This is a genomic window from Clostridium sp. CM038 (assembly GCF_055081105.1).
Genome location: NZ_CM143651.1, coordinates 351,029 through 408,699 on the forward strand (window position 1 = coordinate 351,029; position 57,671 = coordinate 408,699).

General features: G+C 29.7%; 52 protein-coding genes (1 of these 52 cut by a window edge). 48 read left to right on the forward strand and 4 right to left on the reverse strand.

Translation table 11 applies throughout. The features are described from left to right. Positions 1–174 precede the first annotated feature (174 nt). The 4 genes from ACWJKS_RS01555 (at position 175) to ACWJKS_RS01570 (ending at position 4,516) form a co-directional block, all read left to right on the forward strand. Complete coding sequence (locus ACWJKS_RS01555) at positions 175–813, forward strand: hypothetical protein (RefSeq protein ID WP_462960281.1); 639 nt, start codon at positions 175–177, stop codon at positions 811–813. 5 nt (positions 814–818) lie between these two features. Continuing rightward, positions 819–1,208 (forward strand): hypothetical protein, encoded by a 390-nt coding sequence (locus ACWJKS_RS01560; protein ID WP_462960282.1) that lies wholly within the window; start codon positions 819–821, stop codon positions 1,206–1,208. Between the two features lie 130 nt (positions 1,209–1,338). Further along, positions 1,339–2,814 (forward strand): GmrSD restriction endonuclease domain-containing protein, encoded by a 1,476-nt coding sequence (locus ACWJKS_RS01565; protein WP_462960283.1) that lies wholly within the window; start codon positions 1,339–1,341, stop codon positions 2,812–2,814. 184 nt (positions 2,815–2,998) lie between these two features. After that, the gene (locus ACWJKS_RS01570) at positions 2,999–4,516 is read left to right on the forward strand and encodes an Eco57I restriction-modification methylase domain-containing protein (protein ID WP_462960284.1); all 1,518 of its coding nucleotides are present in this window, start codon (positions 2,999–3,001) and stop codon (positions 4,514–4,516) included. Positions 4,517–4,558: 42 nt separating this feature from the next. Here ACWJKS_RS01570 and ACWJKS_RS01575 read toward each other — a convergent pair whose 3' ends face one another. Continuing rightward, on the reverse strand, positions 4,559–5,563 hold the full coding sequence (locus ACWJKS_RS01575) for a BsuBI/PstI family type II restriction endonuclease (RefSeq protein WP_462960285.1): 1,005 nt from the start codon (positions 5,561–5,563) through the stop codon (positions 4,559–4,561). A 247-nt stretch (positions 5,564–5,810) separates the two neighbouring features. On the opposite strand from ACWJKS_RS01575, the gene ACWJKS_RS01580 reads away from it, so the two are divergent. The 14 genes from ACWJKS_RS01580 (at position 5,811) to ACWJKS_RS01645 (ending at position 16,242) form a co-directional block, all read left to right on the forward strand. Next, entirely contained in the window at positions 5,811–6,962 is a 1,152-nt protein-coding gene (locus ACWJKS_RS01580) for a hypothetical protein (RefSeq protein WP_462960286.1), read from the forward strand. 135 nt (positions 6,963–7,097) lie between these two features. Further along, positions 7,098–7,457, forward strand: a complete 360-nt coding sequence (locus ACWJKS_RS01585) for a hypothetical protein (protein WP_462960287.1) — start codon at positions 7,098–7,100, stop codon at positions 7,455–7,457. A gap of 129 nt (positions 7,458–7,586) precedes the next feature. After that, complete coding sequence (locus tag ACWJKS_RS01590; RefSeq protein ID WP_462960288.1) at positions 7,587–7,880, forward strand: hypothetical protein; 294 nt, start codon at positions 7,587–7,589, stop codon at positions 7,878–7,880. A gap of 175 nt (positions 7,881–8,055) precedes the next feature. Next, positions 8,056–8,424, forward strand: coding sequence for a JAB domain-containing protein (locus ACWJKS_RS01595; protein WP_462961032.1), 369 nt, complete (start codon positions 8,056–8,058; stop codon positions 8,422–8,424). 18 nt (positions 8,425–8,442) lie between these two features. Next, complete coding sequence (locus tag ACWJKS_RS01600; RefSeq protein WP_462960289.1) at positions 8,443–8,751, forward strand: DUF960 domain-containing protein; 309 nt, start codon at positions 8,443–8,445, stop codon at positions 8,749–8,751. A gap of 15 nt (positions 8,752–8,766) precedes the next feature. Further along, positions 8,767–9,123, forward strand: a complete 357-nt coding sequence (locus ACWJKS_RS01605; RefSeq protein WP_462960290.1) for a hypothetical protein — start codon at positions 8,767–8,769, stop codon at positions 9,121–9,123. 166 nt (positions 9,124–9,289) lie between these two features. Beyond that, positions 9,290–9,739 carry a TM2 domain-containing protein gene (locus ACWJKS_RS01610; RefSeq protein WP_462960291.1) on the forward strand — a complete coding sequence of 150 codons (450 nt, stop codon included), beginning with the start codon at positions 9,290–9,292 and terminating at the stop codon, positions 9,737–9,739. Between the two features lie 299 nt (positions 9,740–10,038). Then, positions 10,039–10,998 carry a transposase gene (locus tag ACWJKS_RS01615; RefSeq protein WP_462960292.1) on the forward strand — a complete coding sequence of 320 codons (960 nt, stop codon included), beginning with the start codon at positions 10,039–10,041 and terminating at the stop codon, positions 10,996–10,998. A gap of 250 nt (positions 10,999–11,248) precedes the next feature. Next, positions 11,249–11,599, forward strand: a complete 351-nt coding sequence (locus ACWJKS_RS01620) for a hypothetical protein (RefSeq protein ID WP_462960293.1) — start codon at positions 11,249–11,251, stop codon at positions 11,597–11,599. 83 nt (positions 11,600–11,682) lie between these two features. Next, entirely contained in the window at positions 11,683–13,287 is a 1,605-nt protein-coding gene (locus tag ACWJKS_RS01625) for a DUF927 domain-containing protein (protein WP_462960294.1), read from the forward strand. A gap of 188 nt (positions 13,288–13,475) precedes the next feature. Beyond that, entirely contained in the window at positions 13,476–13,799 is a 324-nt protein-coding gene (locus ACWJKS_RS01630; protein ID WP_462960295.1) for a hypothetical protein, read from the forward strand. A gap of 203 nt (positions 13,800–14,002) precedes the next feature. Next, positions 14,003–14,410: a hypothetical protein gene (locus ACWJKS_RS01635; RefSeq protein ID WP_462960296.1), complete on the forward strand. Its 408-nt coding sequence runs from the start codon at positions 14,003–14,005 to the stop codon at positions 14,408–14,410. An 88-nt stretch (positions 14,411–14,498) separates the two neighbouring features. Continuing rightward, positions 14,499–14,669, forward strand: coding sequence for a hypothetical protein (locus ACWJKS_RS01640; RefSeq protein WP_462960297.1), 171 nt, complete (start codon positions 14,499–14,501; stop codon positions 14,667–14,669). A 1-nt stretch (position 14,670) separates the two neighbouring features. Beyond that, on the forward strand, positions 14,671–16,242 hold the full coding sequence (locus ACWJKS_RS01645) for a recombinase family protein (RefSeq protein WP_462960298.1): 1,572 nt from the start codon (positions 14,671–14,673) through the stop codon (positions 16,240–16,242). Between the two features lie 117 nt (positions 16,243–16,359). Here ACWJKS_RS01645 and ACWJKS_RS01650 read toward each other — a convergent pair whose 3' ends face one another. Continuing rightward, positions 16,360–16,578, reverse strand: coding sequence for a hypothetical protein (locus ACWJKS_RS01650; protein ID WP_462960299.1), 219 nt, complete (start codon positions 16,576–16,578; stop codon positions 16,360–16,362). Between the two features lie 298 nt (positions 16,579–16,876). On the opposite strand from ACWJKS_RS01650, the gene ACWJKS_RS01655 reads away from it, so the two are divergent. The 12 genes from ACWJKS_RS01655 to ACWJKS_RS01710 all read left to right on the forward strand — a co-directional run bounded on the left by ACWJKS_RS01655 (position 16,877) and on the right by ACWJKS_RS01710 (position 33,708). Continuing rightward, positions 16,877–18,475 carry a hypothetical protein gene (locus ACWJKS_RS01655; protein ID WP_462960300.1) on the forward strand — a complete coding sequence of 533 codons (1,599 nt, stop codon included), beginning with the start codon at positions 16,877–16,879 and terminating at the stop codon, positions 18,473–18,475. Positions 18,476–18,814: 339 nt separating this feature from the next. Next, positions 18,815–19,780: a restriction endonuclease PLD domain-containing protein gene (locus ACWJKS_RS01660; RefSeq protein WP_462960301.1), complete on the forward strand. Its 966-nt coding sequence runs from the start codon at positions 18,815–18,817 to the stop codon at positions 19,778–19,780. Positions 19,781–20,213: 433 nt separating this feature from the next. Further along, positions 20,214–20,525 (forward strand): hypothetical protein, encoded by a 312-nt coding sequence (locus ACWJKS_RS01665; RefSeq protein ID WP_462960302.1) that lies wholly within the window; start codon positions 20,214–20,216, stop codon positions 20,523–20,525. A gap of 98 nt (positions 20,526–20,623) precedes the next feature. Next, positions 20,624–22,846, forward strand: coding sequence for a hypothetical protein (locus tag ACWJKS_RS01670; RefSeq protein ID WP_462960303.1), 2,223 nt, complete (start codon positions 20,624–20,626; stop codon positions 22,844–22,846). 472 nt (positions 22,847–23,318) lie between these two features. Further along, positions 23,319–24,098 carry an ABC transporter ATP-binding protein gene (locus ACWJKS_RS01675; protein ID WP_216302282.1) on the forward strand — a complete coding sequence of 260 codons (780 nt, stop codon included), beginning with the start codon at positions 23,319–23,321 and terminating at the stop codon, positions 24,096–24,098. Next, entirely contained in the window at positions 24,073–26,019 is a 1,947-nt protein-coding gene (locus ACWJKS_RS01680; protein ID WP_216302281.1) for an FtsX-like permease family protein, read from the forward strand. Before ACWJKS_RS01675 ends, ACWJKS_RS01680 begins: the two co-directional genes overlap by 26 nt. Before the next feature lie 318 nt (positions 26,020–26,337). Then, on the forward strand, positions 26,338–27,009 hold the full coding sequence (locus ACWJKS_RS01685; protein WP_462960304.1) for a response regulator transcription factor: 672 nt from the start codon (positions 26,338–26,340) through the stop codon (positions 27,007–27,009). Then, the gene (locus ACWJKS_RS01690; protein WP_216302279.1) at positions 27,006–28,025 is read left to right on the forward strand and encodes a sensor histidine kinase; all 1,020 of its coding nucleotides are present in this window, start codon (positions 27,006–27,008) and stop codon (positions 28,023–28,025) included. Before ACWJKS_RS01685 ends, ACWJKS_RS01690 begins: the two co-directional genes overlap by 4 nt. Before the next feature lie 1,086 nt (positions 28,026–29,111). Continuing rightward, positions 29,112–29,786 carry a response regulator transcription factor gene (locus ACWJKS_RS01695; protein ID WP_462958813.1) on the forward strand — a complete coding sequence of 225 codons (675 nt, stop codon included), beginning with the start codon at positions 29,112–29,114 and terminating at the stop codon, positions 29,784–29,786. A gap of 1 nt (position 29,787) precedes the next feature. After that, on the forward strand, positions 29,788–30,804 hold the full coding sequence (locus ACWJKS_RS01700) for a sensor histidine kinase (RefSeq protein ID WP_462958812.1): 1,017 nt from the start codon (positions 29,788–29,790) through the stop codon (positions 30,802–30,804). Positions 30,805–30,965: 161 nt separating this feature from the next. Further along, positions 30,966–31,733, forward strand: a complete 768-nt coding sequence (locus ACWJKS_RS01705; RefSeq protein WP_462958811.1) for an ABC transporter ATP-binding protein — start codon at positions 30,966–30,968, stop codon at positions 31,731–31,733. Continuing rightward, the gene (locus ACWJKS_RS01710; RefSeq protein WP_462958810.1) at positions 31,726–33,708 is read left to right on the forward strand and encodes an FtsX-like permease family protein; all 1,983 of its coding nucleotides are present in this window, start codon (positions 31,726–31,728) and stop codon (positions 33,706–33,708) included. Before ACWJKS_RS01705 ends, ACWJKS_RS01710 begins: the two co-directional genes overlap by 8 nt. A gap of 115 nt (positions 33,709–33,823) precedes the next feature. Here the strand turns inward: ACWJKS_RS01710 and ACWJKS_RS01715 are convergent, their stop codons facing one another. Then, positions 33,824–34,879: a 3D domain-containing protein gene (locus tag ACWJKS_RS01715; RefSeq protein ID WP_220287491.1), complete on the reverse strand. Its 1,056-nt coding sequence runs from the start codon at positions 34,877–34,879 to the stop codon at positions 33,824–33,826. 441 nt (positions 34,880–35,320) lie between these two features. On the opposite strand from ACWJKS_RS01715, the gene ACWJKS_RS01720 reads away from it, so the two are divergent. From ACWJKS_RS01720 to ACWJKS_RS01780, 13 genes are all read left to right on the forward strand, one after another. Further along, entirely contained in the window at positions 35,321–36,004 is a 684-nt protein-coding gene (locus tag ACWJKS_RS01720) for a response regulator transcription factor (protein ID WP_220287489.1), read from the forward strand. 105 nt (positions 36,005–36,109) lie between these two features. Next, positions 36,110–37,117 (forward strand): ATP-binding protein, encoded by a 1,008-nt coding sequence (locus ACWJKS_RS01725; protein WP_462952627.1) that lies wholly within the window; start codon positions 36,110–36,112, stop codon positions 37,115–37,117. 225 nt (positions 37,118–37,342) lie between these two features. Beyond that, the gene (locus ACWJKS_RS01730; protein ID WP_258280590.1) at positions 37,343–38,026 is read left to right on the forward strand and encodes a helix-turn-helix domain-containing protein; all 684 of its coding nucleotides are present in this window, start codon (positions 37,343–37,345) and stop codon (positions 38,024–38,026) included. Continuing rightward, a complete protein-coding gene (locus ACWJKS_RS01735) occupies positions 38,020–38,919 on the forward strand; it encodes an IS3 family transposase (protein WP_258280758.1) in 900 nt (299 codons plus the stop codon). Before ACWJKS_RS01730 ends, ACWJKS_RS01735 begins: the two co-directional genes overlap by 7 nt. A 32-nt stretch (positions 38,920–38,951) precedes the next feature. Next, positions 38,952–39,683 carry an ABC transporter ATP-binding protein gene (locus ACWJKS_RS01740; RefSeq protein ID WP_462961033.1) on the forward strand — a complete coding sequence of 244 codons (732 nt, stop codon included), beginning with the start codon at positions 38,952–38,954 and terminating at the stop codon, positions 39,681–39,683. Beyond that, on the forward strand, positions 39,670–41,592 hold the full coding sequence (locus ACWJKS_RS01745) for an FtsX-like permease family protein (protein ID WP_220287720.1): 1,923 nt from the start codon (positions 39,670–39,672) through the stop codon (positions 41,590–41,592). The genes ACWJKS_RS01740 and ACWJKS_RS01745 overlap by 14 nt, the downstream gene beginning before the upstream one ends. Continuing rightward, positions 41,585–42,556: an alpha/beta fold hydrolase gene (locus ACWJKS_RS01750; protein ID WP_216302272.1), complete on the forward strand. Its 972-nt coding sequence runs from the start codon at positions 41,585–41,587 to the stop codon at positions 42,554–42,556. The genes ACWJKS_RS01745 and ACWJKS_RS01750 overlap by 8 nt, the downstream gene beginning before the upstream one ends. A 252-nt stretch (positions 42,557–42,808) precedes the next feature. After that, entirely contained in the window at positions 42,809–43,678 is an 870-nt protein-coding gene (locus ACWJKS_RS01755; RefSeq protein WP_216302271.1) for a DUF1002 domain-containing protein, read from the forward strand. A 497-nt stretch (positions 43,679–44,175) separates the two neighbouring features. Beyond that, the gene (locus ACWJKS_RS01760) at positions 44,176–44,823 is read left to right on the forward strand and encodes a TetR/AcrR family transcriptional regulator (protein ID WP_220287718.1); all 648 of its coding nucleotides are present in this window, start codon (positions 44,176–44,178) and stop codon (positions 44,821–44,823) included. Beyond that, a complete protein-coding gene (locus tag ACWJKS_RS01765) occupies positions 44,816–46,165 on the forward strand; it encodes an MFS transporter (protein WP_220287716.1) in 1,350 nt (449 codons plus the stop codon). Before ACWJKS_RS01760 ends, ACWJKS_RS01765 begins: the two co-directional genes overlap by 8 nt. Positions 46,166–46,183: 18 nt before the next feature. Further along, positions 46,184–48,538, forward strand: coding sequence for an ABC transporter permease (locus ACWJKS_RS01770; RefSeq protein WP_462954471.1), 2,355 nt, complete (start codon positions 46,184–46,186; stop codon positions 48,536–48,538). 81 nt (positions 48,539–48,619) lie between these two features. After that, positions 48,620–49,387 (forward strand): ABC transporter ATP-binding protein, encoded by a 768-nt coding sequence (locus tag ACWJKS_RS01775; RefSeq protein WP_462960305.1) that lies wholly within the window; start codon positions 48,620–48,622, stop codon positions 49,385–49,387. 163 nt (positions 49,388–49,550) lie between these two features. Next, positions 49,551–50,492, forward strand: a complete 942-nt coding sequence (locus tag ACWJKS_RS01780; RefSeq protein WP_220287710.1) for a tRNA dihydrouridine synthase — start codon at positions 49,551–49,553, stop codon at positions 50,490–50,492. Between the two features lie 238 nt (positions 50,493–50,730). Here the strand turns inward: ACWJKS_RS01780 and ACWJKS_RS01785 are convergent, their stop codons facing one another. Continuing rightward, positions 50,731–51,309, reverse strand: coding sequence for a TetR/AcrR family transcriptional regulator (locus tag ACWJKS_RS01785; RefSeq protein WP_462960306.1), 579 nt, complete (start codon positions 51,307–51,309; stop codon positions 50,731–50,733). Positions 51,310–51,467: 158 nt separating this feature from the next. Here ACWJKS_RS01785 and ACWJKS_RS01790 point away from each other — a divergent pair, with 158 nt between their 5' ends. The 5 genes from ACWJKS_RS01790 to ACWJKS_RS01810 form a co-directional block, all read left to right on the forward strand. Further along, complete coding sequence (locus ACWJKS_RS01790) at positions 51,468–52,268, forward strand: EFR1 family ferrodoxin (protein ID WP_462960307.1); 801 nt, start codon at positions 51,468–51,470, stop codon at positions 52,266–52,268. A 666-nt stretch (positions 52,269–52,934) separates the two neighbouring features. After that, a complete protein-coding gene (gene ltrA / locus ACWJKS_RS01795) occupies positions 52,935–54,344 on the forward strand; it encodes a group II intron reverse transcriptase/maturase (RefSeq protein ID WP_258280593.1) in 1,410 nt (469 codons plus the stop codon). Positions 54,345–54,529: 185 nt separating this feature from the next. Beyond that, positions 54,530–56,473 (forward strand): serine hydrolase domain-containing protein, encoded by a 1,944-nt coding sequence (locus tag ACWJKS_RS01800; RefSeq protein WP_462960308.1) that lies wholly within the window; start codon positions 54,530–54,532, stop codon positions 56,471–56,473. 74 nt (positions 56,474–56,547) lie between these two features. Next, the gene (locus ACWJKS_RS01805) at positions 56,548–57,243 is read left to right on the forward strand and encodes a response regulator transcription factor (protein WP_216302269.1); all 696 of its coding nucleotides are present in this window, start codon (positions 56,548–56,550) and stop codon (positions 57,241–57,243) included. Continuing rightward, positions 57,233–57,671: the 5' end (the start) of a sensor histidine kinase gene (locus ACWJKS_RS01810; RefSeq protein WP_462960309.1), read on the forward strand. The gene runs 659 nt beyond the window's last position; 439 of the gene's 1,098 nt are visible here — the first part of the coding sequence; it begins with the start codon at positions 57,233–57,235; its stop codon lies off the right edge, out of view. The genes ACWJKS_RS01805 and ACWJKS_RS01810 overlap by 11 nt, the downstream gene beginning before the upstream one ends.

Below are 57,671 nucleotides of genomic sequence, written 5' to 3' on the forward strand. Positions count from 1 at the left end.
AGAATCTTCATATGATGGAGGTTCTTCTTCTTTTTATTTTATCTAAAACAAAATTAAAAAATACTTGACAATGGCAATGGAGTATATTGATATTAAAATAATAAGTGGTGTTAACATTATAAATGGTATTAAAATAATGTTCAGCATCGAAGTAATACTATATTGGAGGCTTATGTGAAGAAGCAAATTGCTACAAATTTTTCAGTTGCATGTATCAAAGCAATTAATCACTTAACAAAGAATATTGGATTATCCAGAAACGCGTATATTGAGACAACTGCAATTTTGGAATGTTTTAAGGAAAACAGGTATGATTTTACGGAGGAGGAGCTAGATGAATTATGGGATGACTTGCCAAGCAAAAGTAATTGTAAAATTTCCACGGAATTTTTGCAACTACATAAAAAGTTACCTAAGGATGTAAAGCAGGAAGCTATTAAATTTTTCTATAACATTAACTTAATAAGTAACATTAGATTTTCTACACTAAAACAAGCGAATGTTTATATATCAATGCCGAACAAAAATGAAAAATTTCTATTTTACTATGGAATTATCGATATGAAGGATTATGATATTCAAGATTATATTGAAAAGCTTGGAATTTCTATCGAGACTTATGGTAAAGAAGATGGTAATAGTAATGAATACATATATTTAGGGAAAATGCAGCAGTATAAGCACCTGACAAAAGTGTCGCAATTATTTTCTGAAATATGTAAGGAATTAAAGATTCAAAATTGCGAGTGCATAAAAGTTCACTATTTAAGTTTACAGAAAATCGTATATATATTGAAAAGATGTAGGGGGTAATATTAATGATGAGAAATTATTTAGATGTTATACAGGAAGGTCTATACAATCAATATAGTTCACGCATCAAGAGGTATATTGACAAACAACTACAATATTTGGGGGAAATAAAGCAAAGAGGATTTAGCTATTGGTATAACTTGCATATTTACAAGGATATCAATGATGAAACAGATAGTGATAATTTAGTTTGTTACATTTTATTTGAAGGTAATAATATTATAGAATTAAAAAGATATAGAGGCAATGAACAAATTAAGTATGCTGGACATTTTGATGAACTTGGTATTCAACCAAGAAGATATGATTTAAATTTATATGAAGATTTAATGGATTTTGAAGAATTAATTAGTGCAATAGCTAATATATTAGGTCTAATTAAACAATATTTTTAATCATTAACCATATGACTTAATGAAATGATATAAAAATATATTTGACTTACTGAATAAGTCATGGTATATTGACTTATAAGTTCAATGGAAATATAAAACATGACTTAATAGTAAGTCAAAGGGGAGAAAAATGATAGGTTTAGAGTTAATTGCTAGATTAAAAAAAATAGAGTTTAAGGAGGTAGCAAATTATTTAGATGTATCACCACAATCTGTTAGTGATTGGATAAAAGGCAAGAGAAAAGTTCCAGAAAAAAGAGCCGAACAATTAAGTCGGATATTTGATGTAAGTAAAGAGTTGATTGGAAAAACATTAACAGAAGATGAAAAATTAAAATTGCATTATGAGATTAGCAATATTTATGAAGGCATAGATAATAATGAACTAAAAGAATATGGGGGGGCTAATAACATGGAACAATTAAAATTAGAGTTGTGGGGAGAGAATGAAAAAGAAAATACTCCATTTACAACAAGTGATTTAGAAATAAAGGTTAAAGATGAAAGAAGAAAGATAAAAATAAAAGAAGCAGATATTATGATATCGCAATTAATGGAAATGTATCAAAAAAGAAAAGCAATAAATATTCATCCAGAGTTTCAAAGAGTATTCAGATGGCTACCAAAACAAAAATCAAGATTTATAGAATCTATCATATTGGGTATACCAATACCACCTATTTTTGTGGCGGAAGATAGTGATTTAAATTGGGACGTAATAGATGGAGTTCAAAGACTTTCTACAATATTTGAATTTGTAGGTATACTAAAAGATGAAAAGGATAAATTAGTTGAACCAACAATTTTAGTAGAAACAAAGATTTTAAAAGAATTAGATGGAAAGGTATGGGATAATGCTTTTCATAAGCATAAGTTTTCTTTTGAACAAAGTAAGTACTTAAATAATGCTTTTTTAAATTCAACATTGAAGATCATAAAAGTAGATGAAGAAAGTGATGCTACGGTAAAATATGATACATTTGACAGATTAAATACTGGTGGAAGTAGGTTAACTGACCAAGAAATTAGAAATTGTTTAGCTATAATGCTAAATAGGTATTTTTATACTTGGCTTAGAAAGTTATCATATAATCCGGATTTTATAATATGCATGCCATTAACAGAAAAGGCAATAAAAGAGCAGGATGATTTAGAGTATGTCTTAAGATTTATGGCTTATAGAAATGTTGATTTTAATAGTATATTATCAACTGATGATATTGGAGATGTTTTAACAGATAAGATGAGGGAGTTTTGTACAGATGATATTTTAAATTATAATAAAGAAAAGCAAGTGTTCGATAAAACATTTGAGTTATTATCAAATTCATTGGGAGAGGATGTATTTAGAAAATTCCATGGTGATGGTAAGTTTAAAGGAGCTGTTAGTGTATCAAACTTTGAAATTATTGCAATAGGGGTGGCTAATAATCTTGATAGAATATTATTAATGGAAGATCCAATAGAGTATTTGAAAAATAAAATAAAAGCGTTATATACAGATCCAGAATATAAAAAATTACAAAAAGAAAAGATAGCTAGTCAACGAGCTGTAACTAGATTTTGTAAATTAACCAAATTTGGAACCGAGTATTTTGAAATATAGATAAGAAAATATATACATTATAACTTTTATTTTTTATAAAACATAACTGTATTTTAAAAAATAAATCGTGTTTTTACAAAGGATTATAGCACTTGGCTTATATTCTGTTTATAAAATAATAGCAGTTAGATATAACGAAATAAGACAAGAAATAGTTGAAATAGAAAAAATATGAGGTGATTATTTGCTAACAAATGAGAATGAGCTACATGCACTTATACAAAATATATGGATGCGAAGAAACCATGAAGAAAGAGATACAATGCTGAAAGAAAAATATGAACAATACTACACATCTGCATCTATAGCAAATTATATGGCATCTTTTTTTAAAAATACAAAGAAAAAGAACATCAAAATGCTTGATCCTGGTACAGGATGTGGGAGTTTGACGATAGCATTTGTTTTGGCGGTCTTTAATTGGAAAGTTAAGCCTAAAAACATTCATATAACTCTGTATGAAATTGATAATACCGTAAAATCTAAGCTAGATGCAGTAATGCAAGAACTAGTAAAAGTATCTAGCGAAAAAAATATAAATTTATCATGGGAAGTTAGATTCTGTGACTTTATTGAAGAGGGAGTAATGAGGATTAAAAATGAAAATTGTGAGGTTTTTGATTACATAATACTTAATCCTCCTTATAGTAAGCTAGCTACTGATTCTGATAAAAATAGGTTGCTATTAGATATAGGAATTGATTCTTCAAATTTCTATGCAGCATTTGTTGCATTAGCAAAAAGATTTTTAATTCATAAGGGTGAATTGGTAGCAATTACACCAAGGAGTTTCTGTAACGGAGTATATTTCAATAAATATAGAGCAGATATAAAAGCTGATCTAAGATTTGAAAATATACATCTCTTTGATTCAAGAACATCACCATTTAGAAAAGATGAAGTACTACAAGAAACGATTATTTACCATTGCATAAAGGATAAATGGGATGATAATAAAAATGTTAGGATTATTAATAGTACTGATGATACGTTTACTGATTTAACATCTAGAAAGATGAGCTTAAATGATCTTATTTACCCAACAGATTGGAATAATACAATAAGAATTGTGAAAAGTGATGAGGATAAACAAATTTCAGATAAGATAGAATCGCTTCCATGTACTCTTTATGAGTTGAAAATTGAAATTTCAACAGGACCAATCGTTGATTTTAGGCAAACTAAAGGATTGTTGAGCAAAGAGGTTATTGATGGTTCAGTACCATTCTTATGTTCAACTCATATTAAAGATGGCCTCATTAGGTGGCCTTTAACTGGAGCAAAATATAATAGTATAATACCTGATGTAGATAACATAAAGATATTAAGGCCAACAGGAAATTACGTGCTTGTAAAGAGAATGTCATCAAAAGAAGAAAAGCGAAGAATTGTATGTGCTGTAGTTCAAGGGGACAGGTATGATACAGATCTTATAGCTTTTGATAATAAAACAAATTACTTTCATAAAAATAAAAAAGGTATTGATTTAGAGTTGGCTATTGGGATAGGTATTTATTTAAACTCAACTATTGTAGATATGTACTTCAGGATTTTTAGTGGACACACGCAAGTTAATGCTACGGATCTAAGGGGTATAAAGTTTCCTGATGAAAGGACACTTAAGAAACTTGGTGAATATGGTATAGGAGTGTTATTAACACAAGAGAATATTGATAATTTAGTTGAAAAAGTTATATTTTAAAAACAATAAGAATCAGGCCTAATTGGCTTGATTCTTATTGTTTTACTCCACTTTAAAATGTTTATCAGGGGTCTCTTTAATCCATATATAGGAATTAAGGGCGACATTATTTTCTTTTTGTTGTCTTGAAGAACATCTTTTCCAATCTAAATATGTTGTTGTCGCACCACCAAATAATTTGTTCGAATTTTTGCATATTCTCAAAAGACCCTGCATTTTATGCACATCAACTTCACCATCTGAAGTTACAGCTTCAATGAACCAAAGAGAGTTATCATCTGGATTGTATAGAATTACATCTGGCCAAACATCATCAAGGTTTCCAAAATTAATTTGGTATTTTTTTAAAAGAGCTATTTCCTCATTTGTAATTCTATTACCATCCTCTGCATCAACAAAAACTGGAATGTACCCTGGAAGAAAATGCTTGCCGTAAATGAGAATTGAATTATATATTAGTCCTTTATGTGAACTAGATCCCTGTTCAACCTTATTGATTTTGGCTAATTCTAGATGAACTAGTAGACGAGTATTAATGGAGTCAGTAGATATCCAGTTTTTTAGTAAGTTTTCAAAATCAAGATTTCCTGAACTCAGTAGGAGCACAACAAAGGTTTTACTTAATCGATAACTTGAGTTAGGGGATTTTGCCTTAATATGTCCAGCTAAGAAATCACCATCTGATAAGGTGATTTCTTCTATAACACCAATTTCACGTAATGGTTTTATCCAATAATCCCTACCCTCTCTGTCAAGGCGTTTCCCACCGCGCAATAGTATGCCTATATAACCACCAATATGGGCGACTGACGCACCATCAGATATCGAGTATTTTTCAGCATTTGAAAAAAGTGATGGTAATTCATTATTTAATAAACACCATATGGTATCTCTGATATCAGAGGTGAATTTACCTATTTGATTTAATAAATTAGTTACATCATCAATAGAAACACCTTGATAAGTTTCAGAGAGTCTATATCCAGAATTGTAAAGTCTTTCAAAGTAGTCATCTACTTTTTCACGTTTTTGTTTGAATAATTGCATGCTTGCCTCCTTGAACAGAATTAAATTAGATATAATAATTTAAACTATATCACAAGCAGATTCTATTGGGTAGAGCCAAGATAGCAAACTATAACTACTAGCATAGTTTGTAACCAATTAAAGGGGCAGTCTGAAGTTACAATATAGAATATAATTACACGCCAAAAGGATATTTAAATAAATGATGTATACAATAAGGAATATACCTTTGGTAGTGGTAAAAGTTAATTAAAAGGAAGCTGATTATATGATGATAGTAATTGAAAGAGAGAAAGTATATGAAGAGGTTTGGACTATAAGAATGAAGGATTTAGCAAAATCATATGGTATTTCAGAAGTTAGCCTAAGAAAATATTGCAGAAAATTAAATGTTCCATTTCCTCAAAGTGGTTATTGGATTAAAGTCACAAATGGGAGTAATCCTAAAAGAATTGATCTTCCACAGTTTGATGGAGAAAACAAAATATTTACACAAAGATATAAATATAATAAAACAGAGGCCTATACCAAAGAGAGTAGGTTAAAGCATATGAGTGAAGAGGAGAAAAAGAAGGTCTTAGAATTTTGTAATAAAATAAAAATACCAAAAAGCTTGTATAAACCTCATGAGCTGATTAAGGAAGCCAAAATTTATAATGATAAAAGGGATATGATAAGGGATGGTAGAGCTAATAACATAAATATGAAGGTGTCTAATGAACTAAAAAATAGAGCCTTTAAATTAATGGACAGTATATTTAAGAATGCAGAGAAACTAGGGTTTAAGATTAAGAGTAAGGGTAAAGATACTAGAATATGTATAGGTAATGAAGAAGTTAAAATAGGATTAAAAGAAAAATTAATTAGAGTTGAACATGTAAAGACTGATGATGACTCCTATTGGAATCCAGGATATGATTACAAGTATTCTGAAGAATTACTATTGTTTATTGATGATTATGACGCTCCGAGAAAGAATTGGAGAGAGCTAAATAATATTAAGCTAGAAGAAATGGTGGGTGACTTTATTATTGCTGCTATTGATACTGCGGAAATTCTTAGAGCTAAACATGATGCAGCAAAAATGGAAGCTGAAATAAAAAAGAAGGTAGAGATTGAAAAGACGAAGTTTAAGAAGAAATATGATAATGAAATCAGAAAGGTAGAGGAACTTAGTGTTTGTGCCGAAAATTATATGATATCAGCTAGAATAGATAAGTATATGAGTGCTTTAGAAAAAGAATTAACTAATATCATTGATGAAGAGAAAATAAATAAAATTTCTAAATATATAGAGTGGGGAAGAGAAAAATCAGCATGGATAAATCCTATTATTCAAAGTGACGATAAAGTGCTTGGAAAGAAATACAATGATAAATTATTTGATATTGATTTCCAAGATGATGAAGACTACTTTTAGCTATATAAAATCACAACGAGCTTAAGATGGAGTAAAAGCTGTCTTAGGCTATTTCTTTATACGTGTAACAATCCTAAATTTAAATATATATTATTACCTTGAATAACAAAAATAGAATTCAAGGAGGAAATAATTATGATAAAGTTGGCTCACAAAATAGAAGTAGAAACCCTAAAAAATCTACCTGTAGAAGTAATAGAAAAAACATTGGAGATATCAACTATTTTGGATGAAAATTACGGAAAAGATAGAAATGTAAAAATGGACTTAGGTGGGTATATTTTGATAATAGAAAATAAAGAAGATGTAGACACTATAACAAAACTAATAGACTTTGACTATACATTGCCAGAGTATGTAGAACGAATAGTATGTAAGGACTATGATGAAATTTTTACTAACGCTTTGTGTCTCTTGAGTAATGATTTTAGTGTAAGTTTAATTATACCTTTAAGTCTTACACCGAAAAAGTTGTTAATTTATTTGGAGGGTTAATTAAGAATGAAAATAAGAAATCTAATAAAACTAAGAAAATTTATAAATCATATAATAGATTAAAAGCCTTAATTGCCAATATAACGGTGATTAAGGCTTTTATTATTGCAAAGAACATAGGAGGTTATTATGGCAAAAAAAATAATAAAGGAGACTAAATACTGTCAAATATTAAATCAAGGGAAATTAACTGATAAGGAATATACGTATTGTATTGAAAAAATATTTATTAAAGCTATAAAGAGAGATGAAATTAGATTCACTCTTTACAAAGATACCGTAATGTCAGCCGAAAGATACATACCACGTTCATTAGATGTAACAGAAGAACAATTACTACAATTAATTAAAGAAGCAATAGGAGGAGCAGTATTTTCAAAGGAATTTATAAAAAGTTTAGGGGAAATATTGATATCTAAATAAATAATTGAAAGAAGGTAGGAGTATGTCAAAGAGTACATATTGTGTTGATAAAATAGATGAGAGCAAAAATGAAATGAGAGTAGCAGAAAATAATAAGACTCCTGCTAAAAGGATAAATATAGTATCTATAAAAATGGTTAGGGAGGCATCTATCCTATATAATATACAAAAAATAATGAGCCCATCAGATGCAGTAAAACTTGGTAAGAAATTTCTTGAAGACTCTGATCGTGAACAACTGTTGCTATGTTGTCTAGACACCAAAAATCAGCCAGTTGCATTGAATATAGTTTCAATGGTAAATATTGACAGCTCGATTGTTCATCCACGTGAAGTATTCAAGGCAGCTATTCTAAGCAATGCAGCTTCAATAATACTATTTCACAATCATCCATCAGGAGATCCGACCCCGTCTAATGAGGATATTAGTATAACAAAACGTTTAAAGGAATGTGGAAAGATAATGGGTATAGAACTAATTGACCATATTATAATTGGATATGATGGTAAATACTGTAGCCTTAAGGAAAAAGGAATATTGTAGAGTAAGGGTGTGTAAAAGATGTTTGATAAAAAAAACAGGTACATGACCAAAGGAATTCAACAGGAAATTACTTTAGAGTTACAACTAATTATGTGGGGATTAGTAGATGCGCTAAACACTAATAGTGATATAGAAACTGATTATTTGCAAGTATTTAAGTTAAGGAAATCTGGTAATGAAATTATAATAGAGCATACTCAAGAATCACCTGAATATAAAGCATTATATTCATTTAAATTAGGATATTTAGAGCTAGTGGGGGTGAAAAAAGTATATGTACTAGATAGTGGAGAATATTCAACAATATTACTACCTGAAGATTACTAAGGAGGAATTTTATATATGAAACCATTAAGAAAAGAGAAGTATTTTGAATATAATAGCAAAGATCTTTTAGGAGTAATGAGGTTTGATTTCTATGATGGTAGATTAGCTAATCAGTGGAATCCAAGAGAATTGATAGTTGAATTAAATGATAAAAAAGTGATAGACCTAAGTAAATTACAACAAGAACTAAACTACATTCAGTTCCAATTATTAAATAACTATGAAAAAGTGCTAGAACTATGTGATGGTACAGGCTATGATAATGAAATTCTTTTATATATTTACTTTGAGTTTGGTAAGTATGTGATTAAGTTAATACCAGTTAGAGACAATTATTCATATATCTATACATACTTGAAGGGGGTGAGGTAGATTAATCTAATAAATATATTAAAGGTGGGTTTAATATTATTACTATTTTGATAAATAGTGAATTTAAAAAATGAGGTAATAGCAATGGTGTGTAAAGTAGATATTATAAAACGTAAACAATATGCTAAAAGTATTTGGAAATGGGAAAAAACAGGAGGAGAAAGAAATGTATTGTAGAGAATGTGGAGAAAAAATAACTAATGAAAAGGCAGTAATTTGTGTTAAATGTGGAACTAGCAAAGCAAAAGGGGATAACTATTGTCCTGACTGTGGCGTAGAAGTGAAAAATAAAGGTGCTGAAGTATGTTTACGTTGCGGTATAAGGCTAAAAGGGACAACGAATACCTTCGCTAATAGTATTAATAGTATTGGAAATAGTACAAATAACAATAATAAGATGGTAGCTGGATTAATAGCATTATTTTTAGGGGGTATGGGATTGCATAGATTTTACTTAGGATATAAGGAAATAGGATTTATACAATTGGGTATATTTGCTGTAGGGTTGTTGATATTTCAACCAATGCTAGCTGTATGTTCTATATGGGCATTAGTAGATGTAGTTTTAATATTTACAGGTAAATTGAATAATGCTAATGGGACACAACTAGTATAAAAATTAATTATATTAAATAATGCAAAATCCATTAATAATATGAAGGCTGGTAGTTAACTTAGATGGGAATTAGGTAAAATGGATATTACATTGTTATTAAATTGATTAGGTAAAGGAGGACATATAAATGAATATAGTTGTAAATGTAATTAAGATTTTAGGGACGGTACTTACAGTGATAGCAGCAGGAATTAAAGATATTAAGTAGAATATAAAAATAAGTCTTAAATGATAAAAGACTTATTTTTTTTGTGGAAAAGGTTATAATTAATTATAGTTCAATTAAAGGGGAAAAGTTAATGATAAGTAAATATGCATATAAAGAAAAAGAGATGGTCGTCGAGGAGTATTTTAACGGGTTAAGTATAAATGAATTAGCTAAAAAATATGAAGTCTCTAATGCGACTATATATAGATGGATAAAAAAACACAATAGTGAACATTCAAAAAGAGAAACAAGAATAGACCGGTATATTCCAGAAGACATACAAAAAAATATAACTAATGACCTGAAAAAAAACGCTATTACATATGGATTCAATATATCAAAATGGACAGAATATATGGTAATAAAGTATGTTTATAAAAAATATGAAATAAAACTAACAAGGTATGATGCTCAAATATACATGAAGAATAGTTCTGAATACAAAAAAGCTAATGATATATGTAAAAAAGAATTAGAGCAATTAAAAGAAAAAGGATTAGCATTTATTCATTATGTACCAATAGGAACAATTTTAAGTTCTAATATAATGGAGATGGAGAATGAAGAAAAATTTAATGCATATCTAATAGTTTGCATAGTTAGTGAAAAATTATATCTAGACTTTATATACACAAGAATTGACATCATAAAGTCAAAGAAGAAGAGTAGGTCTCTAAGAGCAAAAAACAAAATCTTAAATACAAGAGCAGAAAGACTTTTAATAAGAGATGATAAAAGACGATTTAGAAGGGATGTCAAAAAGCTTATTCCTAAAGGAACAATATTTGTAGTGGAAGAGGATGGAGATGTTTATATAGTTGATGCAGTCAATAAAGAATATATGGATGAAAAAGAGGACAAATTCTATTTAGTAGAGAAAAAGGAACACATGAAAACACTTAATACTAAAATTAATAAATTTTTATTACAGTATTGTAATGATATAAATACTGAGAAAAATTGGATAACTAATAAGAAAAAGCTAGAACGTATGGTAAAGGATTCATTAGAAAAGGCTTATAAGAATAGTGTTATTTTTATTAATAAATAACACTATCCTTATAAGTTTTTTTATATTAAATGATTTCCTATAGTATAAAGTAGTATAAAGAAGTATAAAGAAGAAGCGTAAATTTGAAAACTTTTCTCAGTAAGCCATCTATGAGACAAATAAATCATCGACATTTTTTTGCGGAATACAGGACTTGGTTGATTGTTCAATACAGAAAATGTAGAGTATTATAGATTTTGTCGGGTAGAGATTAAGCTACTCAAAACAAAAATAAAGGAGGTTTTATAAAATGTTTATGAATCAACAAGAAAAAATTGGGGTAGGTACTTGCGAGGTAGAGATTGGTAGTTCAAATTTTATTAGATGTCAGAGTGGTGCAGAAGCATTGAGGTTAGGGATGAGCACTCAGTATGGCATGACTGGAAGTTTTCTTATATTTATGAATAATGATTCCTTGATTAATAAGTTGCTAGACTGTGTATATGAGGGTAAAGTACCAAAACGAGAGGAGATAGATATACAATATTTTGTAAGCAGTATGTTAACTATAACAATAAAAGAGAATAATGGATATTTAAATATTGTAGATATTACTCCTTTTGATTATGAAAGTTATGAGAAACGTTCGAGTATACAATAAATGTCTAGGAGTTTAGAATTAGTTAGAGTACCTCAAAACGGGGGGTACTTCATTAATTAACAAATAAGGGGATGGAGGATAATATGAATAAATATAAGTGTGATGGAGATGGAGTTTATTTAGTGGGTAGTGGTAAAAAGATATCTAATTATATTGATATAAAGGAAATTATTACAAATATAGAGGATTCAACTTGTAAAGCAATTTTAAGATATAAATCATTTGAGGGAATCAAAGAAGTAACAGTCAATAGAGAAAACTATTTAAATAAAAGAAATCTAATATCGCTTCAAAAGTATGGTGTTGATGTTACAAATTCTAACTCCAGTCAGTTAGAGGAGTATCTTAGGGAATGTGAAAATAATGCACTGTTGAAAAAAGTACATTCAAAATTAGGCTTTTCAAAAGACGGCGATAAAGAAATATATAATTTGTATAATTCGATTGGGATTGACTCAGAGTATGTAGGTAGTTACGAACTTAAACCGAAAGGTAGTAGATATGAATATGTAGAAATGTTGAAAAATGAAGTTATTGGAAAGTGTGAATTAGAATTTGCAATTACAAGTGGGTTATCAGCGATACCTCTGGCATATGTAGGGGAGGAGTTAGGATTAGATACTATGATAATTCATTTAGTAGGTAATTCAACTACTGGTAAATCTACAGCACTAAAGTTAGCAATGTCTATGTTCGGATATCCAGATGTAAAGAAGGAGGGATTATATGGTACCTATAACGGTACTAATAATGCACTACTAAAGAAGTTAACATGGCTAAAAGGTGTCCCATATGCTATAGATGAGATATCAATGTCAAATACGACAAATTTCACAAAATTCATATATGCATTAGCTAACGGAGCGGAAAAAGATCGTCTAAATAAAGATTGTAACATAAAAGAAAGAGCAACATGGTTAACTACGATATTATCAAATGGAGAGAAATCATTAATTGGTTCAGCTAGTAAGAACGCTGGCATCCAGATTCGAGTAATGGAAGCGAGTAACTTTGTCTGGACTAAAGATGCAGAAAATTCTGAAACTATAAATAATGCTATATTAAAAAATTATGGTCACCTAGGAATTGAGTTTGCAAGTTATGTTATGAATATAGGTAAAACTAAATTAGTGCAACAATTTAAAGTTATTAAAGATGACCTATATGTGGTTATGGATAAAAATCTTATTCTTGATAATATGTCTATGAGAATATGCAATAAATATGCAATCTTATTACAAACCGCATACCTATTCCAGGATATGATGGACATTAAGTTAGATATAGAAGGTATAACTAACATGATACTAAAAATTGAGGGAGAATCTTTAAGAAATAGAAATTTTCAAAATTCAGCAATAGACTACATCAAGCAATACGTTTCTAAGTATAAGAATAAGTTTGAAGATGGAAGCAAAATATATGGAGATATATTGGGTAAGATTATACGAAAGCAAGATTGCATAGAGTTGCAAATGAACAAAATATCCTTTAATGACATGATAATATCTGGTGGGTTTGAAGAAAAAAATATAGTGCTCAAGGAACTAAAGGATGCTGGAAAATTAAGTTGTGAAAAAGGTAGATTAACTAGAAGTAGAAAAAATTCATCAGGATATAAGGAAGAAGTATATGTAGTTATAATAGATGGGTATGAATTATTGGGGGAAAACCCCGTTTCCCCATGAATAAAATAGCATGTATAGAAAAACTATTACAATAAATTAATCTGAATATAGCAAAAAATAAATATATATTTAATAAATAACGGGGAAACGGGATTTTATTATAATCTTATAGACAGTTAACTGATAGAAATAAATAAAAAATATTTTAATATAAAATGAAAATAATAAAGTTAAAAGGAGAAATACAAATGGACAAAAAATATTTAATAGGGATTATTATAATGATGGATAAGGTCGAGGCAACACTTGAAATAGCAAGTGCAATGATGAAATGTTTAGAAAAACATTATGAGATTGGTTGTTTGATAGCTAATGAAGGGGTTGCCATTGAGATCCAGTGTTTAATTAAAGGTATTGAAATTGATGGTGACAGTGAAGGTGATGACGATATATCAAAAAATTTACAAACTCAGGCAGGAAAAATACTTAATGAAATAGGCATAAAACCTAAACATATTGGTAGTATTATTCATAATTACACTACATGCTCGGCACTAATCTATAGATGTTGATGGTATGAAGCTACGCAAATAAGAGATGAATATTATGCAGTTTGAATTATAATATTCAAATAATATAAACCTATAATATAACGTAAGAGGAGTAGGAGCTTGTTATAAGAGTTTATTAAAGTCCAATGAAAATTAATTTTCTTATGGAAAGAAAATTTATGATCCGCTATTAGACTAAATAAGTAATTAATGGAGGAATGACAATGCCTAAGCCAATGATAGCTATTAATAAAGGGAGATATAATGAATTATATAAAAGAATGGCATCAACAGAATTACAGGAATATGTGGAGCTCTTAATTCCTGTAAATCCATTTTACATTTGGTTAGAAGAGAATATAAATACTATAAGTTATAAACTTCTAAAGGGATTTATCAGTAATATTGTTCCTCTTGGTGATGAAGGGAGAAACTATTTTGAAAGAATTGTTGAGAAAAAATCCGGATTTGTAACTGAATATAAGGGTCTATATGATAGATTAGAAAAAATGTATATTGAAGGAACTATAAAAATATCATCATATTTAGAATTACAAGTTCTAGGCTATAATGGAGAACTTCTAGGTGAAAGATATCCAGTTAATGATATAATCAAATACTTCAAAGGATAGTAGAAGTATGACCTATAGATGTATTTGAATAATATGTAAATATATATTATAGATATATAATAAAAGAATAATCGGAGGTGAAGTATAGGTGGAGACAATTAATTCTAAAATAAGCAGATATAAATTATATAAAAGGATGTATGAACCATGTGAGATAATTACAACAGAAATAGTTTGTGAAGATAGTAATGTTACCTTTTATGACGAAGCAGCAAAATTACTTACACTGATGTACTTGACTCAAAGAGGGGAGTGTTAGTATGGCTGTTATTTTGGCGGCACTATATGCAAGATATTCTTCAGATAACCAAAGGGACGAGTCAATAGATGCTCAAATAAGAGCTGGAGAAGAATATGCTGCACGTAATAATATGAAAATAGTTAAACAATATGTAGATAAGGCTAAATCAGCAACAACGGATAAAAGGCCAGCATTCCAAGAAATGATTAAAGAGAGTTCCTTAGATATATTTGATACTGTAATAGTCCATAAGTTGGATAGATTCTCTAGAGATAAATATGACTCAGTAGTATATAAGAGAAAATTAAAGTCTAATGGTGTAAGACTAGTTAGTATTGTGGAAAATTTGGATGGAAGTCCAGAATCCATAATCTTAGAATCTGTAATTGAGGGAATGGCTCAATATTATTCAGCTAATCTTGCAAGAGAGGTCATGAAAGGAATGAAAGAGACGGCTTACCAAGCACGCCATACCGGTGGTCAACCTCCATTAGGATATGATGTAAATGAGGAAAAAAAGTATATTATAAATGATGTAGGAGCAGAGATAGTAAGAAAAATATTTGATATGTATATCAATGGATATAGTTATGCTAATATTATAGACAATTTAAATGAAAGAGGCTATAAAACAAGATTAGGTAACAATTTTGGTAAGAATAGTATCTATAGTATTTTAGATAATGAGAAATATTCTGGTGTATATATATTTAATAAGAGCTCAAAGAAGGATGCTTTTGGGAAGAGGAACAGCCATTTAGTTAAAGACGATAGTGAGGTAATAAGGGTTGATGGTGGAATGCCTGCTATTATTTCTAAAGAGACATTTCAAAAGGCTAAGGAAATGATGGTAGCAAGAAAAAGAGCTCCTGGTGCTAATAAAGCAAAAGAAATATATTTGTTGTCAGGTCTGATTTTCTGTGGTGAGTGCGGTTCAGCAATGCAAGGGAACAGGAGGAAGCCAGTAAATAAGCCTATGTATATTTCATATAGATGTGGTAGTAGATTGCAAAAAAGAGATTGTGATAACAAGGAAATACGTAAGGAATATATTGATGAATTTGTATTATCAGAATTAGAGAGAAATATATTAAATGATAAAGCTATACCAATATTAGTTAAGCAAATTAATAAGCATATACAGGAACAATCAAAAAATGAAAAATCATCATCAGAAATAATAGTAAAAGAGCTTGAAGGAATTGATAAGCAGATTAGTAATATAGTAAATGCAATTACCCAAGGATTTGCCTATGATGAATTTAAAGAAAAGATGGGTGGGTTAAAGGAGAGGAAAATCAAACTGGAAGTTACTCTAAAAGAGCAGGAAAGTAGAAGTCAAGCTCCTAAGATAACAGAAGAGCAAGTAAAGGGCTTGTTTTTAATGTTCAGAGGGTTTGTAAAAGAACGAAATATGCCAGAGTGCAAGAAGTTCATTCAGAATTATGTTGATAAGGTAGTTGTTTTTAAAGACCACGTTGAAGTAACATTCAATGTGGTCTTTACTATTTTAAAGGATTATAATGCCTACAAAATTAAATCATCAGTAAAGAAGACTACTCTCTTTAATAGATATAAAAATATTGCATAGTAAATATATACAGGGCTTATTAAATAGTGACAATAAGCCCTGTATATATGTTAAAGTTGTTATCATGTGAATACAAAGGAACAATCATGTTTAAGGCTGTTTTATGACTATTCTTACTTACTTAATTAAATTATATCCATCAGTTGTTTTTTCAGTTTTAACATAGGATAATATCTCATTAATTGATTCTTTTGATAAGGAATTAAAAATCTGTGCTGCATCAACATTATCTTTTAAATCATCTGCAAAAGTATCTTCATTTCTAAATTTATAATTATTGAAATTTTTCTGTATTGCATTTGCAATATCTTCTACTATTTTATTATTACTATTCATAATTGACCTCCTTTTATATAACATAATAAAAAACACTTAATCATTTTGATATTATACATTTTAAGTATACATAAATTACACTATATTATCAATATTTACATACTGAATTTAGTCATACTAAAAGTAAATTCAGGGAAAACATGAGGGAATGGCATAATATATTTAATTACATAATATGTTAATATGATTAATTATTTAAAATAATTGTGTAATAAGGCAAAATTAAATGATTCTAACAAGTTAAGTTGTGGCTAAAAGGTAATTATAGTAATGGCTGAGTGATGCAAGGAGGGAAAGTATGGTTAAAAGAATAGCTTTAGTAGGGCGTGCTAGAGTTGGGAAAAGTAGAATTAGTGCAGAATTTTGTAAATCTAAAAAATTAGTATTAAAATATTTTACTGGCTCAGGTAGTGATTGTACGTCAGTTAATTGTAGGTTTGTAATAAAGAAAGAGTTTGGTGAAGATGAGAAGGAATTTATAAGGTTTTATAGTCCAGGGTCTACTTTGAACGGTATGATTCATGATTTTGATGATGAAGGCATTCAGAAATTTTTAGAGAGCATTGAAAAAAATAATAAATATACTGCTAGTAGTGAAGCAAGCTATAAAAACTGTGAAAAAGAATTGAATCCTAAGGCGGATTATATTGAGATTGTAGCTAGACCAAGCGAGTGGGCATTGAAAATGGTAATGGAAGAAAACATCAGCAAACTAATTATTACTGATACCCCAGGTGTTTCAGGAGAGGTCGAAGGACTACAGAATATAAATGATGCAGATGTTTATTTATTTGTAATGCGACCTGAGAATAATAAGGAATTTGCGACATCTGTTAATAAAATGATTCCAATTGTAGCGGGTTCTAGTGTTATGTATATATATAATATGAGTTGGCAAATTGACGATGAATCGGATTATGAAGATATGCAAAATGATGCAAGTAAAGCAATGAAAGATTTTTTAAATACATTAACAAGAATAAGAAAAGATACAGCGGTTATAGATAGTTCAATAGAGGTATTAAATCCTGAAAGTAAAGTAATTTCAATGGGTACTTTTCATAATAGAAAGGAAAATTTGGCAGAGATTAAATTTAAAAAAATCTTAGCTAAAGCATTAAAAAGTAAGTTTAATAATAATGAGCTATATGAGTTAGAAGATACTATTATAGAAGCTCTTAGAGATACAAAGTATGATAAAGAAGCATTAATTCAATATATAAAAGAGGTTGTAAACCAATATATAATTGATTATTCCTCTAAAAGTAGTGGTAATTATGTTCATACTTTTTTGTCTCAAAACCATGATAGAGTTAAATTTAATGATAATGAAGTAACGTTAACAGTGGTAAACAGTAATAGACAGGAACTTTTAGAAAATCTGTATGACTCATACAAAAACCTTGCTGTTAATAACAACAATATTTATAAAATAGCTAAAATAGTACAAGAAACAATAATTAAGTATTGTTATAAGAAAATCACTATAGCAGTTAAAAATGACTGTGCTATGTCTAGGGGGAACCATCCATTTGAATCTCAGCCACCTATAACAATGTGGGCAGAGGAGGCTATGATCGCAGATGATATTATAAAAAACAATGGAACTGTTAATTCAAATACTTATTGTAGTATAATGATGCAAAAAGGTTACCAATCTAAATCATGGCGCTATGTGTCAGTATCTCCAAAACCATATATTGGAAATCAAGAATATTGTAATAGAAAATTGGAGGTAATTAGTAAATGTAAGTTAAATTCATTACCTTCTCGAAATCTGAAAGGGGCCATTTATAATTCATACAATTTAGCTTTGTTTAAATTAGGACAATATTCAATATTTGATTTTGTTATAAGGTGTATAAAGTCAAATGATGATGCTATTAACTGGATATAGAAATTAGACTAACTACATGAAGTTTAGTACTGTAAAATATTTTAGAGGTTATATAGACCACATTGAAGTAACATTCAATATGGTCTTTACTATGTTAAAGGAATATAAAATCTAAGAAATTAATTATTCAGTAAAGAAGTTTATTCTCTCTATTTAAGAAGTATTAACGCAGGCATTATTATGATATAGCATATAGGATTTGATGTCGTGAAAGGTAGCTTTAACGACATTAGTTAATAAAGCAGTTTACTTACAGTGATATTAAATATTAAAGACCACGTACTGAGCATCACATATTATGAATATAATTTAAATAATATAAAAATATGAGGTGAAATTATGGGTCTACAATTTCTGTTAAGAAAATATCCATTCTCTAGTCCATTTAGATTAGCTCTATGCGATTTAATGAGATTTAAGGGAGATACATTAATATTATCCACTGGATATGCTAGTGGCTCGATTTTTAATTCTTTCAACAAGGGTGTTTTTGTTGATGCATTAGAGAAAGGATTTTATAAACAAACCGACCCTAAAATAATCGTTGTAGGAGGAATGTTTGATAATTATGATAGAGAACTGGAATTTAAAAATTTTTTAACACAATTAAAGAAAGAATTTAATAATACAAAGTTTTATAGAGTTATTGGCGATAAGTGGCATGGAAAAATTTCTATGAAAGTAAATGAGGAAAAACCGATTGCAGGGATAATAGGCAGCAGTAATTTATCAGGAGCTGCATTCGGAACAAGTCTGTTATATAGAAATATGCTAAACTTTAGTTTTAACAACAATGAAGCAGACATTTATTTATGGGATGGAAATAACTTATCTATTAAGGGAGATCATTATGTTGGAATACAAGAGGTAAAGTATAATGCTAACTGTTTAGTAGAAAAAAGAAAAATATGTGTAGATGGACTAATTAAAGAACTTATCTCGCTAAGGGGTGGAAAAAGTGAAGAGGAAAGAGAAGAATACTTTTCATCTCCGATAGATGTAACTAAGGTAAAGAAAACATTAAGTGAAATATACTATCCCATAATAAGAGAAAAATACAAAGGCATTTTGGATGGATGGCAACGTAAGCAAGCAATTAATAAAGAAGAATCAATTTTAACAAATTATACTTATAACATATTTTTGTGTGATAAATTTAAGGAAGATTCTAACCATAATAATAGGTCATTAAAGAATGTTATTAATGCACAAATTCGAGATAATGACGTAGTTAATGTTTTAGATGGAATATATGGAGATTTAATAGATTTTATAGATATATGTACATATGAGGAAACAATTTAAATATTATATATTTCTTGCTAAGATAATAGCTATATTAATGATTTGTTAAACACAATATTTAGATACACTTTACACTTTGTTCAGAGGCTTTGTAAAAGAGAGAAATAGGCTAGAGTAAAAAGTTCATTCAGAATTATGTTGATAAGGTTGTTGTTTATAAAGACCACGTTGAAGTAACATTCAATGTGGTCTTTACTATTTTAAAGGACTATGAGGCATATAAGATTAAGTCATCATTAAAGAAGACCACTCTTTTTAAGCGGTATAGAAATATTGCGTAGATAATTATAATATTAAGCTTTCATAATACTGATGAGGGCGAATAAAATGAAGTGAATTAAGAAATATACAATTTGCTAATCAAATAATGAAAAATAAAGTAAAAATATGAAAAAAATGATATAATAGTAAATAATATAAAGGGGGAGTGGAAATGCATGATAGATTTGTGGAAGCCATTATTAATAAGAAATTAGTTTTATTAAAATTTAACTCTAATGAGAAAGGCATAATAACAAGAACGTGCGTCCCGTTTGATTTTGGACCAAGTAGAAAGTACAAGGATGGTCAAAATAGGTATCATTTTTATGATTTAGATAGTCCATCCAGTAATCATACTTTATCAATCTTACCAGCTCAGATAGTTAATATTGAAATATTAGACAAATCTTTTGTTCCTAGTGATTATGTTACTTGGAGTCCAATAAAGTGGTTTTTAAAGAGAGACTGGGGTGAATGTTCATAAACTAATAATAAAAATTATTATTTACATTGAAACAACTTTAAGATTTATCACATTTTATGTATAGAAATTAAGCTATTATTATTTTATAGAGGTGAGGTATGAATAATTTAGAAGTTAATATTGAAAATTGTTATGGAATAAAAAAGCTTAAGTATAATTTTCATTTTAGTAAAGGAAGAGGCTTTAATATATATGCTCCAAATGGTTCAATGAAAACATCTTTTGCTAAAACAATGAAAAGTATACAAGATTCAACTAATCCTAAAGATTTAATATATACAGAAAGAGTAACTAAGTTAAAGGTTAAAAAAGATGGAATAAGTTTATTAGCAGATGATATTATGGTAATAGATTCATATGATGAAAATTATTATCCGAAGAAGTTATCAACGCTTATGGCGAATAAGAATCTAAAGAGTGAATATGATAGCATACATAAAGAATTAGAGGATAAAAAGAACTATATTATTAAAAAAGTATCTAACATGTGTGGTATTAGAAATATAGATGAAATAGAAAAAGAAATAATAAATTCATTAAAATTTAATGATGAAAATTTTTTCGAGTGCATAGAATATATAGCTGATAATAATCAATGGGATTCAACATATAGTGATATTAAATTTAAGACTATTTTTAATAATAACGTTATTGAATTTTTATTAAGCGAGGATGCACAAAAGTTTATAACTGAATATATACAAAAATATAATGAATTATTAGAAAAGTCCAAGTATTTTAAAAAAGGAGTATTTAACCATAATAATGCTAATAATATAGGCAAAAGTCTAGCAGATAATGGCTTTTTTAAAGCCAAAAATAGTGTAGTTGTAAGCGGAGAAGAAATAAAGAGCAAAAATCAATTAGATAAGATGATTGAGAGAGAAAAAGAACAAATTTTCAATAATGGCGATTTGATTATGAGATTCGAGAAAATTGATGCTGCATTAAATAAAAATAATAATTTGAGAGAGTTTAGGGAGTTAATAGAAAAAAATCAAGATATAATATCTGATTTAAAAGATATAGACAGACTTAAACAAAAATTTTGGATTAGTTATATAAGTGAAAATGAGGAAGAAGTAAAAGAAGTGGTGAGCATATATAAGAAATCCAAAGAAAAAATTAAGAAGATTATTGAAAAAGCGAAAAATGAAAAATCATTATGGCAAGATGTTGTTAATTTATTTAATGTCAGATTTGATGTACCCTTTAGTGTAAAAATAATAAATCAGCAAGATGTTATTTTAAAAGATGAAGAAACTGCAGTATTAAGCTTTAGTTACAAGGATAAAAATGAAGAAAGAAATGTAGATAAAAGTATTTTATTGAAGGTATTGAGTAATGGAGAAAAAAGAGCATTGTACATATTAAATATTATTTTTGAGATTAAAGCCTTAGTTAGTGAAAAAAAGAAAGCACTGTTAATAGTTGATGACATTGCAGACTCATTTGATTATAAAAATAAGTATGCAATTATAGAGTATCTAAATGACATGCTGAAAGAAAATGATTTTTATATGATAATTTTAACACATAATTTTGATTTTTATAGAACTGTAGGGAGTAGACTTTCTGGAATGATTCCTAGGAAAAATTGTTTAATGACAACTAAAGATGATGATGAAGTGAAACTTATTCCAGGAGAATATATAAAAGATATATTTAGTAAATGGAAAGATAAAGTTAAGTCAGATGATAAAATCTTAATTGCAGCAATCCCATTTGTAAGAAATCTAAGTGAATATTTAGAAGGAGATCAATCAGATAACTATTTAAAGTTAACTAATTTATTACATTTAAAAGAGAATACTAATAATATAACAGTTGGTGATTTGGAAAAAATATATGTGGATATATGGAGAACTGATGGTAATTTACAAAATAAGCAGAGGAAAATCGTAGATGTTTTAGATTTACAAGTAGAAGAAATAGTGAAAAACACATTAGAAAAAGTTAGTTTAGAGAATAAAATAATTCTTTCTATGAAAATTAGGTTACTTGCAGAAGATTATATGATAAATGTATTAAAAATTAACGTAGATGATTCTGGTCATTCACAAGCTGGTAATCTGTTTAAAGAGGTAAAGATCTATAGGAAACAAGGTAAAATAACTGAAGATGTATTTGCTATATTAGAAGAAGTAAATTTAATGACCCCAGAAAATATTCATATTAACTCATTTATGTATGAGCCTATATTAGATTTATCAGAAGGACATTTAAAGAGATTATATAATAATATGTATAGGTTGCTTAAAAATTCTAATGATGTTGTTTCAAAGGTTGCAGCAGGTGTAGAAGATAAAAAAGAGAATTAAATATTTAAAATTGATATAAATGGTGGATTTTGGAGAGTGTGCTTCGCCTCCACCAGTAAAACCCACAACTAATTAATAAATTAGTTGTGGGTTTTCTTATGCCCTAATTTAGTTGGATTAGTATAATGAAGTGTGAATTCGAAAAAGAAGACAAAAACTTAAATAAATTATGTTTCCATATACAGACCATGTGGAGACGGAGGTGAAGATAGTAAAGAAATAAGCTAATATCAAAGGCTTTGAAGGTTTTAAAGTAAATATTGAAGTGTGTTTTATGTGTCCTCAGACTTAAAGTGTCCGAAAAAATTTTTTTGCGGTTTTTTATCATTGAAATAATCAAACTTATGTTAACATAACAAAAATGTAATGTTAATGAAATATACATCGATGGCTGCTGCAAATAAAATTATATATAATAAGTACATCAGATGGAGTTAGAACAATTAAATTTAAAATAAAGGGAGGGTTATAAATGAAAAATATATTAAGTGTAGAAAAAATTGAAAAGTATTATGGAAATAAAGATAATGTAACAAAGGCTATAGACAGTATCAGTTTTAAGGTAGATGAGGGTGAGTTTGTTGGGATAATGGGACCTTCAGGAAGTGGTAAAACAACATTGCTTAATTGTATATCAACTATTGATAATGTCACTACAGGGAAAATAATAATAAATAATAGTGATATTACTAGGTTGAAATCAAAAGCATTAGATAAGTTTAGACAAAATGAGTTAGGTTTTATATTTCAAGATTTTAACCTACTAGATACCCTTACTGCTTATGAAAATATAGCTTTAGCATTAACAATAAAAGGTGAGAAAAGTTCAGAAATAGATGGGAAAATAAAATCAGTAGCAAAATATTTAGACATTGAACCAGAACTAAATAAATATCCTTATCAAATGTCAGGTGGACAAAAGCAAAGAGTTGCTTCTGCAAGAGCAATAGTAACAGATCCATCCTTAGTACTTGCTGATGAACCAACAGGGGCGCTGGATTCTAAAACAGCTAGATTATTACTTGAAAAATTAGAAAGTCTAAACAAAGATTTAAAGACCACAATACTTATGGTTACCCATGATGCTTTTACTGCAAGCTATGCTCATAGAATTCTTTTTATTAAAGATGGAAAAATTTTTAGTGAGGTAGTAAGAGGTAAGGATACTAGAAAAGAATTCTTTAATAAAATTATAGAAGTTATAACTCTACTTGGAGGTGATGATAATGTATTCCAAAATAGCTGTAGGTAATGTAAAGAAGAGTTTTAAGGACTATGCTATATATTTCTTAACACTAACTTTAGCAGTTTGTATATTTTATAGCTTCAACTCAATTGGGTCACAAAAGGCACTTATACAAATGAAATCTGTATCTAAATTAATGAAAATTATGTCTTATGTTTCAGTATTTATATCTATAATATTAGGTAGTTTAATATTATATGCAAATAATTTCTTGATAAAAAAACGTAAAAAAGAATTAGGAATATACATGACTTTAGGTATGGGAAAAAGAAAAATATCTATAATATTAGTAATGGAGACTTTTCTAGTTGGAGTTATATCTTTAATTAGTGGACTTATACTAGGAATTGGAGCATCACAAGGATTAGCCACCTTTGCATTAAAGTTATTTAATGTACCGATTAATGAATATAAGTTTACAGTTTCAACAGGTGCAATAGGTAAAACTGTATTATACTTTGGAATAATGTTTTTACTTGTTATGATATTTAATGTATTTGTTATATCTAAATACAAGATAATCGATTTATTAACAGCAGGTAAAAGAAATCAAGATATTAAATCCAAAAATTCTAGTATATATTTAATAGCATTTATTTTATGCGTAGTATCACTTGGATTTGCATATAAATCGATACTAAAAATAGGTTTAAATGTACTAGACCCTATGGTCTTAATATCAATAGCTTTTGGAATATTAGGTACAGTGTTATTTTTCTTTAGCTTATCTGGACTTATATTATATGTGGTAAAGAAAAATAAAAAGGTTTATTTTAAAGGGTTAAATATATTTGTAGTAAAACAGATAAATAGTAAAGTTAATACAAACTTCATATCAATGTCTTTAATATGCTTAATGTTATTCTTCACAATAGTAAGTTTATCTATGGGAATAGGATTTAAAACAGTTATGGATGCAGGAATTAAAAAGTCAACGCCCTTTGATGCCAGCATATCAGTAAAAAAAATGAATGGAGACTACAATATAGAAGATGTTCTAAATAAATTTAATTTGAAAATAAGTAAAAATGAAAAATCCGTAGCTCATAATGAATATCTTACAGGTATGAAAGCTAGTGAGTTTTTAACAACAGGAGATTTTAAAGAAGACTATGTAGTTTTTGTTAAAATATCTGATTATAATAAAATTTTAAAATTTAAGAATGAAAAAGAAGTAAATTTAACTAAGGATGAAGTTTTAATTTTATCAAATACTAATAAGTTTATGAAGCCAATAAATAAAAAAATAAAAAATAATAATAATAAAATTAATATAAAAGGTAAAGAATACCTAATAAAAAACCCTAAAGCTATAGAAGAAAATCTTCAAACTGCTTATTTTACAAGTAGTTTTTTCACAATAGTTATAAATGATGAGTTTTTATCAGGTTACAAAATTAGTAACTCAGTAATTAATGTAAATTATTTAGATAAGAATAGAGAAAAATATAATAAAAAATATCAAAAACGCGAGGACTATGGTAAAGGTGGTTTTATACTCGGTATCTCAAAGGATGCGGTTCATTCAGAAGGTATGGTATCAACAAGTGTATTGATATTTGTCGTAATATATTTAGGTATTGTATTTTTAATAACTAGCATGGCAGTACTCGCTCTTCAACAATTATCAGAAGCTAGTGACAGTATAGAAAGATATAAAGCTTTAAGGAGACTTGGTGCAAACAAAAAAATGATAGATAAAACAATTTTTGTTCAAACATTGATATATTTTAGTCTTCCAGTTAGTCTTGCATTAATTCATTCAGTGGTTGGAATTAAAGTAACTAGCGATTTAATAAATAGCTTACAAGAAACAAATATTAACTCTTCAGCATTAGTAGCAGCTTTAATATTTATTGTAATTTATGCAGGATACTTCTATACAACATATGTAGGATATAAAAATATTGTTAGGAATAACCTATAAAGGGATTTTACAAAAAATGTTAATATTCAGCAACGAAGCTGATTAATAAGGAGCGTGATTATTATTAAAGTTTAATTATTAAAGTTTAAAAATAAAGTAAGTAATAAATTAAAGAGGTATTTGCTGAAAAGTAAGTACCTCTTTAAGGAGCTCTCAAAATGGCCACAAGCTAACGGGTGAAAGTCCCGATTAAGAGTGGATAGAGCTGAATATGTACTTTAATATTTAAGATATATAGGAAGTCTTATATTTTATAAAATTTGGAATATGTTATAATATTAGGGTACAGAATAAAATAAGCAGGAGGTAAGAGTACATATGGAAAAAATTATTATTATTGAAGATGATGAAGTTATAAGAGAAGAATTACAAAATTTTCTAAAAAGATATGGATACGAAGTAAAAGCTCCTATGAATTTTAATAATATAATACAATATGTTGAAAATGAGAATGCAGAACTTATATTGTTAGATATTAATCTTCCAGTGTTTGATGGTTATTATATATGTAGAGAAATACGAAAAACCTCAGGGGTTCCAATTATAATAGTTACAAGTAGAGATAGTGACTTAGATGAATTAATGAGTATGAATTTAGGAGCAGATGATTTTATAACAAAGCCTTATAATATAGAAATATTATTAGCAAGGATAACTAATATTTTAAGAAGAACAGGTGGAAGTTCAAAAACTAATAATATATTAAGCTATAAAGATTTTAATTTAAATCTTTTAAATGCAACGATTATTTATAAGGATAAATGCTTGGAATTAACGAAAAATGAGGTTAAGATATTCTCTTACTTAATAAACAATAAGGGAGATATAGTAAAACGAGATTCGCTTATGGAATATCTATGGAAATCAGATTATTTTGTAGATGATAGTACCTTAACTGTTAATATTAATAGATTAAGAAAAAAACTTGAAGAGATAGGCATAGAAAATCCAATAGAAACAAGAAGAGGGTTAGGGTATATAATACCATGAGTATAGGTGAATTTATTAAAGAGAAAATGCTAGTAATAATATCTAACATGCTGCTATTTATTATATTAGCAACTATAATGATTATTATTAATGTTAATTTTGTTATAATTTTATATGTTTTTTGTATTTGGTTTTTGCCATTAATTTCTTATATGGCTTTAGAGTTTATAAAATTTAAAAATTATTATGATGAAATTAATAACATATTAGAAAATTTAGATAAGAAATATCTACTTCCAGTGGTAATAAAAGAAGCGAAATTTATACAAGCGAAAAAGTTAAATTCTATACTTAAAGAGATAAGCCGCGATATGCACGAAAATGTAAAATATTACAAGGGTATACAGGCGGAATATAGAGAATACATAGAGACATGGGTACATGAAATTAAAACACCAATAGCTTCTACAAAGCTAATAATTGAAAATAATCAAGATGAAGTAACTAATAAAATAGACTTCCAGATAAATAGAATTGAGGGTTTTATAGAACAGGTGCTTTATTATTCTCGAAGCGATGATGTTAGTAAAGACTATATTATAAAACAAATTAATCTTGATAATGTAGTAAGGAATGTAGTTAAAGGAAATTATAGAGATTTTATTCATAAGAAAATAAAATTAGATATAAAAGATATAAATGAAATTGTATATAGTGATAAGAAATGGACTGAATTTATTATTAATCAGATAATAGGAAACTCTATAAAGTACTCAAGTAGTAAAGAGCCCATAATAAGTATATATTCAATTAAGAAAGCTAATTCAGTAATGTTAACCATAGAGGATAATGGGGTAGGTATAATAGATAAAGATATAAATAGAGTGTTTGAAAAAGGATTTACTGGTGAAAACGGAAGAAAATTTAGTAAAAGTACAGGAATGGGATTGTATTTATGTGAAAAACTATGTTCAAAACTGGGCTTAAAAATTACTATTGATTCTGAGGAGAATAAACGAACTAAAGTTACATTAATATTTCCTTTGTCTAGTATGGCAAATTCTACATATGACTAAGGATAAATTATTAAAATCTATAAGAGTTCATGTTTCTAAAATAGGGGGCTAATCCCGTTATTTTTGTATCTTTTTATCAAAACACACTCAAGGGGAGTATGCGTTTACATAAAATGGATTTATTAAAGCTGATGTTGAGTTAAGAATAGAATTATAAATAATTTTTTAATTTATGAATAACCTAGATTTAAAGTATTAAATATTAGCTTCAAATATATATTATAGTCATGATGACTCTTACCTTAAAAATATGGTAAGAGTATTTTTATTCTAAGGGAGGTAGCAACGATGTTAGAAGTTGGTTATTTGAATGAAAAGGAAGGCTTAAAGTTGTGCCACAGGAGGTCCAAGAAACAATTCAAGGCATATTGAATATTCTAGACATAAAATACGGATTGGATAGATAGAAATACATAGATAATGGTCATAGTGGTAGAGGGAGAAGAGGACTTATAAAACTAAACATATAAAAAAATAAGGTCCATTAATTTTTAGAATTCATTCAATAACAAGCTCGGTCAAACTTATATAGCAAAGAGTTCAGATATTTAGGAAGAATGGCGATAAAATGAAAGATAAAAGAAGAGAGAATTGTCATTTATGTGGTTGTTTTTTTTCTGTTCACTGCAAAACCTCAAATAACTATAAATAGGATAGCAACTCTTTAATACGTATTAGTTTTAGTTTTTCCTATTATATATTTTCTATTATATTTATTTTTATTTACCTCTAAATTATATAAGTCTATGTCAAAAAATATATCTAAATTATTTAAGGCATTTTACCAAAAGGAAGATTATAAAAATCATTTTGGGTTAGGTCTTTATATAGCACACAAAATTATCAATAATTATAATGGTGGATTTTAAAGGGCGTGCTTCGCCTCTACCATACATATTCACAACCGCCTGTAGGTGGCTTAAATAGCTGCCTACAGGCGGTTATATTTTTTGATGGGTGAGGGTAGCTCCATCAATTATATATTTGTGAAAAATTACATGTGACACTTTGGAAAAACTTGACTGAAATGCATATGACATTTAGTATAGTAAATACATGGATAAATAATGGCAAAGGGTGATGAATATGTATAAAATATTAATTGTAGAAGATGACCCAACTATATCAAGTATATTAAAGAATCAATTGTGCAAATGGGGTTACGAGGCAGAAATTATTTCTGATTTTAATAATGTTATAGATGAATTTATAAAATATGATCCGCAGCTGGTGATTTTGGATATTACATTGCCTTTTTATAATGGATTTCACTGGTGCATGGAAATTAGGAAAATATCAAGGATTCCAATAATTTTTGCGTCTTCCGCCAGTGATAATATGAATTTGATTATGGCTATTAATATGGGCGCTGATGATTTTATTGCTAAGCCTTTTGATCTAAATGTAATAGTTGCAAAGATACAGGCCTTACTCAGGAGGACTTATTCTTTTCAAGGACAAGTAAACATTTTAGAAAGTGATGGAGCTGTTCTTAATTTAGGAGAGCTGACTCTTACCTATAAGAATGATAAGCTGGATTTAAGTAAAAATGAGTTCAAGATATTACAGATTCTTTTAGAAAACAAAAACAAGGTTGTTTCCCGTGATGATATTATGAGGAAGCTGTGGGAAAGTGATAGTTTTATTGATGATAATACTTTAACGGTTAATGTCACTAGATTTCGAAAAAGGCTGGAGGATATAGGGCTTAAGGATTTTATTAAGACAAAAAAAGGCATAGGATATATAGTGGGTGATTAAGATGAAAAAAAATTATCTTTGGACTATCGCAATTTCCTATTGCAAGGATAAAATAAAAACAATTATTAAATTTTTTATTTTTATAATGATATTTTTCATGGTATATTTTTTATATCATCTTCCATTAGAGCCTATTTTATATGCAACCTTACTATCAGCTACATTAGCTTTTTTATTTAACCTTTATGATTTTAGTGTATATTATGATAAGCATATGATTCTTCAAGATATTCTCAGTGGGATACAATTTAAACTGGATAAGCTACCAAAGGCTAAGACATTAATAGAAGAAGACTACCAGAGTATTATTACAACTATATATAAGGGGAAATCAGAAGTATTATATAACACTGACAATAAATTAAGTGAGATGGTTGATTATTATACAATGTGGGCACATCAAATAAAGACCCCTATTGCTGCTTTTTCTATGATTATTCAGTCTATGCAGTCAGGTATAGAAAAAAAACTTATGGAGCAGGAGCTATTTAAAATTGAACAATATGTAGAGATGGTGTTGCATTATATAAGGCTAGAGAATTTGTCCTCTGACTTAAAATTAGAGATATATTCATTACATGACATTATTCGTCAAACCGTGAAGAAATATGCGGCTACTTTCATATATAAGAAGATTTCACTAAACTTTAAGGAGTTTGATTGCAAGGTAATAACTGATGAAAAATGGATTACCTTTGTGCTAGAACAAATTTTATCTAATGCATTAAAGTATACAAAAAGCGGCAGCATTTCGATTTATATAGAGGGGGATTTAGAGAAAACCTTAATAATTGAGGATACTGGCATAGGTATAGCAACTGAAGATATTCCAAGAGTTTTTGAAAGAGGTTTTACAGGGTATAATGGCAGAATGGACAAAAAATCAACAGGAATAGGATTATATTTATGTAAGGAAATTATTACAAAACTGTCTCATAAAATATTTATGACCTCAGAAATAGGAAAAGGAACAAAGGTAGCTATTGATTTTTATACAGATAAAATAAATATAGACTAGCCTTACACAGAGGGGTAAAGAGTAACCTTACATAAATGTAAGGTTAAATAAGGAAGTGTAAGCTTAAGTTAAGGCAGAGCATTCCTTTTTTTTATATAATTAATTTGTAGTTAGGAAATAACATAAATCAATTTCCGAAAGTAAAAATTGGAGGGGTCAACATGGTATTAGTAGAAGTTAAAAATTTAAAGAAGATATATTCAACAAGATTTGGGGGTAATAAGGTTCAAGCTTTAGATGATGTTTCATTTTCAGTAGAAGCTGGTGAATATATAGCTATTATGGGAGAATCAGGATCAGGTAAAACTACATTGCTTAATATATTGGCATCACTTGATAAACCTACAAGTGGAGAAGTTTTATTAGAAGGAAAAAATATTGTTAACATAAAGGAAAGTGAAATATCTGCCTTCCGTAGAAATCATTTAGGTTATGTGTTTCAAGATTTTAATTTACTTGATACATTCTCTATAAAGGATAATATATTCCTTCCACTAGTGTTATCAGGAAAAGACTATAAAGAAATGGATAGCAGACTACAACCAATTGTAAATAAGCTAGGAATCAAAGATATATTAGAAAAATATCCCTATGAAATATCAGGAGGACAAAAGCAAAGGGCAGCAATAACCAGAGCTATTATTACAAATCCAAAATTAGTTCTTGCAGATGAGCCAACGGGTTCATTAGATTCAAAGTCCGCAGGTGAGATTCTGAAATTATTCTCAGCTATAAATAAATCTGGTCAAACTATTCTTATGGTTACACATAGTACAATAGCTGCAAGCCATGCTAGTCGTGTACTTTTTATAAAGGACGGAAAGCTCTTTAATCAAATTTATCGTGGAGATATGAGTAATGATGAAATGTATCAAAAGATTTCAAATACACTAACTCTGTTAACTACAGGAGGCAGTGAAAATGAATAGTTCCTTTTATTTAAAATTTGCTAAGACTAATTTAAAGAAAAATAGCAAAACTTATTTGCCATACATATTAGCTTGTATAAGTGCAATTATCATGTTCTACACCATGGATTGTATAGTATTAAACGAAGGATTAGATAAGATGAAACGGCCAGAAACATTAAAAATGATTCTGAAATTTGCAGTTAAGGTCATTGCTATATTTTCTACAGTATTTCTATTTTATACTAATAGTTTCTTAATAAAGAGAAGAAAGAAGGAAATAGGGCTTTATAATGTGCTTGGAATGGAAAAAAAGCATATTGCCAAGGTTCTTTCTATTGAAACCGTAATAGTAGCTGCTATTAGCTTAGTTTTAGGTATTTTAGGTGGAATTATAGTTGGAAAATTAATGTTTTTAATATTAATAAATTTAATGAAACTGGATATTACTATTTCATCTTCATTTTCAATATCAGTGCCAGCAATAATACAAACTATAGGATTGTTTAGTATGGTTTTTGCAGCTATTTTAATAGTAAATCTTCTACAAGTTAAGCTTACCAATCCTATTGAATTACTAAAAGGTGGTCAAAAGGGCGAAAAAGAGCCAAAGACATCTTGGGTATTAGCTATTTCTGGGATTATTGAATTAGCTGTTGGGTATGGTCTTGCCATTAATTTAGAATCACCATTAGAAGCATTTTATATATTTTTTATAGCAGTAATTTTAGTCATTGCTGGAACCTATAGTACTTTTATAGCTGGAAGCATAGCATTTTTGAAGATATTAAAGAAAAATAAGAAATTTTTCTACAAAACAAAGAATTTTGTTTCAGTATCTGGAATGATTTATCGTTTGAAGCAAAATGCTGTAGGTCTGGCTAATATTTGCATTTTAAGTACAGCGGTATTACTAACAATATCAACAACTGTTGCTTTATATGCGGGTCAAGAAAGCAGCTTAAAAATTGCTTATCCATTAGATGTAGCAATATCTATAGGAAATACATCAGCAAAAGAAAAGGACAAAGTAGCAAATATGATAAAAGAAGAAGCCAATAAGAGTCATGTAACACTAAAAAACCAAATAGAATTTTACGATAAAGAATTAATGACAGTACAAAATGAAAATTCATTCAAAATTGCTAAATCAGATGTATCGGCTATGAGTGATATAAAAAGTATACATCTTAATACTTTAGAGGATTATAACAAAATGGAAGGCAAAGCTGCATCTTTAAAAGATAATGAGGTACTCATCTTTTCAGTTGGGAAGGAATTTAATTATGATTCTATTGTTATAAGTGGTAAAAAGTTTAAAGTGAAAGAGCATCTTAATAAAATAAAGATAGCGAATAAAAATAAAAATAACATGATAGATGAATATAGAATTATAGTTAAGGATATGAATACATTAAAGGATACCTCTGAAGAAAAAAATGTTACAGGATGTGTATTTACTAATGATCGTATTAAATTTGATGTCGATGGTAATAAAGAGGATACTATAAAATTTTGTGATTCATTAAAAAGCCATATAACTGCTATGAAAGATAGTGATTTTGCAAGTATTTATACAGCTAGAGAAGATTTTTATATAGATAATGGTGGGTTCATATTTATTGGATGTTTTTTAGGACTATTATTTACAATGGGAATAGTTTTAATAATTTACTATAAGCAAATGTCTGAAGGGTATGATGATAGGGAAAGATTTAAAATCATGCAAAAGGTAGGTATGAGCAAGAAAGAGGTTAAAAATACTATAAACAAGCAAATACTTATGGTGTTTTTCCTTCCACTAGCAGTAGCAGCACTCCACATTGCCGTTGCTTTCAACGTTGTATCCAAACTATTATCTTTGTTTGGTCTATTTAGTACTAGTGCATTAATATTTGCAATAGCTGGCACAGTTGTAATCTTTGCAGTGTTATACGCTGTAGTTTATGGATTGACAGCTAAGACTTACTATAATATTGTTCAGCAAGAAAATTAGGAAAATTAAAAAACCACACCCCTATAGAATATAGGAATGTGGCTTAGAAATAACTCGTTTTTTAGAGTAATGTCTAATTAAGTGGGCTCAATTAAAACAATTTACACCCTCTTTATTAGTCATTTATTATACGGATGTTTACATTTCTTCGGCCCCAATTAAGTGCTTCAGCTTCTGTATTAAAAAATACATCGATGATATTACCTTTAATAGCGGAACCAGTATCTGATGCAATAGCATATCCGTAGCCTTCTATATAAACCTTAGAGCCCGTTGGTATAACTGTAGGGTCCACAGCTATAGTGCTGTATCCATTTGGATTTCTGCTTGTCCTAGAACCTGATGCTGTAAAACCATCCGTTGAATATGCGGTCGATTCTATAATGAAGTAGTTATTTGATTTTGATGCATCACTAGGGATAGCATCAGATTTAGAGGGTGCACTTTTAGCAGAATCTAAGTGTCTAGATATAGTAATGGAATTTGTTGCTGCTTGCTTTTTTATTATTTTTGCAGCGGCTAATTCTTTTATTCTCGCATCAGCTAATTCTTTTGCATTTTTGTCAGCGATTAATTTAGTTTCTTTTTTAGTTACGTTGCTAATAAGCACCTTGTGTTCTTTTATGTCTTTACTTAATTTTGTTAGAATAATTTCATTATTTGTTTTTAGCACTGATAATTTATCATTTTCATTATTTAAAGTGGCTTTATGTTTTATTATAGAATTTCTTTGTTTTTTTATTTCATCAATGAGTTTTCTGTCATGCTTTATTATCCTTTCAAGTGTATCTACCCTTGATATAACATCACTAAAACTAGTTGAATCTAGAATTACCTTAAGATAACCATCTGAACCATTTATATACATAGCTCTTGCTCTTTTTTCAAACAAGGCTTCTTGATCGATAGCGTTTTTTTCTACAATTTCTAATTTAGTTTGCGTTTTTCTTATATCTTGAGCGATGTCATTCATTTTAGCTTTGTTAATGTCAATTTTATTTAATACTTTATCAATTTCAATGTCAAAATTATTTGCTTTTATCTGTAAAGCTTTTTTGCTGCTTTGAACTTGTTCTAATTCAGATGTTTCATTAGTACTTGGCGCAGCAAAAGTATTGACATTGATAGTTATTGTTAGCATCATAACAACAGATATTATTTTTTTTTTCATACATGAACCTCCTTAAAATAGCTATAAATATTAATAATATTTTTTATTATATTATAATGTTGTAAAGAATTATGTTGCAAAGTGAATATGGTTAAAAAAAGGCTAATTAATACCTCTTTTAAATTTTAGGCTATGTTAGACAATAATATATATAAAATTGACACCATTCTATATGGTTATCAATATAGAAAATTACACAACCACAATTAGGACAAACTATTCCTACAATTTATTATACAATTATTTCTAATCTTTATGCAAACTTTTTACTTATATCATTCACTTCTTCCAATGGACAGTGATATAGTTGTCGGGGGCTTTTATATTTCAAGAGATAACTATCTTTTGTTTTTGGGAGGAAAGATGGTATAATAACAATAGCTCAAGAACAAAATTGTATAATAGACAAAGGAATAAATTAGGATGGGTTAGGGCGTTGAAATGAATAATACATATAAATTATTGATAATTGAAGATGATAAAAACATGTGTGAAGTGTTAAATAATATTCTAAGTAAATGGGGATTTGAAGTAACCGTATGTGAAGATTTTGAAAAAATAATAGAGTGCTTTAAAGAATGTGAACCTAAGGTGGTTCTTATGGATATTAACCTTCCAATTTGTGATGGCTTTTATTGGTGTAAAAATATAAGAGAAATATCTAAAACACCAATCATATTTGTATCTTCAAGGGATAGTAATATGGATATAGTAATGGCAATTAATAGTGGTGGAGATGATTATATTCAAAAACCTTTTGATTCAAATGTGTTAATTGCAAAACTACAAGCTATTATAAGAAGGACATATGAGTATAAAAATGAAGAAACAAGAGTATTAAAATGTGATGATTTATTATTAAATTTAGACAACACAACTCTTTTATATAATGGAAATTCCTTAGAACTTACAAAAAATGAAATAATCATTTTGCATTCTCTCATAGAGAATAAGGGAAAAGGAGTTTCTAGAAGTAAACTAATGAAAAAGCTTTGGGATGATGATATATATGTTAATGAGAATACTTTAACTGTTAATATTAATAGATTAAGAAACCGCATAGAGCAAATTGGAATAAAAGATTTAATAATAACACAAAAAGGCATTGGATATATAATATTATGATATTAAGTCAACTGTTTGGATGAAAATTCTAGATGGTTGACTTTTTCTTAAGATACAAGAAAGATATAGTTATTTATATGAAGGATAAAAAGGGGGAAGTGATAGATGAAGATAATTGATTATATGAAGATTAATAAAATATGGTTAATAAGCAATACAATAATTTTTATAATAATTAATTGTATATTATATAGCAGTAGTACTATAAATAAGAGTTTTCAAGATATTATGTACATGGATATACTTATTTTATTAACAGTATTTATAGCTTTTACTTATGGATTTATAAAAGAAAAAAATAAATACAGTAATATTTTAAAGTGTAATGAGGAATTAGATAATAAAATAAATGATTTTCATTTAAATGTATTTTCAAATATATTAAAAAAACAAAGTCTAGAACATCTAAAAAAGGAAGAAAGTTTAAAAAACAATATAAATGATTTTGAGGATTATATTACAAGATGGGTTCATGATATTAAAATTAATATTGCTGTTGCTTACCTATTATTAGAAGACTTGGAAGAGGATGAGTCGCAAAAGGTAATATTTGAAATAAAACAAATGGAGTTTAGTGTAAATCAAGTGCTATATGTTACAAGGGCAAATAATTATAATTTAGATGTAAAAAGTGAGCAAGTAGCAGTAGGAGATGAAATTAGAAAGGCAATAAAAGAGAATGCAGGATTTTTCATAAACAAAAACATTGAAATAATATTAGAGGTTGAAGGGTTTAATATAATAAGTGATAGAAAATGGATTCACTATATCCTTTCTCAAATTATTAATAATAGTAGTAAGTATACTAATGAAAATGGACAATTACATATTTTCAGTAAAGAGGATAGCAAGGCTTATTATTTACATATTAAAGATAATGGGATTGGTATTCCTAGAGAAGATATAAAAAGAATATTTAATAAAGGATTCACTGGGAAAAATGGAAGGTCAAGAACTAAATCAACTGGTATTGGTTTATATTATACAAAAAAAATGTGTAATAATTTAAATATAGATTTGAAGGTAGAAAGTGAAGAGGCAGAGTACACTGAATTTATTCTAAGTTTTTACAAGTTAGCAGATTACTACAATGTTACACCAATGTCACATTAGAACCTAATTTGTAACCTTGATAGGTGGAGGAGTAGTCAGTTATAAATTATACTATAGATACGAGGTGATAATATGAATAAAATTGTAGCAGTATCAAAGTTAATTAAAGAATATGGAAGGTTAACTAATAAACATAAAGTATTAAAGGAAGTAGATTGATATGCTCCCCTTATGGTAGACAGTTAAAATAATAAAACTGTTTACTATAAGGAGGGCTATTTTTTTATGGGAAGAAAATCAACTATATCAGACCAACAAAAAATTAAGGCTGTAACATCATATTTAAATGGAAAAGCTAGTATGTTAAGTTTATGCAACAAACTTCAAGTACATAAGAGTTCTTTTCAAAAATGGGTAATACGATATAAATCAGAAGGTGAAGCTGGGTTAAAACATTCTAGCAAAAATACTTCTTATACTGCCAAAATCAAGATTAACATTGTAAAAGAATATCTTGATGGGCATGGCTCACTGAATGATTTATGCATTAAGTATCATATTTCGTCAAATACAGTTTTATGCAATTGGATAAAGAAGTATAATGGTCATGAAAACATAAAATCTTCTGGAACAGGAGGAAAAATAATCATGACCAAAGGACGCAAAACTTCTTATATTGAACGCATTGAAATCATAAAGTACTGTATTGAAAACAATAACAGTTATAATAAAACTGTTGAAAAATATAAGGTATCTTATCCTCAGATTTATACCTGGATGAAGAAGTATAATCAGTTTGGTATTGAAGGGCTTTTGGACCGACGTGGAAAGCCAAAGGCTGAAGAGTTAATGACAGAAGATGAAAAGCTAAAAGCTCAATACAAGCTTTTAGAAGCACAAAATAGAAGATTACGGATGGAGAATGCTCTTCTAAAAAAAATCCAAGAGATAGAAAGAAGGCGATATTAAGCGAAGCTAGATACGAAGATACTTATCTTGCAATCCAAGAATTATCTAACAAAGATAAATTTCCTATAACTGAGTTGTGCATTATAGGCGGCGTTAGCCATTCTGCATATTATAAATGGCTACACAGAGAAAAAAGTAACCGAGTATTGAAAAACGAAGAATTATTAAAGCTTATTTGTGAGTTATATGAGGAAAAAGACGGTATCTTAGGCTATCGCCAGATGACGATTAAAATCCGTAGAGAATATAATAAAAAAGTTAATTATAAACGAATTTATCGTCTGATGCAGATATTAGGATTAAAATCCGTATGCAGAAAAAAAAGATATAATTATATTAAGTCAACTCCTGAAGTTACTGCAGAAAATATTTTGGATAGAAATTTTAAAGCAGAACAAGTCAATAAAAAATGGCTTACAGATGTAACCGAGTTTAAATATGGGAGAAGTGGACAAAAGGCTTATCTAAGTGCAATATTTGATTTAGGTGATAGAAGTATTGTTTCATATGTCATTGGTCATTCTAATAATAACCAATTGGTTTATCAAACCTTTAATCTTGCTGTTAAAGTATACCCTGATGCTAAACCAATATTTCATAGTGACCGAGGTTTCCAGTATACTTCAAAAATATTTAAAGAAAAACTAAAAAAAGCTGGAATGATACAGAGCATGTCGAGGGTTGGGCATTGTATTGATAATGGTCCAATGGAAGGATTTTGGGGAATCTTAAAAACAGAAATGTATTATCTTCATAAATTTGAAGACTATGAAAGCTTAAAGAAATCGATTGAAGACTATATAGAATATTATAATAATAGACGTTATCAAAAACGTTTAAAGTGCATGACACCAATGGAATATCAGCGATATCTATTAGGTAATGCAGCATAAATAAAGCGCCTACCAAATGATAGACGCCTTACATAAAATCTTTAATTATTTCCACTGTCTACTTGACAGGGGGCAGTTCAGATTTACAAATTAATGAAGGTGAATTTATTAGTATAATGGGACCTTCAGGTTCAGGAAAAACTACCTTTTTAAATGTCATGTCAACGATAGACAAAGCAACTTCAGGAGAGGTTTTAATTGATGGTAAAGATGTTAACAGTCTAAAAGAAAATGAATTAGCTAGGTTTAGGAGAGACGTAATAGGTTTTGTTTTTCAAGATTTTAATTTGTTAGATAATATGACAATAAGAGATAATATTGCATTGCCATTAACACTAAACAATGAAAAGGTAGAGATAATATTAGAAAAGATTAATAAACTAACAAAGCTCTTAGGCATAGAAAAGCATCTGGATAAATATCCTTATCAATTATCAGGGGGCCAAAAGCAAAGAGCAGCAATTTGTAGAGCATTAATTACATCTCCAAAGGTGATTTTTGCAGATGAACCAACGGGTGCAATAGATTCTAAATCAGCTATAGAAGTTCTTGAATGCTTCGTAAATATAAATAAAAGTTGTAATACTACGATTATAATGGTAACTCATGATCCTAGGGCTTCAAGCTATTCAGATAGAGTGATGTTTTTGAAGGATGGAAGTATAAGTGGTGAATTAGATAGCAATGGAGATAAAAGTGAGATGTTTAAAAAGATTCTTAATATGATAGCTATGATGGGAGGAGTTAGTGATGAACTCATTTAAACTATCATTGATGCTTTTTAAGGATAACATAAAGGTATATAAACTTTATTTACTTATTACAATTGTATCTGTTGCAACTTTCTATAACTTTTTAGCAATAGGAGACAATGAGGCATTTATCGAAATTAGTGAAAGATTTCAGGCAGCAAGTGTAGCAAGTCTTTCATGTGGATTTATTTTAGTATGTACAGTAGTATATTTTATATTTAATGCAGATAAATTTTTCTTGTTAAATAGGCAAAAGGAGACTGCCTTATATATGTTAATGGGAATTACCCAATCAAAAATTGGACAAGTATTTGCAATAGAAAGTTTATTACTTGGAGCTACATCTATATGTAGTGGACTTATATTTGGAGTAATCTTATCTAAACTATTTTTTATGCTACTCGCAAAATCCATATTTTTAAATGTAGAAATACCTTTCAAAATTTCATTAAATGCTGTCTTTATAGTAATCTTAGTATTCTCATGTATTTTTGCAATATTAGGTTATAAAAAATATAGAGTAGTAAAGAAAAGTAAACTCATAGATATGATTAATGCTACAAAGGAAAAAGAAGAACTACCAAAGTTAAGATATTTTAAGGGTATCTTAGGGGTTCTATTAATTTTAGCTGGTTACTTAGTTGGCGTTATGATTAAAAGATGGGAGCTAGATTTGCTGTTTTCATCTATGACAGCGCTATTATGTGTTTCAATAGGTACATACTTTTTCTTTGGAAGTTTCATGTCCATAGTCTTTAATAAGATGATAAAAAATAAAACCATGGTATATAAGAATGTTATGTTAGTAAGTATTTCTAATATGTACTTTAGACTAAAGGGGAATTATCGTAATCTAGCTATGACAGCAATGTTATGTGCAGCAGCTATAACAGCCTTTGGAGTAAGCTTATCCTTTGAGAAAGTTGCACAAAAAGAAGCTATTAAGCAATCTCCATATAGTTTTAGCTATGAAAGTAATGATGAAAAATCAAAAGAAAAAGTAGTGGGAATAATTAATGAATCTAATCACGAGTTAATTGGAATTAATGAAAATAAATTTATTTTAGGAAAGATTGATTATATAAACTATCATAGAAAAGTAGATTATAAAAATGAAGCAATAATAATAAGCTATTCAACATTAAAAAAGAACTTAGAGTTTCTAAATTATAAAGTAACAGATAACATTAAGCCTAAGGGATGCGAGGCTGTTTTTATAATAAGTGCAACAACATTAGCATCTCCATTAAATGTTCTGAAAGAAGAAATTAAAATAAAAAATAGAGAGTATGTAATTAAAAAACAAGAAGATGCACCCTTTACTGGGATTATAGACAAATTAGGAACAAAAAATATATATATTTTAGAAGATGATGAATATGAAAAGGTTAAGGAAGGCTTTAATGAAACATCTTTAAATTGCGTTCAAATAAGTAAAGAGAAAGAGGCAGATCAATTAATATCCAATATAAGGGAAGTTATGCCAAAGGAGAAGGTATATCCACATATTAACGAATACACATGGGATTATTATGCAATAGAAATATTTCATTTTTTAGGGCTAATAATGTCTATAATATTTATACTTTCAACCTTTAGTACAATTTATTTTAAAATATTAAAGGATGCCTTCATGGATAAAGAGCAGTACAAAACACTGAAGAAAATAGGCATGAGTAAAGCGGAAGTAAAGAAATCTGTGCATGTACAAGTTGGAATTTCATTTATTTTACCTGGTAGTGTAGGAATACTGCATAGTATTATTGCAATTAAGATGTTAGAACAAATAATGAATTTTTCGTTTAATACTCAGTTAATAATTGCGCTATGCTTATATTCAATAACAATGATTTTATTCTATTTTTTCATAAGTAATGATTATGTGAAGATGGTCTATGAGGAAGGCGATAATAATGATTAAAAAGATACTAAAGATATTAAAAAACATTCTTATTGTCATATTAGCGTTATTAATAATTATATCTATAGTAGGTCAAGTTCGAAAATATCTAGAAAAAGACGATGTTAATCCTTTAGGTACATTAGTTGAGGTTGATGGTAAAAAAATGCACGTATATTCTGAGGGTGAAGGAAAGAAAACAATTGTTTTAATGCCAGGTTTAGGAAGTATTGCACCTTCAATTGATTTTAAACCTTTAATTAAAGAGTTTAAAAAAGACTTTAAAGTAGTGGTTGTAGAACCTTTTGGTTATGGATTTAGTGAAGAAACTTCAAAGGAACGTAGCGTAGAAAATATTGTTGCTGAAACCAGAACGGCATTGAAAGAGGCCAATATAGATGGACCATATATACTTATGCCTCACTCTATATCAGGGATATATGCTCAGTATTATGCAGAAGTTTATCCAAAAGAAGTTGAAGCAATAGTTATGATGGATACAACATTAGTTAAGGCATGTCTAGAAGAAGCGGATAAAATTGATTTACCCATGGGTAAAAAGCTATATATGGAAGCTACTGTAGGAAATTTTTTAGGTATTGATAGGATATATTATAATAATATTTACAAAGATGAAGCTTGTTTTTCAGAAGAGGATAAAAATGATTTAGTAAAAATGGGAGTTCAAAATACATTTAACAAAACTATAAAAAATGAAATTAATATGATATTAAAGAATTGTGGAACAGTGAATAAAACTAAAATGTCAAAGGAGTTGCCAATACTTAAATTTATTGCAATTAGATCTATGAAAGATATACCTAATGATAAATATACAAATATAATGAATAAAAATTTAGATGAATTTAAGGAGTATAATAAATTTAGTTATTCTGATCTAGAAGGAAGACATTATATTTTCTATACGAAATCAAAAGAAATTGGGAAAGAAACTCGAGGGTTTTTAGGCAAATATGATAATTAATATTATTAAAAAGAAAGGCGGAGTAGTGGATTTTAAAGGGACCAATAGAACTATAAATTATTAAATTTAATTCTCCAACCAATATTAGAAGTGATGAAGGAGTATATGTTGAAGAAATTTCCAAGTATTAAAGGGACCTATAGTTCATACAATTCAATGGAAAAAAATCCATTTACCAAATTAGTATAGTTTAGGTTATAATATATCTAAGTCACAACAGTTAAATAATGTGGAATATGGAGGTCTTGTCAAATGAATAAGAAATTAGTCTTAGGTGTAATGTTAACAGTAAGTTTGTTTGTAACACCTATAAAAAATGTATATGCTGATTCATATAAGAGTGTTACTATAGGGGATGATTTGACGAATCAACAGAAAGAAAACATGCTAAAGTATTTTGATGTAGATAGGAATAGTGCGAGTGTTGTTGAAGTTACAGCTAGTGAAGAGAAGAAATATCTGGGAGATACAGTATCTAGAGCTCAATTAGGTAATAAGGCGATATCATGTTCTTATATTGAGCCAACAACTACTGGTGGTTTAGTAGTCAATACAAATAATGTAACTTGGGTAAATGCTAGTATGATAAAGAATGCCCTAATTACAGCAGGAATTGAGAATGCTAATGTTAAAGTTTCTGCACCATTCACTGTATCCGGTACGGCAGCTATGACTGGCATATTAAAGGGATTTGAAAATAGTAAAGACGGTAAGAAATTAGATGAAAGTACAAAGAAAACAGCTAATGAAGAGGTCGCAGTTACAGGCAAACTAGGTGAAAAAATTGGACAAGATAAAGCAGCGGGATTAATCAATGAAGTAAAGAGTGAAGTTATAAAAGATAAACCTAAGAATGAGGCAGGTATAACAAAAATAGTAAATAATGTAACAAATAATTACAATTACAATCTGTCTAAAGATGATGTAAGTGGTATTGTTGGATTAATGAAAAATGTAAATAAATTAAACTTGGATTACAGCAAAGTAAAAGGACAGCTTGAGGGTGTAGCTAGTACAATGAAAAATACATTAGAGAGTGATAAGGCTAAAAGTTGGTTCTCAAGTGTATGTGATTCTATTGGAAATTTCTTTAAGGGAGTATCAGATAGTTTAAAATCATAAATGAGATGAGTGTGGGAGGTATAAGTTTAATAATAAAAAGGTAGACTTGAAAAGTGGTAACAGGGGTTCACTGGTTATTAGAGATGTCTTCTGTATTTAAGGAAGGCACCTTTATATAGTGGATTACACCCATCAGGCTTCGCCTCCACCATACATAAACAACAATTTTGATACAAAGGAAAACCCTTGAATTCAGGGGTTTTCGTTGTTTTTTGGTGAAAATATAAGGCGAAACTTATGATTTGACCATAAGTTTTTGGGGTAAATTAAAATAAATGCATACTAAAATAAACCCCTACCGTAGAATATCTTGAATTTACGTAAGCTGACATCGCTGAAAAGATGGGAGGATACTGACAGACCTATAGACCTGATGGACACCGTGCTTCGCAGACGGTTTTTAAGGAAATTTAGCACGCTCTCTTGACAACTTAAAACAAATATGACATTATATTATTAATAGACAGACAGTCAGTCTGTTGTAAGGAGATGTACAAATGAGGATAGTAAAAGAAGCTGAAGAACGCAGGAAAGAAATACTTGACGCGGCGGATGAGCTTTTCTGTCAGAAGGGCTTTGACGGCACAAGCACAAACGATATTATCGAAAAGGTCGGAATTGCGCGGGGAACACTATATTACCACTTCAAGTCGAAGGAGGGCATTATGGACGTGCTGATTGAGCGATATAACGTCCGTATTTTAGGCGCGGCGCAGAAAATTGCCGCAGACAAGAGCATGCCCGTAAACAAGCGCATTATGCGCGTTGTAATGGCACTGAACATAAGTGGCGGAAGCGGCAAGGAAATTATGGAGCACATTCACAAGCCACAGAACGCGCTTATGCATCAGAAAATACAAAAGGTAATATTAAACGGTGTTACGCCGATACTGACGGGAATAATCTGCGAGGGCATTGAGCAGGGACTGTTCAGCACGCCGTTCCCGTATGAATGCGTGGAAATGGTTATGTCATATACAAATACCGTTTTTGATGATGATATGGTTAAAATGACAAGCGCGGAGCGCGCTTCACGCATACAGGCGTTTGTTTTCAATGTAGAAAGGCTGCTCGGTGCCGAAAGTGGAAGTCTTATGTACGTTATGCAGATGTTTGGTAGCGGAGATGGAGGCAGCAATGAATAATTCGGGAAAATCCTTCGGAAAATTTCTGATTATCTGGCTGGGGGAACTGATATCTAATATCGGTACTGGAATGACGGCCTTTGGTCTTGGAGTGTATGTGTGGCAGCTGACACATTCAGCGGTGGATGTCTCAATGGTGGAAATGGCGGCGCTTCTGCCGATGATTTTATTAAGTCCGGCTGCGGGGGTTCTTGCAGACCGATTTGATAGAAGACTGCTCATGATACTGGGAGATATTGTATCAGCGTTTGGGCTGATTGTTATGCTGGGGCTTATGAACAAAGGGCATATTCAGGTGTGGCAAATCTGCCTTTGTGTGGGATTTAGTTCAGCATTTGTAGCATTGCTCGATCCGGCATATAAAGCAACAATTACGGATTTACTGACAGAGGATGACTATGCAAAAGCAAGTGGAATGGTGTCAATTGCATCCTCTTCCAAGTTTTTGATTTCACCGATTATTGGCGGTTTAATTCTGGCAGCTTCCGGTATGGAAGTGATACTTACCATTGATATTCTGACTTCTGTTGTAACGGTTGTTGCAATCTTTACCGTAAGAAAATCTCTTGCGGTAAAGTCACAGGTTAAGAAAGAAATGAGTTTTTTCAAGGACTTAAAAGAAGGATGGCAGATTATTATCCAGGCTAAAGGAGTCATGCTATTAATTATACTTGTTTCCGTCTTAATGTTTTATATGGGATTTATTCAGGTCCTGTCAAAACCAATGATCCTATCCTTTGCCAGTGAGAAAACAACTGGAATTCTGCAGACAGTAGTTGCCTGCGGTATGATGGTGTCCAGTATCATGATTGGTAGTGGAATATTAAAGAGCAAATATGTAAATGTCATGGTGGCAAGCTTTATTGCGAGTGGTATTACTATGGCAGGATTTGGTGCAACGACAAGCATGACCGTCATTATTATTTCTGGATTTTTATTTTTTGCTTCGCTACCATATGCGACTGCAAGTATTGATGTTCTCATAAGAAAATCCATTGATAATGATAAGCAGGGTAGGGCATGGGGACTTATTTCTTTGATTTCACAGCTGGGATATGTAATTGCTTATATTTTGGCAGGTGTTCTTGCAGATTATGTATTTAATCCAGCACTGGTAGAAGGCGGTGTGCTGGCGGATACTGTTGGAAAAGTCATAGGAACTGGTGAAACAAGAGGAATCGGATTCTTACTAATCCTTGCCGGAATAGGCCTTGTAATTACGGCACTGATTGTATCTAAATCAAAGACTATCCGTGGAATGGATTCCAAGAAAGAAGCAGAAGGTAGTTTGGAGGCAGAACAATCATTTAATGATGAGAGCTTTCGAAGCAAAGATATATAGTCAGAAGGAGAAAAAATAATGTTTTTTAAAATTGTAAAGAATGATTTCAGCAGGAAGAAAATCATAACTGTGACAGTATCTGTGTTTATAACCATGGCAGTTATTTTAGGAGCTAGTGCAACAAATATCATTGCAAATCTGATTCAGTCGATGTCCCAGTTGCAGGAACGTGCAGTCCCAGCTGACATTACTCAGATGCATTCCGGAAAATATGATCAGGCAGAAATCGATAAATTTACGAAAGAGCAGCGTGAGAATATAGCGAAGCAGGAGACGATGGTTCTTCTGGATTTTGATGGAGGGAATATCCATTTTGGCAAAAATAAAACGATGGCTGGAACGGTACAGGATATTTCATTTGTTGTACAGAATAAGAAATTTGATTTTATATTGGATCTGGATAATGAAAAGCTGGAGGTAAAGGCAGGTGAAGTGGCGGTTCCCATCTACTTCATGGAAAAACATGACTTGAAAATAGGTGATCCGATTACGGTGAAAAGTGAAGGATACCTGAAAGAGTTTGTCATTTCAAATTATGCAAGAGATTATGAGATGAACTCTTCCCTTACGTCTTCGAAGCGGTTTGTTATTAATCAGGCGGACTATGATGAAATGATTGAAAAGCAGGCAGGGGAAGTGGAATATCTTATTGAATTTAAACTGAATGAAAACGGGGATTCTCAGGCTGCTTTGACTGCATATATGGTTGCAGGTCTTCCGGCAAACGGTCCGACAGTGGTCGGAAAGATATTTATGGTGTTTAATGCTATGTCAGATGCGGCAGTTGCGATGGTAATTATACTTATCAGTATTCTGCTGATTATTATAGCGACCTGCTGTATCAGACTTACCTTTCTGGCAACTATTGATGAAGATTTAAGAGAAATTGGTGTTATGAAAGCGATGGGAATATCTAAAAAGGATATAAAGAAGGTATATCTTATCAAATACAGGGTTATGTCAGTAGTAGCCGGTATAATAGGCTATCTGCTTTCCTTTGTAGTGGTAAATCTGTTTAACGGTAAAATGAGACTTTATATATCTTCGGATTTATCAGGAAACTTAAAATATGTACTATCTCTTATAGTTCCATTATTTGTATATTTTATAATTGTGATGTACTGCAAGAAAGTGCTGAAAAAAATAGATAAGATTTCTGCGGTGGAGGCATTGCGTTCAGACATCATGGAACGTGGAAAGAACCGGAAATACAGTTTTCCACTGCTTAGCAACAAATTCCTGCGCACCAATGTTTACATGGGAATTAGGGATGTATGGAAGCGTTTCAAATTATACAGGTTACTGATTTTTATTTTTGCTGTATGTACGGTTATTGTAATTCTTCCGTTAAATATGTATAACACCATGAACTCACGGTCATTTTCCACATACATGGGAATAGGAAAATGCGACATGAGAATCGATCTTCGAAAGACAGATACGATTACAGAAGATTTTAAAAAGCTGCAGGAAGAGTTGAAGAATGATTCGGATATTGAAAAGTATGCGGCCTACATAACATGTTCATACCAGGTCAAAAATGCGAAAGGTTCCTGGGACTATATTAATATTGAAACCGGAGATTTTTCTGTATTTCCATTAAATTATGTGGAAGGGAGAGCAACGAAGGGTGAAGGGGAAATCTCAGTTTCCTATGCAAATGCGTCAAAAGACGGATTAAACAAGAAAGTGGGAGATGAAATAGTAGTAAAGGCTTTCGAGGCAGAGAAGACTATGAAAATATGTGGTATTTATCAAGATATTACAAATGGTGGTAAAACATCGAAAGCGGATACCAGTCTTGGTTTAAATGAAGATGCCGTTCTTTGGTATATTGTGAACATGGATGTGGCTAAAGGTGTTGATATTAGAAAGAAAATGAACTACTATCAGAATACCTATGATTCTGCGCAGGTAAATGATATCAAAGAATATACTGGGCAGACTCTTGGAAATATCATTGATCAGATGAGCATAATTGTTATAGGCTCAATCGCAATTGCAGTAATAATTGTTATACTTATAACTGCATTATTCATTAAGATGTTATTGTCAAAGGATATGTCCCAGATTGCAATCATGCGGTGTGTGGGATTAACTTCTAAAAATGTTAAACATCAATATATGGCAGGAACTTTGATGGTACTGATATTGGGAATCATACTTGGAGTGCTGGCTTCTGATTATTTAGGGGAGTTTCTTGTAAGTTTGGCAATGTCGCCAATGGGGGCTGCAAGAATTCAATTTGTTAATGTTGCATGGCAGACCTTACTGCTATGTCCGTTAGCGTTGATTTTAGTAGTTGGAGTTACTATATCTGTGTGTTGCACGGTAACAGTAGAAGATGATTTATCTGTAACTTTAAGAAGTTAGAACTGCTGAAAAATAAGGCATTCCGGGATGTCACTGTGGATATAGACTTTGATTTGAATATTTTACATTGGAGGAATATATATGAGCAATATATTGGAAGCTAGAAGTATGAACAAAAAAGTAGAGTTATGGAAAGACAATGAGCTTCATATCTTAAAGGATGTAAACTTTGCGATAGAAAAAGGTGAATTCGTTACGGTCATGGGGCCATCTGGAAGTGGGAAGTCAACACTGCTATATAATGTAAGCGGTATGGATAGAATTACTTCTGGCAGTGTGAAATTTAAAGGCAGTGAAATGGTTGGACTAAAAGAAGAAGAACTGGCGAAGATTAGGCTTAATAACATGGGATTTATCTTTCAGGATATTAATCTTTTAAAGAATCTGTCAGTGATTGACAATGTTATGTTTCCTGCCTTTGTATCAAAAGATGCGGATAAAAATATGGTAAATCAAAAAGCAAAAAAGCTACTTAAAATGACAGGAATTGAAAAGCTTGCAGATAATAATATCATCCAGGCATCTGGTGGACAGCTGCAGAGAGCCGGCATCTGTAGAGCGCTTATAAATTATCCGGATATCATATTTGGAGACGAACCGACCGGAGCATTAGATTCCAATTCGGCAGCAGAGATTATGTCAATTCTTGCAGGGATAAATAAAAAAGGAACAACCATAATGCTCGTTACGCATGATGTAAAGGTGGCAGCAAAAACCGAAAGAATATTGTATATGGTAGATGGAAATATAGTTGCACAGAAGAAAATGCGTAAATACGATACGCAGCATGACGATATTAAGGAAAGGGAAGAAAGCATTATGAAATGGTTAGTGGAAAATGGATTCTAATTTTTCATTGGCATTCACATAAAGTTCGTATAGAAAATTTATTAGGTAAGTTCGAAATGAAAAGTTCTTAAGAATGTATGTAAGGAAAGACTTAAGATAATTCATAAAGAAAGTTCCTGATAAAGAAGAAAGATAACTATTTGAATAAAGGAGCTATTGATATATGAATTTTTATTTCGCACCTATGGAAGGGTTGACTGGGTACATTTATAGAAATGCCCATAACACTTTTTTTAATAATATAGATAAATACTTTTCACCTTTTATTGTTGCAAATCAAAGCGAAAGTTTTAAAACTCGGGAATTAAATGATATTTTGCCTGAAAACAACCAAGGACTAGTTTTGATTCCACAATTACTAACCAATAATGCAAAAGATTTTATTCATACTTCAAAGAAGATAAAGATGTTAGGATATAATGAGATCAATTTAAATTTAGGATGTCCCTCTAGAACTGTAGTTTCAAAAAATAGAGGATCTGGATTTCTTTCAAAAAAAGAAGAACTTGATGTGTTTTTAGACGAAATTTTCTCTCAATCGATAACAAAAATCTCACTAAAAACCAGGATAGGAAAAGACCGACCTGAAGAATTTTATGATTTAATTGAAATATTTAACAAGTACCCTATAGAAGAGCTTATTATTCATCCAAGGATTCAAAAAGATTTTTATAAAAATAAGCCTAATCTGAAAATCTTTAAGGAAGCCTTGAATTTAAGTAAAAATCCTGTTTGCTATAATGGTGACATTTTTACAATCAAAGATTACAAGGAGTTTTCAGCTGATTTCCCTAATGTAGATACTTTAATGTTTGGCAGGGGATTATTAGCCAATCCTGGACTGAACAGCTACATTACAAATAATATTAAACTTGAAAAAAAATTGCTGAAAGACTTTCATGATAAAATTTATGAAGATTATAAAAGAATACTCTTTGGAGAGAGGAATGTCTTGTTTAAAATGAAAGAATTATGGTTTTATATGATTCCGGCGTTTTCTGATAATGTAAAGTATGCAAAAAAGATTAAGAAATCAGAAAGATTATATGATTACGATGAGGCTGTTTCAAGCTTGTTCAGAGAACAGGATGTTTTAGAAAATTGAGCTGAAAGTCATTAAATTATAGGTTAGAATGGAATAAATGCACACCGCTACGGATTTTGAACTTAGGGGTGTGCATTTTTAGCGTACTCATCATGAATACGATATAAGATCTCAATCATTCTTATTGCTAATCTACCAGAAAAAGAATATTGCAAGCCAGCAAGTTCTGTTAAATCAGTGAAGCACAGAAAGAAAATATTATATTTTTATAGGTTATCTAAAAAAAAGTCTTATGTATTTAATTTCCTATTATTCCATAAAACATTAGGGTTTGCATATCTTGAATATATTTATCGGAAACCTTACTATAATTAACATTACTTTCGGCAATTGATATTATCTCTATAAATCTCATAATTGTATCAGTTGGAATTGTCTTATCTATGGTTCCATCATGTTTACCTACTTCAATATAATCCCTAAATAATTCAAACTTATTTTTGTTTACACTCTCTGTAATAAGCTTAATTAGAACTTTATCATTTAGAGCCTCCAGGGTAAAATATTCACTTAAAGATTTACTTATGTAATTAGAACATAAAGAAAGAGCCTTAAGTATTTTTTCTTTAAAGTTCATATCGGTATAAAGCAATTTTCTTGCGGCCTCTAATACATCTCCCATAAGAGAATTAACACATTCAGCGACTAAGGCATCTTTATTCCCAAAATAATTATAGATTGAAACTTGTGATACATTGGCTTGGGAAGCGATTTCTTTGATATTTACATTTACAAATCCTTTTTCTTTAAACAACCCATTAGCAGCATTTACTATTGATAACTTTTTTTTATTTGTTCTAATCTCATATTTATTCATTTGGACCTCCAATACGTAAGTTTTTATTCAATTATATCATAACAGTTTTGAAATATAAGATTGATATTTCAAAACTATTGAATTGGGAATAATTAAATGTTATAGTTAATTTGAAATATGTACATACGTATTTCAAAACTTTAAGTGAGGTGGATGTATTGAAAAATGTAATATACTACCTTAGTGGAACGGGAAATAGTTTAGCTATAGCAAAGCATATTGGTAAATATTTAAAGGATACTGAGGTTGTGCATATTTTAGCTTTAAATAACTCTATAGAAATAGATAGCAGTTATGAAAGAATTGGGTTTGTATTTCCGGTGTATGAATTGTACATGCCAAATGTAATGAAGGAAATTTTAAATAAACTTAAGTTCCAATCTAATCAATATGTTTTTGGAGTAGCTTCTTTTGCAGGTTCTAGAGGGATGGCATTGCAACAACTTAGGGAGATAGTAGATAAAAATGGTGGAAAACTAGCTGCTGAATTTAAAATAAGAATGCCTGGAAATTGGATTGTGGAATATGGTGGATTTCCAAATTTTCTTTGTAAGTTTCTATACAAAGGAGAAGGTAAAAAAATAGTAAAGATTATTTCAATAATAGATAAAAGGGAAAGAACAGCAATAATAAAAGCAAATATATTAGCTAAATTATTTAATAAAAATTCATTAGAAAGATTAGCAGCTCTGAAAAGTAGAGATGGCGAATTTAAAGTAAATAATAATTGTACACATTGTAAGATATGTAAGAGCATTTGTCCTATGGGTAATATTACAATGTTAAATGATATTCCTACTTGGAATAATAACTGCGAACAATGTATGGCTTGTATTCAATGGTGTCCAGTGAGAGCTATTGAATACTCCAATAAGAATAACAATAGAAAGCGTTATTCGCACCCGGAAATAAAAGCAGAAGACCTTATGCTAAATAAAGTTAAGGAAATAAAGGAGTAGATTTATGAAGAGAGATGGGGCGAAAAGAGCAACTGGATAATTTTTATATGTAAAAAATATTAGTGAAATATAGGGTTGTTTTTAATAGAAATATGTAGTGGATTTTAAAGGTTGTGCTTCGCTCCCATAAATCCTGAACAGAGATGCTCAGGATTTTTTTATGCCTTAATTTAAAACATAAACATAGTAGTCTGTAATACTCCATTAATTAACAAAAGTGTGCACTGAAATAGTGTACGGTTTTATATTGTGCGCCCGGCATGGGCGCAATCTAATGGGTGAAAGTCCCTAGCACGGGTTAATAGTGCCAAGTGCATAGCTTAAGACAAGGGTGTCCATCGTGAGATGGAATCTGAAGGAAGTTGGCGGCCAAACTCCGGTCTGACGAACAGAAACTACATATAAGGCATATGCTTGTGGGTAAGTTTGCAATACAAAACGAAGCCCAAAACTATTCGAAACAAGTGGTGTAAATGTAGCAGATAGATGGAGTGAAAGATTGCGTTCTTACCCGGGGAGATCTGATAGGTAAGTTGTGGATATGAATTTAGAAATAACAACCCATACAGTGATGTATGGCTGAACTATCAGAAGTCAGCAGACGTCATAGTACCATGCAAAACGCGTTAGCGTGGGAAGGACTGAACAATAGGAGGTTTTGGAATTTTGAAGGATACGAGAAAATATGATAAAAGCAGACAACTTCATAAAGAAGGCTCTCTACGAGAGAATAGAGTGGAACTCGAAGGTAATGTAGAAGTGCATAGTATTTCCTCTATGTCAGAAGAAGGAAGAAACGATGTGAATGAATATGATAATGGTTTACTCGAGCAGATATTATCGAGAGATAATATGAATAAAGCATATAAAAGAGTAAAAGCCAATAAAGGAAGTCATGGGATTGATGGTTTGACAGTAGATGAACTTCTACATTATCTAAAAGAGCATGGACAAGAATTAAGGCAATCATTATTAGAAAGTAGATATAGACCTCTAGCCGTAAGAAGGGTAGAAATACCAAAACCTGACGGTGGAATTAGGCTACTTGGAATACCTACTGTATTAGATAGAGTTATTCAGCAAGCGATATCACAAACTCTAATACCAGTATATGAAAAGAAATTTTCTGATAATAGTTACGGTTTTAGACCTTTAAGAAGTGGAAAACAAGCTGTTGAAAAATGTAGGGGATATATTAATGCTGGACATACATGGACGGTGAATATAGACCTTTCTAAATACTTTGATACGATAAATCATGATAAATTAATAAGGATACTATCGGAAGATATTAAAGATAGTAGAGTAATTTCTCTGATACGAAAGTATCTACAAAGTGGAGTGATGATAAATGGGGTATTTATGAATACAGAAGAAGGAGCACCTCAAGGCGGGCCTTTGTCCCCATTATTAAGTAACGTAATGTTACATGAACTCGATGTAGAACTAACAAAACGAGGACTAAACTTTTGTAGATATGCTGATGATGCGAATATATACGTCAAAAGTGAGAAATCAGCAAATAGAGTAATGAAGAGTATTACGAGATTTATTGAGGAAAAGTTAAAGCTTAGAGTGAATAAAGAAAAGAGTACAGTAGATAGACCTTGGAAACTTAAATTTTTAGGATTTTCATTTTACCGAGCAAAAGGTGAATACAGAATGAGAGTTCCTCAAAAACCTATAATCAAATTCAAAGCAAAGCTAAAAGAATTAACTTCAAGAAGTAATGCGATGAGCATGAAATATAGGTTTATGAAACTTAAGCAAGTGATAGTTGGATGGATAAATTATTTTGCTATTGCAGACATTAAAAGTATTCTTAAAACACTTGATGAATGGTTAAGGCGAAGAATTAGAATGTGTTTTTGGAAACAATGGAAAAAGATTAAAACAAAATATGGGAACCTTGTTAAATTAGGAATACCAAACAATAAAGCTTTGCAATATGCAAATACAAGGAAAGGCTATTGGAGAACATCCAATAGCCCTATATTAAACAAAACATTGACCAATAAATACCTTAAAAATATAGGATTAGTTTCTATATCTGAGACATATTTATTAAAACATTAATTTCTATTGAACCGCCGTGTACCGAACGGTATGCACGGTGGTGTGAGAGGTCGCTAAATAAATTAATTATTTAGCTCCTACTCGATTTTATATATAAACTTTACTTTTTCGTAAGAAAATAGTTAAAATTAAAAATTTATTTTAATATAAAATCTAACTATAGAATAATTAAGGAGTTGGAATTTATGAAGATGAAAGCAAAAAAAATTATGATAATATTATTAAGTACTATGTTGATAAGCTCAGGGTTACATAGTAATAGTTTTGGAAAGGAAATAGAGAAGAAACATTTAGAGGTGAATAACAGTCAAAATTTACAGCGATTCACAGATGATTTTTTCAAGAAGAATATGGAGAAGCATTCAATTGCAGGAGCAGCTATAGCTGTTGTAAAGGATGGAAAAGAAGTATTTAAAAAAGGGTATGGGTACAGTGATATAGATAAGAAAATATCAGTAGATCCTGATAAGACTACTTTTCCAGCAGCATCAGTGAGTAAATTATTCACTGCAACAGCTATTATGCAACTGTATGAAGAAGGCAAAATAGATTTGAAAAAAAATATTAATGAGTATATAAATCATTACAAGGTTATTAATAATTATAAGGAACCAGTGACTTGCGGTAATTTATTAACTCATTCTAGTGGAGTTGACGAAGCTAGTGAACTTAATGGCACTACTTTAGATGAAAAATCCATACAATCACAGGAATATTATATGGATACCCATATTCCCAAGGTGGTAAGGGAGCCTAACACTGTTAGTAGATATTGTAACGAGGGGTATAACCTTCTAGGATATATTGTAGAAAAGGTATCTGGTATTACTTATGAAGAATATGTAAAGAAAAATATATTAGAGCCATTAAAAATGAATAATAGCTTAGTTAGATTAAAAAATAATAATACAGCTAAGGGTTATGGGTACGGAGGAATAGGCGGAGACTATAATGAAAGTCCTTTAGCTTATCAATATACTTCCGGATCTTCAGGGATAAATGCAACAGTTAAAGATATGGAAAATTTTATGATAGCTCACTTAAATAATGGAGAGTTTCAAGGAAAGAAAATTTTAAATGAAAAAACATCAACAATAATGAAGGATAAGCAATTTTCAAATGACAGCAGCTTACCTGGAATGGGCTATGGATTTATAAGAAGCAATAGAAATGGACAAGAAATATTAAAACATGAAGGTGCATTACCATCAGGTAGTACTACTACATTATTTTTAATGCCAAAGGAAGGTTTAGGGTTATATATTGCAACCAATTCAGTAAATTCAATTCCATTTAACTTTGAAGAAGAGTTTTTAAATAAATTTTATCCTACCACCAATAATAAGTTTAATGAAATAAAGAAAAATTCAATTAAAAATTTTAGTAAATATGAAGGAACATATAGAAACTATGATGGGATATCAAAAAGTAACATTATGAAGATTGGTTTTTTATTTGACCCTTCTATGAATATGAGAATTATAGCTAATAAAGACGGTACATTAACTCTTAAGGAGTATACTCTTGCTAAACAGAAAATCACTACAACTCTTGTTGAAAAGGAAGATGGAGTATTTGCAAGGGAAGATGGACGAGGAGATTTTGCATTTAAGATAAATGACAGTGGTAAAGTAACTTATGCATTTAATGATGTAAGCCATAATTCATTTGAAAAGATAAGTTTTTTTGATGAAATAAATTTTAACATAGCTATATTTGCTATAGCTATGATTATGTTCGTTATTAATATAATTGGAACAATAGTTTTGTTTATAAAAAGGAGGTTTAAACAAACAGGGTGCAAAAGTTGTAGGGGCATAAAATTAATTAGAACAGCAAACTTAGTTATTAGTGCGTTTAATGTAGTTGGAATGCTTGGTGCAACTATAATGGCAATGACTATGATTAGTACTAATGATTTTACCTTTGCATGGTTACTTTATACTTTTTTAGGATTTCTAATAGTATCAACGGTTTTAAGTATTTGTGGATTAATTATTTTAATATATAATTGGGTTAAAAAGAGAGGAAGAAAAGCAGAAAAAATTTATTTTACAATCATAACTATAGTTAATTTTATTTTCATATGGTTCATATATTACTTTGATTTTTTAGGATTCAAAATATAACCTGAAACATCAATTATTTTGAAATGTGGTATAATTTTATTAAAAACAGGTATTTGATGGGAGAAATAAGCGCTATGTTTAATGTACTGATTGTAGATGATGAAGTAGAAATAATTGAACTTATGGAAGTATACCTACTAAATGATGGGTATAAGGTGTTTAAAGCTACAAATGGGGTAGATGCACTTGATATAATTAATGAAGAAAAGATTCATCTTGTGATTTTGGACATAATGATGCCAGGAATAGATGGGTTGCAGGTTTGTATGAAGATTAGAAAAGAGTATAATATTCCAATTATAATGGTTAGTGCAAAGGGTCAAGACATTGACAAAATACAAGGATTATCTACAGGGGCAGATGATTATATGGTAAAGCCATTTAACCCAATGGAACTTATTGCTAGAGTGAAAGCTCAAATAAGAAGATATGTATATCTTAATGAAAATCACAAACCGTTTGACGATGAAGATATTATTGAAATAAAAGGGATTACTATAAACAAAAGAAATCATAAAGTTAATTTATTTGGTACAGAGTTAAAATTAACTCCAAAAGAATATGAGATATTGTTGCTATTGGCAAGTAACGGTGGGAAAGTATTTAATGCTGAGGATATCTTTAAAGAAATTTGGAAAGAAAAATATTTTGAAGGAAATAATACTGTTATGGTTCATATATGGAGATTAAGAGAAAAGATAGAGGATAATCCCAAGGAACCTAAAATAGTAGAAACGGTGTGGGGAGTGGGATATAAAATTGAAGAATAACAGTATTAAATATAATATACTCCTAAATTTTTTTACAGCTACGATAATGTCTATAATATCAACATTAGTAGGAGTTTTTTTAGTAATTATGTGGCTACATATTTTTTGCCAAAGTCTCTATATGAAATTTATTAATGATTATAATACAAATAGTTCAGTTATGCTGGGGATTAGTATAGGAGTGTTTGTGATTTTTATAGTGCTGATGTGCTTAATATTTATCAAAAAAATGAATAAAATCACTGATTATATAGAAGAAATATCACAAAATTTAAAGATAGTAGCTAATGGAAATACAGATATAAATATACCTATCAGAACAAAGGATGAGCTGGGAACATTAGCTTCAGATGTTAATAAAATGGCATATAGCATAAAAGAACTACTGAAAAAAGAAAGACAGTGGGAAAAGCAGAAGAATAACTTGA

Bases quoted from the DNA above. Each gene is read 5' to 3' on its own strand.
- ACWJKS_RS01685 (WP_462960304.1), top strand. From the start codon at position 26,338: ATGGAAAAAATTATTATTATTGAAGATGATGAAGTTATAAGAGAAGAA.
- ACWJKS_RS01705 (WP_462958811.1), top strand. From the start codon at position 30,966: ATGGTATTAGTAGAAGTTAAAAATTTAAAGAAGATATATTCAACAAGA.
- ACWJKS_RS01610 (WP_462960291.1), top strand. From the start codon at position 9,290: ATGTATTGTAGAGAATGTGGAGAAAAAATAACTAATGAAAAGGCAGTA.
- ACWJKS_RS01700 (WP_462958812.1), top strand. From the start codon at position 29,788: ATGAAAAAAAATTATCTTTGGACTATCGCAATTTCCTATTGCAAGGAT.
- ACWJKS_RS01725 (WP_462952627.1), top strand. From the start codon at position 36,110: ATGAAGATAATTGATTATATGAAGATTAATAAAATATGGTTAATAAGC.
- ACWJKS_RS01620 (WP_462960293.1), top strand. From the start codon at position 11,249: ATGTTTATGAATCAACAAGAAAAAATTGGGGTAGGTACTTGCGAGGTA.
- ACWJKS_RS01665 (WP_462960302.1), top strand. From the start codon at position 20,214: ATGCATGATAGATTTGTGGAAGCCATTATTAATAAGAAATTAGTTTTA.
- ACWJKS_RS01745 (WP_220287720.1), top strand. From the start codon at position 39,670: ATGAACTCATTTAAACTATCATTGATGCTTTTTAAGGATAACATAAAG.
- ACWJKS_RS01720 (WP_220287489.1), top strand. From the start codon at position 35,321: ATGAATAATACATATAAATTATTGATAATTGAAGATGATAAAAACATG.
- ACWJKS_RS01615 (WP_462960292.1), top strand. From the start codon at position 10,039: ATGATAAGTAAATATGCATATAAAGAAAAAGAGATGGTCGTCGAGGAG.
- ACWJKS_RS01580 (WP_462960286.1), top strand. From the start codon at position 5,811: ATGATGATAGTAATTGAAAGAGAGAAAGTATATGAAGAGGTTTGGACT.
- ACWJKS_RS01710 (WP_462958810.1), top strand. From the start codon at position 31,726: ATGAATAGTTCCTTTTATTTAAAATTTGCTAAGACTAATTTAAAGAAA.
- ACWJKS_RS01750 (WP_216302272.1), top strand. From the start codon at position 41,585: ATGATTAAAAAGATACTAAAGATATTAAAAAACATTCTTATTGTCATA.
- ACWJKS_RS01730 (WP_258280590.1), top strand. From the start codon at position 37,343: ATGGGAAGAAAATCAACTATATCAGACCAACAAAAAATTAAGGCTGTA.
- ACWJKS_RS01800 (WP_462960308.1), top strand. From the start codon at position 54,530: ATGAAGATGAAAGCAAAAAAAATTATGATAATATTATTAAGTACTATG.
- ACWJKS_RS01805 (WP_216302269.1), top strand. From the start codon at position 56,548: ATGTTTAATGTACTGATTGTAGATGATGAAGTAGAAATAATTGAACTT.
- ACWJKS_RS01575 (WP_462960285.1), bottom strand. From the start codon at position 5,563: ATGCAATTATTCAAACAAAAACGTGAAAAAGTAGATGACTACTTTGAA.
- ACWJKS_RS01765 (WP_220287716.1), top strand. From the start codon at position 44,816: ATGAATAATTCGGGAAAATCCTTCGGAAAATTTCTGATTATCTGGCTG.
- ACWJKS_RS01630 (WP_462960295.1), top strand. From the start codon at position 13,476: ATGGACAAAAAATATTTAATAGGGATTATTATAATGATGGATAAGGTC.
- ACWJKS_RS01600 (WP_462960289.1), top strand. From the start codon at position 8,443: ATGTTTGATAAAAAAAACAGGTACATGACCAAAGGAATTCAACAGGAA.
- ACWJKS_RS01585 (WP_462960287.1), top strand. From the start codon at position 7,098: ATGATAAAGTTGGCTCACAAAATAGAAGTAGAAACCCTAAAAAATCTA.
- ACWJKS_RS01605 (WP_462960290.1), top strand. From the start codon at position 8,767: ATGAAACCATTAAGAAAAGAGAAGTATTTTGAATATAATAGCAAAGAT.
- ACWJKS_RS01650 (WP_462960299.1), bottom strand. From the start codon at position 16,578: ATGAATAGTAATAATAAAATAGTAGAAGATATTGCAAATGCAATACAG.
- ACWJKS_RS01675 (WP_216302282.1), top strand. From the start codon at position 23,319: ATGAAAAATATATTAAGTGTAGAAAAAATTGAAAAGTATTATGGAAAT.
- ACWJKS_RS01625 (WP_462960294.1), top strand. From the start codon at position 11,683: ATGAATAAATATAAGTGTGATGGAGATGGAGTTTATTTAGTGGGTAGT.
- ACWJKS_RS01590 (WP_462960288.1), top strand. From the start codon at position 7,587: ATGGCAAAAAAAATAATAAAGGAGACTAAATACTGTCAAATATTAAAT.
- ACWJKS_RS01755 (WP_216302271.1), top strand. From the start codon at position 42,809: ATGAATAAGAAATTAGTCTTAGGTGTAATGTTAACAGTAAGTTTGTTT.
- ACWJKS_RS01690 (WP_216302279.1), top strand. From the start codon at position 27,006: ATGAGTATAGGTGAATTTATTAAAGAGAAAATGCTAGTAATAATATCT.
- ACWJKS_RS01565 (WP_462960283.1), top strand. From the start codon at position 1,339: ATGATAGGTTTAGAGTTAATTGCTAGATTAAAAAAAATAGAGTTTAAG.
- ACWJKS_RS01785 (WP_462960306.1), bottom strand. From the start codon at position 51,309: ATGAATAAATATGAGATTAGAACAAATAAAAAAAAGTTATCAATAGTA.
- ACWJKS_RS01560 (WP_462960282.1), top strand. From the start codon at position 819: ATGATGAGAAATTATTTAGATGTTATACAGGAAGGTCTATACAATCAA.
- ACWJKS_RS01760 (WP_220287718.1), top strand. From the start codon at position 44,176: ATGAGGATAGTAAAAGAAGCTGAAGAACGCAGGAAAGAAATACTTGAC.
- ACWJKS_RS01695 (WP_462958813.1), top strand. From the start codon at position 29,112: ATGTATAAAATATTAATTGTAGAAGATGACCCAACTATATCAAGTATA.
- ACWJKS_RS01680 (WP_216302281.1), top strand. From the start codon at position 24,073: ATGTATTCCAAAATAGCTGTAGGTAATGTAAAGAAGAGTTTTAAGGAC.
- ACWJKS_RS01715 (WP_220287491.1), bottom strand. From the start codon at position 34,879: ATGAAAAAAAAAATAATATCTGTTGTTATGATGCTAACAATAACTATC.
- ACWJKS_RS01770 (WP_462954471.1), top strand. From the start codon at position 46,184: ATGTTTTTTAAAATTGTAAAGAATGATTTCAGCAGGAAGAAAATCATA.
- ACWJKS_RS01655 (WP_462960300.1), top strand. From the start codon at position 16,877: ATGGTTAAAAGAATAGCTTTAGTAGGGCGTGCTAGAGTTGGGAAAAGT.
- ACWJKS_RS01780 (WP_220287710.1), top strand. From the start codon at position 49,551: ATGAATTTTTATTTCGCACCTATGGAAGGGTTGACTGGGTACATTTAT.
- ACWJKS_RS01635 (WP_462960296.1), top strand. From the start codon at position 14,003: ATGCCTAAGCCAATGATAGCTATTAATAAAGGGAGATATAATGAATTA.
- ACWJKS_RS01670 (WP_462960303.1), top strand. From the start codon at position 20,624: ATGAATAATTTAGAAGTTAATATTGAAAATTGTTATGGAATAAAAAAG.
- ACWJKS_RS01645 (WP_462960298.1), top strand. From the start codon at position 14,671: ATGGCTGTTATTTTGGCGGCACTATATGCAAGATATTCTTCAGATAAC.
- ACWJKS_RS01595 (WP_462961032.1), top strand. From the start codon at position 8,056: ATGAGCCCATCAGATGCAGTAAAACTTGGTAAGAAATTTCTTGAAGAC.
- ACWJKS_RS01660 (WP_462960301.1), top strand. From the start codon at position 18,815: ATGGGTCTACAATTTCTGTTAAGAAAATATCCATTCTCTAGTCCATTT.
- ACWJKS_RS01775 (WP_462960305.1), top strand. From the start codon at position 48,620: ATGAGCAATATATTGGAAGCTAGAAGTATGAACAAAAAAGTAGAGTTA.